The sequence below is a fragment of the Marivita sp. genome, assembly GCF_965656765.1.
GTDB lineage: Bacteria > Pseudomonadota > Alphaproteobacteria > Rhodobacterales > Rhodobacteraceae > Marivita.
This window is the reverse complement of the sequence record NZ_CBFHLV010000020.1, coordinates 1-45,299: the sequence shown is the minus strand read 5'-3', so window position 1 is coordinate 45,299 and position 45,299 is coordinate 1. Positions and strand designations below refer to the sequence as shown.

The window sequence follows — 45,299 nt, the reverse complement described above, 5'->3', positions numbered from 1 at the left end:
AGGATTACTTATTTTACCACTGAAGCAGTCGCAACCTTGGGAAACCCAATGCCGAATTCTGTCGCAAGCCTCTTTGGGCCGGTCGGCCACAAATCAGTCGCCGACACCATCGTTCACCACATCGAAGAACTCGTCGTGTCAGGTGTGCTCAAGGACGGCACCCGCCTCCCTTCGGAACGCGCGCTTTCGGAAGAGATGAAAGTCTCTCGTCCCAAAGTGCGTGAAGCACTCAAACGGCTCGAAGAGAACGGGTTGATCATCATACGTCACGGCGAAGGCAATTTTGTTGCGCCGCTTGTTGGCTCAGCCATGTCGCCTGCGCTGGTCGATCTCTATGCGCGCCATGTGACCGCCTTCGAAGACTACCTCGAATTCCGCCGCGAACAGGAAAGCTTTGCCGCCATGCTCGCCGCCGAACGCGCCACCGCAGAAGACCGTGAGGCACTTAAAACGCTGATCACGGAACTGGAACACGCCCACAAAGACGGCGATGCAGACGCCTCTCGCGATGCTGACGTGCGGTTTCACGCGGCCATCGTCGATGCGAGCCACAACTCGCTGATGGTACACACTATGGGCGCGATCTACCAATTGATGGCGCGGAATGTGTTCTACAACCGCGACTTCCTTCGCTCGATTGACGGCACAGGCGAGATGCTGCTTGAACAGCACAAAGCCATTGCTGATGCGATCATCCGAGGCAAACCAGAGCAAGCCTCTGATACAGCCGCAGACCATATCGACTTCGTCGCTCGCAGCTTTCGTGTCGGTCGCGCGCAAGATCAGAGGGAAACCGTGTCCCGCCGCCGCAAAGCACTGCTAAATATGCGCGCCTGAGCATTAGCAAACGGCGCCTAAAGATCAGACGACAGCGGCTCTAGGAAATCGTGGATGCTCTGCACCTTGTCCAAGATAGACGCACCCAAGGTATGTGGGTCATTCATCAGAGACTCCGCAGGGTCCCAACGTGCAATTGCGTGCAATCGGTCGCTGATAGCCATCACAGGCATCGTACAGTCCCGAGCATCACAATAAACCACCAACGCGGCTTTGCCCGGATACGGGGATTCCAATTGGCAACTGATCTCGCCCAAAGTGCCGGAACGTACACACAGGAAATTTGGCCCACGCGTCAGCTCTGCATCCGATTCACTCTGCCAGTCGCGATGCAGGCGCGCATTGTTTTCGGCCAGCGCTTCAATGTCTTCAGCCACGCCAACATACAGTTCTGTTAGATCAATGCCTGTCTCTTCGGGATCATAGGCAATGCGCGTCACCACCGGGATAGGATTGCCGCGCCCGTCTTTAGCAACATCCTGAACGTCCAGACACGCAGTCTGAGATGCCAGCAATAACGCTTGTCCGCCGAACCCCTCAGCGCGAAATGTTGGGCCACCGCGATAGACCCCTCCATCACTTCCTTTCAGACCAAAATCGACAAATCGATAAAAGTCAGGACAGGTTTGCGCAGGTACCTGGCTCGCAGATATGACGAGCAGTATGGCAGCTATGACTCTGAGAAAAGGGACCCTCACAACATCATACAATCAGGCTCAAAGATCGAACGTCGCAAATACGGGTGCATGATCGCTGGGCTTTTCCCAACCGCGCGCGTCGCGCAGAACGCGGCTGCTATGCGCAGCATTCGAAATATCCGGCGTTGCCCAGACATGGTCTAATCGTCGACCTTTATCCGCAGCATCCCAATCCTTGGCCCGATAACTCCACCAGGAATACAGTAACCCATCGGGAATATCCTGCCGTGTCACATCTACCCAACCACCAGCATCCTGCGTTTCACCGAAATGCTCAACCTCAATGGGGGTATGGCTAACCACCTTAAGCAACTGTTTGTGTGACCACACATCATCCTCACGCGGCGCGATGTTCAGATCCCCCACCAAAATAGCCTTTTCCGGCCGCTCAGTGTGAAACCAATCCCGCATGTCGGTTAGGTAATCAAGCTTTTGACCAAACTTCTCGTTCACCTCCCGGTCCGGCACATCGCCGCCTGCAGGCACATAAAAGTTGTGGATCGTAACCCCGTTTTCCAGCCGCCCCGCAACATGGCGTGCGTGCCCAAGCGACGCGAAATCCTGGTCGCCCATATCCTCGATCGGTAGCTTCGACAGAATGGCAACACCATTGTACCCTTTCTGCCCCCGGGCGACCATGTGGCCATAACCCAGCGCCTGAAACTGCTCTAGCGGGATCTTGTCGACCGGGCTTTTGCACTCTTGCAGGCACAGAACATCCGGCCCTTCTTCGGCCATGAGCTTGGCCACCAGCCCTTCGCGCAGACGAACCGAATTGATATTCCAGGTGGCAAGGGTAAAGGGCATGGCATAGCTCCGGCGGGTGATCAGGTCGCCAGACACTGCCCGCGCCAGCCCCCGGTCGCAACCCGGAAACCGACACGAAAAAACGCCCCGGCTATGGCTTCCGGGGCGTCAAGGTGGCCTGCGAACAGACGAGGGAGGATATTATTACCAGTCCTTCGGACCTTTGTCCGCGAACTGGTGTACCAGGAAGTCGATAAACGCCCGCACCTTGGGTTGGGTGAACCGGCCCGGAGGATAGACCGCATAGATGCCCTGCGTGTCGATCGGAAGATCGGGAATCGCATCCTCGACCAACCCTTGCTCCATCGCGTCTGCGTAAAGGAACGACGGCAGGTACGCGATGCCCAGCCCTGCCACACATGCATTCAACAACGACTGTCCGTCATTGACCGAAAGCCAACCCGCTGTGCGAATCTGGCGTTTCTCACCCGACGGTGCAGTGACTTTCCAGACATTGCCACTCGACTGGTTCGAATAGTGCAAAAGCTTGTGTTCGTTCAGATCGTCGATCCGCCGCGGGCGTCCATACTTTTCGAAGTACCCCGGCGCTGCGATCATGCGCTTGGTGGTTTCGGTCAGCTTGCGAGCGCGCAATGTGCTGTCTTCCAACTCACCGATACGCACCGCCATGTCGAACCCTTCTGAGATCAGTTCAACATACCGGTTGTTCAACACCATATTCACAGTGATATCCGGGAAATCCGCAAGGAAATCACCCAAAACTGGAGACAGGTGATTAACCCCGAAGTCGGTTGCAACGCTGATCCGCAATAGGCCCGACGGTGCAGATTGCATCGACGTGACCAGCGCATCCGCCTCTCCGGCATCGTTCAGCACCCGACGGGCACGGTCGTAATAGGCAAGGCCAATCTCGGTCGGGCTGACGCGCCGCGTTGTCCGATTCAAAAGCCGTGCACCAAGTCGCGCTTCAAGACTTGAAACATGCTTGGACACAGCAGACTTGGAAATGCCCATCTTCTTGGCCGCGTCGGTAAAGCCACCTTGATCCACAACCGTGGCAAAGGCCTCCATTTCGGTAAGACGGTCCATACGTTTTCCTCGTGTTTCGTTGACCTACCAATGACCATAAAATCGGGCGCGACTTGGGCGCTCCGCAGACAATATCTGGGTTTTCTTTGGCAATGTCGTTTGTTCGGAAACAGCGAGACAGGGAAAAATCCATGTTTATCAACACATCTCAGAAAATGGTGATTTTGCCCTTCGACACATTAATCCTACTTCAATGGAGCAAGTGGTACACATCTCAGTGTCGGCCGCTTTGCTTTGGGAGGATAATTTATGAAACACATTTTACTTGGAACAACACTGGCTTTGGCCACTGCAACATTGGCCTTTGCAGGCGATACACCCTCGACCCCTGGGGCCGAGGTTTACATGGTGAACCTTGAAAACGGCGCAAGCGTGCAATCGCCAGTGACCGTGGTTTTTGGCTTAAGCGGAATGGGCGTCGCCCCCGCCGGGATCGATAAAGAGGGCACAGGCCACCATCACATGTTCATCAATCGCGCGCCTTTTGGCGATGGAGCAGAGGATGAAGAGCTTATTGCGAACGGCATTCCGTCAGATGAAAACCATATCCACTACGGCGGCGGTCAAACGCAGGCCACTTACGATCTCGCTCCGGGCGAATACACCATGCAGCTTGTACTGGGCGATCAGTTCCACGTCCCACATGACCCACCCGTGGTCAGCGACGTGATCACGATCACGGTCACTGAATGACAAAAAGCCGGGCGCTCAAGCCCGGCTTTTCCAACTCTAACTCCGCCTGTCACGTCACGCGGCTTGGCGCACATGTTTGCCTTCTTCGATCTCTTCCACGATCTTGGACACAAACGCCTTAAGGTCATCTGGCTGGCGACTTGTCACGATGGCCTGATCAACAACAACCTCTGCATCTTTCCAGTTTGCTCCGGCATTGATCACATCTGTCTTGATTGAATGGTACGACGTCGCATCGCGCCCCTTAAGGATTCCAGCCTCGATCAACACCCAAGGCGCATGGCACACAGCGGCAATCGTCTTGCCTTGATCATAGAAACTGCGCACGAGCTTTAGCGCATCTTGATCGACCCGCAGCAGGTCGGGATTGATCTGACCACCGGGAATAACCAACGCGTCATAATCGTCTGCCGACACATCCGCGATTTTGGCATCGGCCTCGGCTTCGCGCCCCCAATCGCTTCCTTCCCAACCCTTGATCGCACCACCATCCGGTGTCGCTACGTGCAGCGTGGCACCTTTGGCCCGCAGTTGGTCACGCGGAAATTCAAGCTCCGATTGCTCAAAGCCATGGGTCGAAATGAGTAGGATTTTTGCGTCATTAATTGCAGGCATGATAAGCCTCCTGATGTGTTGAATGTTCACGCGGGGCCCCGTGCCCCGCCGTCTGAGTATTCAACGCACCGACCTGTATAGCCGTTCCTTACAGCGTCGCTGCAAGCCGTGTGCCCTGGTCAATCGCCCGCTTGGCATCCAGTTCAGCCGCCACATCGGCACCTCCAATCACGTGACAGGACACGCCTTTGGCCTCCAATGCATCCGCCAAGGACCGTTCAGACACCTGCCCCGCACACAAAACTACAGTATCGCAGGCAATCAACTCAGGCCGTTCGCGCCCCTCACCATAAGAGATGTGCAAGCCATCCGCGTCGATGCGCTCGTAATTCACACCGGCCTTCATCTGCACATCTTTCATCATCAGGCCCATGCGGTGAATCCAGCCCGTGGTCTTACCGAGGCGCTTGCCTGGCTTTTCTGCTTTGCGCTGAAGCAGCGTCACCTGACGCGCAGGCGGGCTAGGTTGTGCACCCTCCGCGGCCAGACCAGACCGTTGATCCGCCGGATCGGTGACACCCCATTCCTTCATCCACTCGGGCAGGTTCTCGGTTGGGCTTTCGCCTTCGTGCACAAGGTATTCCGACACATCAAACCCAATGCCCCCGGCACCAACCACGGCCACCCGTTTGCCGACCGCGACCTTGCCACGCAGCACATCAACATAGCCAACCACGTTCGGTCCGTCCTGACCTGGAATCTCTGGATCACGCGGCAGAACACCTGTCGCAATGACCACCTCGTCAAAGCTGGTCAAATCATCAGACGTCGCCATTTGTCCCAAAGCCAGTGTTACGCCGGTCTCGTTAAGCATGGTGCGATACCAATCCACCAGCCCCCAAAACTCTTCCTTGCCCGGAACCTGCTTGGCCATGTTCAGCTGACCGCCGATCTCTTCGGCTTGGTCGAACAGCGTCACCTGATGCCCACGTTCTGCAGCAGTAATCGCCGCCGCCAAACCCGCAGGCCCAGCCCCCACCACCGCAACGTTCTTTGCATTAATGGTTGGTTCAACCGTCAACTCGGTCTCAAAACACGCCTTCGGATTCACGAGGCAGGACGAGATTTTCATCTGGAACGTATGATCCAGACACGCCTGATTGCAGGCAATACACGGCGCGATCTGCGCCGCCTTACCGGTTGCCGCTTTCGCAACGAAATCCGGATCAGCCAAGAACGGTCGCGCCATGCTCACCATATCGGCACAACCGGTTGAGAGGACCTCTTCCGCCACCTCGGGTGTGTTGATCCGGTTCGACGTGATCACCGGAATCCCCACTTTTCCCATCAGCTTTTTCGTGACCCATGCAAATGCAGCACGCGGCACGCTGGTGGCAATCGTCGGAATCCGCGCCTCGTGCCAGCCGATGCCGGTATTGATGATCGTCGCCCCGGCCTTTTCGATCTCCTGCGCAAGCTGCACCACCTCGTCATGAGTCGATCCATTTGGCACCAGGTCGATCATCGACAACCGGTAGATCACGATGAACTCCGCCCCCACCGCGGCGCGCACGCGGCGCACCACTTCGACGGGCAGGCGCATCCGGTTTTCGTACGACCCACCCCAGCGATCCGTACGCTTGTTGGTATGCGTGACAAGAAACTGGTTCAGGAAATACCCCTCCGACCCCATTACCTCGACGCCGTCATATCCGGCCTCTTGGGCGCGTTTCGCAGCGGTCACGATGTCCGAGATTTGCTTTTCAATGCCTGCTTCATCCAACTCGATCGGCGGAAATGGTGAGATAGGAGATTTGACCGCAGACGGGGCAACACATTCCTTGCCATAGGCATAGCGCCCCGCATGCAGGATCTGCATAGCGATCTTGCCGTCGGCCTCGTGAACGCGGTCGGTCACAATGCGATGGTTCGCGATGTCCTGATCTGTGAACAGCCCCGACGCCCCCGGAAAAACACCACCTTCGCGGTTAGGCGCCATGCCGCCAGTCACCATCAACGCCACCCCGCCCCGCGCGCGTGTTGCATAGAATTCGGCCACCCGGTTCCTGTCGCCGGTCTTTTCAAGGTTGGTATGCATCGACCCCATCAGCACGCGGTTCTTCAGCGTCGTGAACCCAAGGTCGAGCGGGGACAACATGTGCGGGTACGTAGTCATGGCAGAACTCCTCCGTTGCTGTCACCTGACACGCACAAAGTTGACGTGTCACGCCCCAACGTCACGTCACGGCCGATCATACTCGGCTGCATGGCGCCCAGCCCAAAACCCGGTGGCGAAACATGCAGTCAATAGATAGCCGCCGGTCGGCGCATCCCAGTCGAGCATCTCACCTGCGCAAAACGTCCCCGGTCGATTCTTAAGCATCAGCGTGTCATCCAAAGCATCAAAGGACACCCCCCCTGCGGTCGAGATCGCCTCATCCATCGGACGCAACCCTGCATGGCGGATCGGCACTGCCTTGATGACCTGCGCCAGAACGGCCAGATCGTCCGGCAGAGGATTGGTAAATTCCCGCAAGATCGCTTGTGCGGCCGGCGACAGTTTGAGCACCCGCCGCAAGTGGTTCGACAGGCTCGCCTTACCTTTGGGTTTCAATAAACGGTCAGTCACTATACCCACGGACAGGTCCGGCAAAAGGTCCAAGCTCAGCGACGCACCCTCACGGAGCGACGGGGCCAGCGGGTAAATACCGCCCCCTTCCAACCCACGTTTCGAGATCACGACTTCGCCGCGCGACACCTGGGTGCCAGCGCTTAGCGCGATGCCTTTAAGCGGCGCGCCATAGTGCTTGGCCATGTGATCAGTCCAGTTCACATCAAGCCCGGCATTGGAGGGCTGAAACGGTGACACGGCGATCCCGTTCTCTGCGAAACGCTCGGCCCATAAACCGTCCGATCCCAATCTTGCCCAGCTTGCACCGCCCAAAGCAAAGACGGTTACCCGGGGGGTCAGAACCCGCGTGCCTTCAGGCGTATTGAAATGATGGATGTTCTTTTCCCATTCGACCCACCGCCAACGTGTGTGTCTCTCTAGTCCCAGACTGTCCAACCTCTCCAGCCACGCGCGCAAGAGAGGAGAGGCCTTCATCACCTGCGGAAACAACCGTCCGGTTGAGCCGGTGAATGTGGTCTGGCCCAAGCCTTCGGTCCAAGCCCGCACCTCTTCGGGCCCGAATGCTTTGAGGCATGCACGCATCGTCGGGTTTAGGCCGTTACCGTAGGACGCCAGAAACGGGCCGAATGGCTGCATATTTGTCAGGTTCAAACCAGACTTTCCCGCCATCAGGAACTTGCGGCCAATGGACGGCTTCGCCTCGACCAAAGTGACTGTGCGACCAGCCGTCAACAGCGCCTCTGCCGCCATCAAACCGGCTGGCCCGCCGCCGATGACCAGCGCGTCGGTCACTCTGCCGAAGGTGCGTTGCGCAGTTCAACAACACGATGCGGGTATGGGATTTCGATGTTGTGTTCCTTCAGCGCGTTCCAGATCAGGAATAGCACATCCGACGCATACTTGTTCTTGCCATCATCGATGCCGTTCACCCAAAATTCGACCCCAAAGTCGATGCCGCTGTCCCCAAATCCGCGCAGTTCAACATCTGGCGGTTCTGGTTCGTTCAGCACTCCGGGGTGTTTGGCCACAGCCTTGGCGATGATGTCGGGAACCAGATTGATATCGGTGTCATAGCTGACCGAGAAGTCCACCTCGATCCGATTGGCGCTGCCTTGGTCGGAATAATTGATGACGCGGGTTGTGATAAAGTCCTCGTTGGGCACAACAATCCAGCGACCATCGAAAGTCTCAAGGATCATTGCACGGGCAGTCGTTTTGATGATGGTGCCCGCTTCACCATTGTCCAACTCGACGTAGTCACCCACCGTCGCCTGACCTTCAAGCAACAGGATCACACCAGAGATGTAGTTGGACGCGATTTTCTGAAGACCAAAACCAAGCCCCACACCAATCGCACCACCGAGAACGGCAAGCGAGGTCAGAGGGACGCCCATGATATTCATTAACAGGATGAAGGCGATCCCAAAGATCAGAAGCTCTGCCGCCTTGGCTGCAAGCTGACGCGTGGCGGGGCGCATTTCTTCTTGTCTGTTGATGTAGGACGCCGACTGGTCGTTGGACCAACGGCCCAGCCAGAACAGGATCGCGCCCGAAATCACGCCGTTCAAAAGTGACATCACCGAGAACGAGATGTTTCCCAGCGAAACCATCGTGGCGTTCAACCGTTCGGTTAATAGGTCCAATAGGCCAAACGCGTAGAGCAACATGACCGGCAAGAGAACGTACCGGCCCAACAGTTTCAGGAACGGGTCGGTTATGATGCTGCGCACCACGATCCGCGCGGCAAGGAATAGGAACAGGCGTTTGCCGAACGCAATCACGGTGCCAGACCCAAAAACTGAACGGATCACCTGCTCGCCGATCCCGGCAAGTGCGTAGGCGAAAATCGGCATCAGCAACGGCACAAACAACAAGGCAAAGCGCCGGACCTTGGACAGGATGCTCGCGCTGTCTTCGGCTGGGGTCAGCAGGCGAAGCAGCGGCTTGCGCACGCGCCGTGCCAAAAAGACAGCCGCAAGATAGGACACGATCAGGATCGCAAATTGGGACCATGCCGCAGGTGACAAGAGCCACCCCAAAGCAATCTCGTAGCCTTGCTGGGCGAAATCAGCCGCATTCTGGACGATGGGCGGTTGCGAAGACAGGTCCCAGTCCATGACTCATCCCTTGAAAATTCATCGGTGTGTAGCAGCTAAATGCCTTGAGCCACGCGCCAGCACAAGCCTCGCGCATTGGAGAGCTTTCACCGTGACTGATCCTGAACCGATTTGCCCGTTATGTTTGCGTCCCATTCCGGCGGGCGTGAAGCAAAGCCAGCATCACCTGATCCCTAAGCTGAAGGGCGGCAAAGGCGGGCCGACGATCCTTGTGCATCACATCTGCCATCAGGAAATCCATGCTACGCTGACAGAAGCCGAGTTGGCACGGGAGTTCAACACACCTGACGCATTGCGCGCACATACACACCTAGCAACATTTTTTCAGTGGGTAGCGAAACGCCCGCCCGAGTTTCATGCCCGAGGTCGCAGCAGCCTGCGCAAGCAGCGATCACGCAAGCGCAAGAAATAGGTCCATTCTGGTCCTATTGTTTCGCGCGCGAAACATTGGGGCCGGACCGGACCCTTTAAGGTTTTGTTAACAAAGCAGCTTTCAATCTCATGTGCATTTGCGCGCAAAAACTGCGCCAGGAGTAATTATTGCGCGATTATGCAATGCTAGTATCTTGTGATGACATATCGAAAAAGGAGTGTACCGATGAGCTGGAACCCTGCCCTTGATCCGCATTGCCCAACCGGAGATGAGGTGGATGCAATCGACACGATCATCATTCCTCGCGCCCGTGATCTGGGTGGGTTTGAAGTCCGCCGCGCGCTGCCAGCGCCAAAGCGCCAGATGGTCGGACCGTTCATTTTCTTCGATCAAATGGGACCCGCTGAATTTCTGCCGACGCGGGGCATGGATGTGCGGCCACATCCGCATATTGGCTTGGCGACAATCTCGTATCTGTTCCGGGGTCGGATGCATCACCGCGACAGTCTTGGCACCGATGCGTGGATTGAACCCGGCGCGGTCAACTGGATGGTGGCCGGACATGGCATTACGCATTCCGAGCGCACGGATGATGCCACACAGGTGGATCCGATGCCGTTTTTCGGGATCCAAACATGGGTTGCATTGCCCAAAGACCACGAAGATCGAGCACCTGAATTTGAACATGCGCCTGCCGATGCGTTGCCCCTGCTTGAGGGGGAAGGCAAATCGGTGCGTCTGGTTCTTGGCGACGCGTGGGGCGACCGTGCCCCGGTCAAGACAGCGTCCGAGATGTTCTATGCAGATGCGATCTTGCAGCCGGGTTCTGCAATTCCATTGCCTGACAACCATGAAGACCGGGGCGTTTATGTTGTGGACGGCGCCGTGATCGTGGCGGGCGAGACCTATGAGGCGGGGCAGATGATGGTGTTTCGGCCCGGCGACCATGTATCCCTAAAAGCCGGCCCAATGGGTGCGCGGGTCATGCTTTTGGGCGGCGAAACCCTTGAAGGCCCACGATACATCTGGTGGAACTTTGTCGCGTCGTCAAAAGAGCGGATCGAAGAGGCCAAAGAGGCTTGGCGCGCTGGCGATTGGGAGACCGGGCGGTTCCAACTGCCGACGGGTGACGATGCAGAGTTCATTCCATTGCCGGACAAGTGAGCAGAAGGACGTGTTCAAAAAACAACGGCAGGCATCTATGCACGCCCCTGCCGTCTTGGGTCGTGCGATTTGATGATACGAAAAGAAGGAGGCGCGGATGTCTGATCACACGCCAACGCTGCATATGGTCTGCGGGAAAATCGCCGCCGGGAAATCAACACTGGCAGCAGAATTGGGACATCAGCCTGGTACAGTGGTGATTTCAGAGGACGCATGGCTTCACACACTTTTTGGCGATCAAATGTCCACCGGAGCGGATTTTGTTCGATGCTCCGACAAGCTGCGCCACGTTCTAGGGCCACATATCACGTCGATGCTAAAGGCCGGTGTTTCGGTGGTTTTGGATGGGCATGCCAACACCATTGCGTCCCGCTTGTGGATGCGCGGTCTCTTTGAAGCCGCGGGCGCGGATCACCGACTGCATGTCCTGGACGCGTCGGATGACCTATGTCTGGCGCGTCTGCACGCACGCAACGCGGGTGACGAACATCCGTTTAAGGTGACCGATGCACAGTTCCGGCAATTCACAAAAGCCTACGCACCGCCCACAGAAAATGAGGAATTTCAGGTGATCGTGCACAGAGTTGCGTAACACTCGCGGTTAGCTTGCGCTCATGCGTTCCACGTAGACGCGCATTTCTTCAGCTTCGTGACGGGCATCACGCAAACCTTCCATGGCGGCAGAAAGCTCGGCCTCGGTCTGGGCCAACTGGTTCGTCAATTCGGCTTCGCGCTGCTGAAGATAGGTGATCGCCTGATCGCGGGTTTCTTCGGCTTCGTGGAGTTCCTGACTCATACGCTCGAGCTGATCCATATCCGCCTGACTCACACGGGTGAAGCGGTGCACGAGCCAATTGGCGAACCATCCGAGGCAGAATGCCACGAATAGAATGATCGCCGTTGTGATGACAAACTCAGTCCTGTCCATCGCCTGTTCCCTCAGCGCCGTCGGTTTGTGATGTTTCGTCTGTTGGGACGGATTCTTCAACGCTTTCCAGTGTTGTTTCTGTCTCGGGCACCGGTTCGGGGCGGCGCAGCTTGAATTCGATCCGGCGATTGGCCTCGCGGCCTTCTTCGGTGTCGTTGGTGGCGATGGGTTGTTCTTCGCCGTAGCCGCGGACCTCATAGCTGGATGTCAGCACGCGCCGATCCCTGAGCGCATTAACGACCGCTTGTGCCCGTTCCTGGCTAAGTTGCTGGTTCATGACTTCACGCCCCTGGCTGTCAGTATGACCGGCGATGACAAGGGGAATGTCGCCACAGAGCTGCAGCAATTCAGCGATTTCATCCATGATATCGCGGGTTGCAGCATCAAGGGTGGCCGACCCCGGTTCAAAGGTAATTTTGCGGTCACCAATGATCTCGACGATCTGGGCTTCGCATTCTTCTGGGGTGGGGATGCCCAAGAGCGGATCAAGTTTTTCCTGATAGACGACGTCGATTTCGAAGTCTTCTGTTTCACCCAGCTTGTCGGCCAAAAGACCGGCAATTTCGGAGCTGGCGTTTTGGTCGCCCGTATTGCCCGAGATGGTCAGCCCGTCGGGCGTGACCAGAATCGCACCGTTCGAAAGCCGTGACAGCGCCTCAAGCCCAGCCAAAACGCGGTTTGACCAATTGGCGGGCAGCGTGTCATCGACCCGCGCGGTGGTACGCACAGTGGCCGAACCGAACGCGGCACGGGCAAAGCTGTCGGCAGTTTGACGGGCGATTTCGCTATTGATGCGGCCCCGCAGTTGCACGTCGCCTTCGGGGCTGCGGGTGGCGGTGAATTCAGGGATGCCTTCTGGCGCATCTTCGGGTGGTTTGGGAAGCGTGGCATTAACAACGAAGACACCTGGCAGACCGTTTTCCAATTCGCCAACAACACGGTCAAACAAGGATTGTTCGGTGCCTTCCAGCGCGAACAGGGCAACATCGGCATCTGCGAAAGTGATTGTGCCGCCACCCAAGCGGTCTATTGCACGAATGCCCATGGCAGATGCGGCCCCCCATTCATTGGTCGGAGTACCGAGGCCAAGGCGGCAGTCCACCTTGCCATCAAGACCGGCGGCTGATGCGGCCGCAAGGATTTCTGTGCGGTCTTCTACCGTCGGGGCGGCGCAGGCATCAAAGCGCGCGCCGTCGGCATCTTTGATAAACCGCAGCGTGAAGGGTGAAATCACCGGACGTGGTGCGGTGATCTCGAGTGCCAGTCGCAGATCATCGCCTGCACGGCGGGCCAGATCGGCCTCGACCTGACGGCGGGTGTCTTCGTTTTTGACAGCACCTCGGATGGCAACTTGGCCGGCTTCAATCGAAATTTTGGATCGATCTAGAGTGCGCAACACTGACACGGCGTAATCCATCGCGTCGTCCCACCCATCGGGGATCGGGTAGTCTGCCACTTCGAGAAGGTCTGACAACGGCGCATCCGGTACGGCGCGCTGAATATCCTTGACCAGTTGTTCGCGGTCCACGTCAGACGGCAACAGACCGATCATCGATACCCCGCTATCGTTGCGCAGGAGTTCAATTGAAAAGCGGGGCGGCGCAATGCCGTCGCTGTCGATGATATCGATCTGGTCGATCACACGGGCAGAGTCGACCACGCGACCTGCCGCGCTAAGCGCTTGAAACCGGGCGGCTTCGGTCGGGGCAGTGCCGATCAGAAACACCAACAATCCATTGGTATCGACATCGGCCCAGGTAAGCGCATCGCGGTCCAGTTCCGTGCGGATCGCACGTTCAGAGCTTTCCTCAACGGCCCCTGCTGCGACCCAAGCCGCGCCTATGCTGAGAACTGCTGCACTGGCGAAGGCACAGAAGAGAATGAAGACAGAAGACAGGCGCATCCACGTTCCGCGTCAGTTATGGTTGGCAAAGCGATACGCCGCAGAGCCAGAGAGTGCAATCACACGAAAAGCGCTATGGCAAAAAACAGCACAGGGATCAGCCCCGCATCGCGGTTGGAGCGGAAGAGTTGGAGCAACCTGTCCATGTCCTCCAGGCTGAGCCGCCGCATTTGCCACATCATGTGCCACCCCATTGCCCAAGGCCCGCCAAGCGCGATCACAAGCGCAAAAATCTCGCCTCTGGGGGCGGCAAGGATGATGGCGAAACCCATGAGCGAAACAGTGATCACGAGGAACCAAGCGAGGTATTTCGGGGTCTCTTCACCAAAGAGGCGCGCCGTTGATTTGACGCCAATCAGGGCGTCGTCCTCTTTGTCCTGATGGGCATAGATGGTATCGTAGAAGAGTGTCCACGCCATGCCCGCCAGATAGAGGCAGACCGCAGGCCATTGCAGTTCGCCGGTATGGGCGGTCCACGCAAGCAGCGCCCCCCAGTTAAAGGCGATTCCCAAAAACACTTGCGGCCACCACGTGAACCGCTTGGCAAACGGGTAAATCGCAACAGGCACCAGTGCGATGATCCCAAGAATGATGGCTTGCAGTGGGAACGTGATAAGAATGCAAAACGCGATCAGTGACTGGATCACGGCCCATGCCAATGCCTGTTTCGCGCTGACCTGACCTGACGGAATGGGGCGGGACGCAGTGCGTGCGACCGATCCGTCGAAATCACGGTCGGTGATGTCGTTCCATGTGCAACCCGCACCACGCATCAGGAAGGCACCGATGCCGCACCCGAAGATGATCCAAGCGTCGAACAATCCCATTTCACCCGTATGAAACATTGCAAGCAGCGTGCCCCAGACGCAGGGCAGGTAAAGCAACCACGTGCCAATGGGCCGGTCCGCGCGGCTTAGCCGAAGATAGGGGCGGGTCCATGCTGGCGCATATGTGTCGACCCAATTGCCCGTGACGGCATCGGCAACCTGACCGCTCTGGTCTGGTGAAATCTGCGGGCCGGGCATATGTGTTGCTCCATGAGTTCGAAAATGCGTGCGAAAGTCAGGCTTTTTGTAGAGCAGCCGCTTGGGGCGGCACAACCGGTTCCTCTGACGCGGGAGCAGGCGCATTACCTGTTTGGTGTGATGCGCATGAGCGTTGGCGGTCTGGTGGCGCTGTTCAACGGGCGCGACGGTGAATGGCAGGCCCAAGTCGCCGAGGCGGGAAAGCGCGGTGGCATTTTGGTCTGCCGCGAACAGTCTCAGCCGCAATCGACCCCTCCGGACCTTTGGCTTCTGTTCGCACCAATCAAGAAGGCGCGCACCGATTTCATAGTCGAAAAGGCCGCTGAGATGGGCGTGCGGCGCATCATTCCTGTGCAAACGGCATACACCAATTCCGAGCGTATTCGGCAGGACCGGCTGCAAGCACATGCCATTGAAGCGGCTGAGCAATGCGGAGGTGTGTTTGTGCCCGAGGTGGCAGAGCTGACCAAGTTGGACCGAGTGTTGTCCGATTGGAACACCGCCCGGAGCATCGCGTTTTGCGATGAGGCTTTGGCTGGAGAGAGCGGTCGGTTGCCAGACGCGCCAGGACCGTGGGCGATTTTGATTGGTCCCGAGGGGGGATTTTCAGACGCTGAGCGCACACGGTTGCGGGCGATGGATCACACCTCTGCCATCAGCCTTGGGCCGCGTATTTTGCGCGCCGATACAGCCGCGGTTGCGGCGCTGACTGTTTGGCAGAGTACGTTGGGGGATTGGGCATGACGGCATATCGGTCAACCGTAACGCACGTATCCGTCAACGGATGCGGCGCATAGGAGGATATGGCATGAGCTTTATCCGACCAGAAGTGCGCGCGATGTTCTTGCGGTGGCGCGAGGCGCTTGTGGGTGCAGCAATCCTGTTGCTTGGTTTGTATTGGAGTTTCGGCGTGACGCCGGGCCTGCTGTCCTGGGTCGGGTATCTTGCCCTGATCATTGGCGCGATATTGCTTTTTGCCGGAGTGCAACGCGGTCGGGCGCGCATGGGCGGGGGCGGCCCCGGTGTCGTGCAAATCGTGGAACGGCGCATTGGATATTTCGGGCCGTTGAATGGCGGGCTTGTCGATCTTGAGGCGGTGACCTCAATCAGCCTTGATCCAACCGAACACCCTCGCCACTGGATTATCACCCATGAAGGTGGTCCTGCGCTGCATGTCCCGATCAACGCGGAAGGTGCAGATGTGCTGTTCGATGCCTTTTCGAGCCTGCCCGGCCTAAGCCCCGGTCGTGTTGCGTCGACCTTGAAACATGAGGGCACTGCGCCAATTGTGCTTTGGCGCAGACCAGACCTTGAGAAACGCATTGCGCGCCTGCATTGACAGCCCGATGAATTCAGCCCAAGGCTGACGCCAATTCAAGAGCAGACAGACCGGAGACGCGCCATGTCCATACCCCAATCCGGCGGCGGGCCCATCGAACATCAAGACCAGTTGGCGCAGTATCTCGCCGAGGGCTGTAAGCCCAAAGAAGATTGGCGGATCGGCACCGAACATGAAAAGTTCGGCTATTGCAAAGACAGCTTGAAACCCTTGCCCTACGAAGGCACGCGGTCAATCCTTGCGGTGCTCGAAGGCTTGCGCGACGGGCATGGCTGGTCGCCGGTGACCGAAGGCCAATACCTTATTGGTTTGGAAAAAGATGGAGCGAATATCTCGCTCGAGCCGGGTGGCCAGCTGGAATTGTCGGGCGCGCCGCTTGAGACCATTCACCAGACCTGCGACGAGGTGAACGATCACTTGCGCGATGTAAAGGACATCTCGGACAAGATCGGTGTTGGGTTTATCGGTCTGGGCGCGGCTCCGATCTGGTCACATGATGACATGCCACTGATGCCCAAAGGCCGGTACAAGCTGATGGACAGCTACATGGAGAAAGTCGGCACAGCTGGCACGACCATGATGCGGCGCACCTGTACGGTTCAGGTAAACCTCGACTTTTCATCCGAAGCGGACATGGTGCAGAAGATGCGCGTGGCTTTGGCGTTGCAGCCAGTGGCCAATGCCTTGTTCGCAACGTCGCCGTTTTTCGAGAACAATCTGAACGGTCACAAAAGCTGGCGTGGCCGGGTTTGGCGTCATCTGGACGATGCGCGTACGGGCATGTTGCCATTTGTCTTTGAAGACGGTTTTGGTTTCGAAGCATGGGTTCAATATGCGCTCGATGTGCCAATGTATTTTGTCTACCGCGACGGGATCTACCATGACGCGCTGGGGCAATCGTTCCGCGATTTTCTAAAGGGCGAGTTGCCAGCGTTGCCGGGCGAAACACCAACACTGTCGGATTGGGCGGATCACCTGACAACGATCTTCCCAGAAGCACGGGTCAAGAAGTTCATCGAAATGCGCGGTGCTGATGGTGGCCCATGGCGGCGTCTGTGTGCGCTGCCTGCTTTCTGGGTCGGATTGACATACGATCAAGGCGCGCTGGATGCGGCGTGGGATTTGGTCAAGGACTGGGATGCCGAGACCCGCGAAGGTTTGCGCGTTGCCGCTTCGGTAGACGGGCTTCAGGCCGAGGTGAACGGGATTAAGATGCACGATCTGGCGCGTGAAGCGTTGAAGATTTCCGAAGCTGGTCTGGTCGCTCGGGCCCGCCCCGGAGCCGGAGGCCTGGTGCCGAACGAGACACATTTCCTGAACGCGCTTAAAGAAAGCGTGGAGACAGGCAAGACGCTCGCCGATGAACTGATCGACCATTATAATGGCGATTGGAATGGCGATATAAGCCGGATTTACAGCGAATACAGTTACTGACCAGGCGGCAAACTTCCAAAAGATCTCGCCCGGCTTTTCGAAAAGCCGGGCGCTGTATTGGTATCTTCAGTAGCCGATGGCACAGCCGTCCTTGCGAGGATCGGACGCGCCTTCGAGAACACCATGTTCATGGATCAGGATGGCCTGAGCCCCGCCGATGGCGACCTCGGGTGTTTCCACCTCGTGGCCCATCTCGGTCAATTCGGCGCGTACGGCGTCTGAATACCCACGCTCCATCATCAGCTTGCCGTTCTCAGCAAAACAACGCGGTGCATCAAGCGCCGCCTGCGGATCGAGCCCAAAATCGGTCATATTGGTGATCGCACGTGCATGGCCGCAGGATTGATACTGTCCTCCCATCACACCGAACGGCATCGCCACCCGCCCGGAATCTCGAATGATGCCCGGAATGATCGTGTGCATGGGACGCTTGCCCCCGCCGTATTCGTTGGCGTGACCTTCTTGCAGGGTAAAGCCCGCACCACGGTTCTGTAGCAGGATACCGAATTTTTCGGACGCAAGCCCAGACCCGAAGCTGTGGAACACCGAATAGATCAACGACACGACCATGCGGTCTTTGTCGACCACGGTGATGTAGATCGTGTCTTTGTGCACCGCTTCGCTAAGCGCTGCAGGACCGGCCATCGCTTTTTTCGGGTTGATCAAGGTTGCAAGTTTTTGGGCTGTCTCCATCGACAGCATATGATCCAGCTTGGTCATGTGTTCGGGATCAGCCACAAAGCGGTTGCGCGCATCATAGGCCAGCTTGGTTGCTTCGGCCTCGATATGGGCCCGCTCTGCGCCGAACGGATCAAGCGAGGCAAGGTCGAACTGTGACAGGATGTTGAGCAGCAAGATCGCGGTTGCGCCTTGGCCGTTGGGCGGATGCTCGAGCAATTCGCGCCCTTGGTAAGTGCCGCTGATCGGGACGCCGATGGTGGTTTCCGCATTGGCGAAATCCTCAGCGGTGTGCACACCGCCCAGCGCGTTGAGCGTTGCCAACATATCGTCGGCCACTTCACCGGTATAAAACCCATCGCGCCCGTCCTTTGCGACGCGGCGCAGCACCTCGGCATTGCCCGGCAGGCGGAACACTTCACCGCGTTTCGGGGTCGAGCCTTGCATCAGGTAATGCGTCCGAGCGTGATCTTGCAGCAGGTGCGCATTGGTTTCCCAATCCCACGCAACGCGGTCCGCGACGGGCAAGCCGTTTTCCATATAGTCAATGGCCGGGGCGAGGCTGTCGGCGATGCCAAGTCGGCCCCATTTTTCCGACATGGTGCAGAACGCATCCATCGCGCCGGGGATGGTGACTGCCTCGGGACCATAAAGGGGGACCGCGGCCTCGCCCCTGTTGCGCAGATCATCAGCTTTGGCGGCCGCTGGTGCGCGGCCCGAGCCGTTGACAGCGATGACATCGTCATCACCCGCGGGTGAAATCAGCGCGAAACAATCGCCACCGATCCCGGTCATCGCCGGTTCGGCTTGTCCAAGAATAACCGCCCCTGCAATCGCGGCGTCAACGGCATTGCCACCCCGCTTGAGTACATCGACAGCAGCTTGGGCTGCCAATGGGTGTGATGTTGCACACATGCCGTTTGTCGCCATCACCGCAGAGCGGCCCGGCATCTGGAAATCGCGCATAGGACTTGTCCCCCTCTTTTGTCGGTCAAAATAGGCAGACGCGAGTGGAGGTCAATCAGTGATGTGAGGGAGAAGGTAGTACCTCGACGTCGTACACTGGGTGGGGGCTGTTAACGGTACGACGCCGAGGTGAAGCTTTGTGCAGCTACCCTTACGTTTTGCCCTTTAACAGCGACCAAAATTCGAAGCGAGTGTGGCCATTGTTTGGCACTGTTTCTGGCGAGTTGGCGCATTGGCCCGCAAATACAGGACTATTTCCGGGATCGCGACAATCCTTTGAAAATTGTCAAAATCTTGGCAGGGCAGATTCGAGGTTCAGACCGAAAAAATGAGGGAAAGGCAGTTTCTACCAATTTTTCGAGAATAACGAATCTCTGATGTGAGGCTTCGAATCAGAAACCAGCCATAACCACCTTCGCTGAGGTCGTTTGGGTTTGGGTTCCGTCCCTCGGGAATCGTGCTACTGGGGAAGGGATTGCCCCAATCTGTCAGGTGGATTTCGAGTTGGTCGGTCACCGATTCAACACGTAACGCGACGGCGCCAAGTGTTGTCGATGCATAGGCATGTTCGACCACGTTGTTCAGCGCCTCGGCAAGAACAAGTTGCGCGTCATCGCGCAAATTTTGGAAATCAGTCCCCCGCAGCGCGTGATCGACCTGCCCGAGGATCAGCGGGGTCGCAGCATCCATCGCCGGGAAACACAGATCAATCAGACGCGTTACGTCAGCCTGTGCCAGCGTCAACAGCTTGATCCGCTGTGTCATGAATCGAAAAGATCGTATCCATCCGGGTCAGGCGGAACACCTTGTCGACGATTGGCTGCAACGCGGCCAGTTCCAGCGTTTGCCCTGGGCGCAACTGCTTCATCGATGCGACAACGGCACCTAGTCCACTTGAATCGATAAAGTCGACCTGTTGTAGATCAAGAATGAATCGTCCTTTCTGACGCGATGTCAGAGTGCGCATCTCTTCTTTGAACTGGAGCGCGTTGGGCGCGTCGATCCGGGGGGCGTTCACGCGTATCACAGTGGCGGTTGCGGAAGGTTCAACAATTAGTTCCATAAGGCCTCGGCGTTTGATGTCCCGCAGACCCTAGACGCCAATCGTTACCATCCGGTATGCAAGGCCGAACTGCATAGAATGGGGAAGCTGCGATGCCAGACGTTGTGATCACCGGTGCCGCGCGTACCGCGATGGGGGGCTTTCAAGGCGCATTTTCCAGTGTCACTGCGGCCCAACTTGGCGGCACTGCAATCCGGGCGGCACTGGGACAAGCAGACGGGCCTATGATTGACGAGGTGCTCATGGGCTGCGTCTTGCCAGCTGGGCAAGGACAGGCCCCAGCACGGCAGGCGGGATTTGCCGCAGGTCTGGGCGAAGAGGTGCCTGCAACTACGCTCAACAAGATGTGTGGGTCTGGGATGAAAGCCGCAATGATGGCGTTTGACGCCATTGCCCTTGGCCGCGCGACTGCCATCGTCGCGGGAGGCATGGAATCGATGACCAACGCGCCTTACCTTTTGCCCAAGATGCGTGGCGGTGCACGTATTGGGCACGGCCAAGTCATCGACCATATGTTCCTTGACGGGTTGGAAGACGCCTATGACAAGGGCCGCCTGATGGGAACGTTTGCCGAAGACTGCGCCGAAGCATTTCAATTCACGCGTGAGGCACAGGACGCATATGCGCTGCGATCGCTGTCCAATGCTTTGGAGGCACAGGCATCGGCTGCCTTTGTGGATGAAATCACCCCTGTGACCATCTCTGGCCGTAAGGGCGAAGTCACAGTGCACACGGATGAACAGCCGGGCAATGCGCGGCCAGACAAGATCCCGACACTGAAACCGGCGTTCCGCAAGGATGGCACCGTTACCCCGGCAAACAGCTCGTCAATCTCGGATGGTGCTGCTGCGCTGGTTCTGACGACCGCTGACGCCGCAGGCGATCGTGCACGCGCACGGATTGTTGGTCATGCAAGCCACGCGCAAGCCCCCGGGTTGTTCACGACAGCCCCGGTTCCTGCGGCCCGGAAACTGCTCGACCAGATCGGCTGGTCAAAAGATGACGTCGATTTATGGGAAGTGAATGAAGCATTCGCTGTCGTGCCGATGGCGTTCATGCATGAAATGGGACTTTCCCGCGATATCGTGAACGTCAACGGTGGCGCTTGCGCGTTGGGCCACCCAATCGGCGCATCCGGCGCGCGGATCATGGTGACGCTGCTCAACGCCTTGGAAAAGCGCAGCCTTAAGCGCGGAGTGGCCGCGATTTGTATCGGTGGGGGTGAAGGCACAGCCATTGCCATCGAACGACTCTGACCTTCTCGGGTTCAAAAATACCTCGGGGGTGAGGCCAGAGGCCGAGGGGGCAGCGCCCCCTGTCCCCGACCTGCTAAAGGCTCTGACATGACAATTGATTACCCAACCCTTGCAAAAACTATCGCTGCGCTTACCGACGGGGAAAGCGACGCGGTCAGTTTGATGGCGACCGTCGCCTGCGAGGTCCATCATGCTGATGATCGGTTCGACTGGACGGGGTTTTATCGTGTCGCCGGGCGCGATTTACTCAAGATCGGACCGTACCAAGGCGGCCATGGATGCTTGTCTATTCCTTTCACACGTGGTGTGTGCGGAGCTGCGGCACGGACCGGCCAAGTGCAATTGGTGTCAGACGTTGACGCCTTTCCCGGTCACATTGCCTGTGCCTCAAGCACCCAGTCCGAGCTTGTGCTGCCAGTTTGGAATGGGACGGGGCGGTTGCTGGGCGTGCTGGACATCGACAGCGATCAGCCGGATGCATTCACACAGGACGACGCTGATGCTTTGGCCGTCATCCTTAAGGATACTTTTTCGTCAGTCCTTTAGAGCGTTTGTGCCCTTGCAGCGTTGGATCACGCAATGCCGATGAAGGACAAAATGGCTAACACGATAACGACAAGGCCGACGAGATAAATGATGCGGTTCATGGGATTCTCCTGACTATTGTCTTTTGTAACCTCACAACCGGAATGTTTGGGGTTTGGTTCCGTGTGCTTATTCCCGCCTGATGTTGCTTACATCTTCGTCAGAACCAGCTTGTGAAAATTTCTTTTGATTTTTCACAAATTCATGTCATGAAATTTGTGAAAGAAATTTCATGAGCGACTCGTGCAACACGATCCGATACTTCACAGCAAGACGCTTGGCGCGGACCTTCGGGCACTGCGCAAAGCGCGTGGGCTGACACTGCAGGACATTGCGGATCGTCTTGGGCGATCTGTTGGCTGGGTTAGCCAGATCGAACGCGATCTGTCGGAACCGTCCATCACCGATCTGCGGCACATCGCAAAGCTGTTTGATGTGCCCGTATCACTGCTGTTCGGGACCCCAAATGTGCAAGCGGCAGAGGCAGGCTACGTTGTACGGTCAGGCGCGCGGCGGCCGATTGGCAGCGGAGATACAGGGCTGGTCGAGGAACTGCTCTCACCTGATCTGTCAGACGATTTCGAGATGGTCCATTCCACGTTTCAACCGCACAGCCGCATTGGCGAGGTTGTGACCCGACCCACGCAAGAGGTCGGATATCTCTTGTCCGGAAAGCTCGATCTGATCATCAGCGATCGACGATTTACTCTGACGCCGGGTGACAGCTTTCGTATCAAGGCCGAGCCGTTCGAGTGGATTAATCCATATGATGACCCTGCTGTTGCGATCTGGGTCATCGCCCCACCGGTGTATTGATGAGCCCGGCATCCAACACCGCAGCCAAAGATCCGGCGACGCTAACCGGAGGCTGCTTGTGCGGTGCAGTCACGTATTCGACCCATGGCGCAGCCGGAGCCCCCGCAGCTTGCCACTGCACACAGTGCCGCAAACAATCAGGGCATGTCTGGGCGTCGTCTTATGTTCCGAACGGAACGCTTGAAATCATGGGCGAAGTGCGTTGGTTTCACTCTTCTGAGAAAGCCAAACGCGGGTTCTGCCCGACCTGCGGATCGGCGCTGTTCTGGGACCATGAGGATGATCCCTTTATCTGTTTCTCGACCGGTTCGATCGACGGGCCTACGGGCCTGACCTTACGTGGTCATATCCATACGAAAACCAAGGGCGATTACTACGACATCAACCCTAACGATCCGCAACGCGAGGACTGACCGATGCTCGACCTCGCCCTCACCATACCGTTTTGGACGTACATTACCTTTATGGGCGCGGCGTTTGTTCTGTACGTGACGCCCGGGGCGGACATGATGTTCACACTGGCCAGCGGAATGCGCGGCGGCGCGCTGTCTGGCATGGCCGCGGCTGCGGGAATCGGCCTGGGCGTCATGGGACATGTTCTGATCGCAGCGGCGGGCTTGGCTGTGCTTTTGCTCACCTATCCCATTGCCTATGACGCGCTGCGGTATGCGGGGGCCGCGTATCTGCTTTGGCTCGCCTATCACACATGGACCGACACGTCGGATCCGGCCGAAAGACGGGGCCGCAGCGACACGTGGCGCGCGTTTAGGCGGGGTTTTCTGACCAACATTTTGAACCCCAAGGTGGGTCTTTTTGTGCTGGCCTTCCTTCCGCAGTTCGCCAATCCGGACATTGGTCCGGTCTGGCAGCAAATCCTGATCCTTGGCACTTTGCTCGCTGTTGGTGAACTGGTCGTCTACTGCGTGCTTGGCGGTTTTGCCGGCCTTGCCGCAGCCCGCATCCAGCGCGCATCTGGCTGGATCAACAAACTATCCGCAATCGTCTTCGGCGGGCTCGCGCTGCGCCTTGCCTGGAACTGAGGAGAGCTTCCATGTCCGACTTCCCAACAACCACTCGTGTCGTCATCATCGGAGGCGGTGTGGTCGGCGCGTCCTGCGCTTATCACATCGCCAAAGCGGGCTGGGATTGCGTCCTGCTGGAAAAGAACGAACTGACTGCGGGGTCCACGTGGCACGCAGCCGGGAATTGCCCGTCTTTCAGCAGCTCTTGGGCAATCATGAACATGCAACGGTATTCTCTGGAACTCTATCGCGGACTTGCCGACGAGGTGGATTATCCGATGAACTACCACGTCACCGGATCTATCCGGCTGGCCCATTCTAAAGAACGAATGCTGGAATTTGAACGCGCCCGTGCCATGGGGCGGTATCAGGGTCTCGATCTTGAGATGATCGCGGTCTCGGACATGAAAGAGCGCTATCCGTTCATGGAAACCCACGATCTTGCTGGAGGTCTATACGATCCTGACGATGGCGACATTGATCCGGCACAACTGACGCAAGCCCTGGCCAAAGGGGCGCGTCAGATGGGGGCCAGCATTCAGCGTTTTTGCCCCGCCACAGGCGTCACACGCAAAGGCGATACATGGATCGTGCACACCGAAAAGGGCGACATCACCTGCGAGAAAGTGGTCAACGCAGCAGGCTACTATGCCCAGCGCGTCGGCGAATGGTTCAAGCCTTATGGCGGGCGCACCGTGCCGATGGCAGTCATGAGCCACCAGTTTTTCCTGACAGAACCGGTGGCCGAACTTGAAGCGTGGTCAAAGGAAAATGGCAAACTGCCGCTGCTGCGCGATGTCGATAGCAGCTATTACCTGCGGCAAGAAAAAATGGGGCTGAACCTTGGCCCCTACGAGCGGAACTGCAAAGGCCACTGGATGACACCAGATGATCCGATGCCCGACGACTTCAGCTTTCAGCTTTATCCTGACGATCTTGAACGGCTTGAGTGGTACATTGAAGACGCCATGGCCCGCGTGCCAATTCTTGGCGCATCTGGGGTGGGACGTGTGATCAACGGTCCGATCCCCTATGCGCCCGATGGCCTGCCCCTGATAGGCCCAATGCCCGGGGTGCCCAATGCCTTTGAGGCCTGTGTGTTCACCTTTGGCATCACTCAAGGTGGCGGCGCGGGCAAAGTTTTGGCCGAGTGGGTCACCGAAGGCCAGACCGAATGGGATATGTGGGCCGTCGATCCGCGGCGCTACACAGATTACACCGATCAAGACTACTGCGATCAGAAGGCCATCGAGGTTTACGGCCATGAATACGCGATGCACTTCCCGCACCACGAATGGCCCGCTGGACGCGACAAAAAGCTGTCGCCGGTGCATGACAAGATCGTCTCGCAGGGTGGTGTGATGGGCGCATATAATGGCTGGGAACGCGCTAATTGGTTCGCGCAGCCGGGGGATGACACGTCAGAGGAAAGCACACAAACATGGACACGCTCTGGTCCGTGGCAGCAGCGCATCAAAGAAGAATGCGAAGCTGTGCGCGACGCGGCAGGCGTGATCGCTATTTCTGGCTTCACGCGCCTATCGGTCGAAGGTCCGGGTGCGCGCGACCATATCGATGCGCTCACCTGTTCTGCCTTGCCGCAACCGGGGCGCGTAGGTCTCGCTTATTTCCCCGACGACCGGGGGCGCATCCTGACCGAAATGTCGGTGATCCCGCAAAGCGACGAGGCGATCTGGCTGATCACGGCCGCTGTAGCACAATGGCACGACCGCGATGTTCTGCTGCGCAACCTGCCAGAGGGGGTAGAGATCCACGACCGCTCGACAAAATACGAGTGTTTCCTCGTCACCGGCCCCAAGGCGCGCGATATGCTGGCACCGCTGACCGATGCCGATCTAACCCTGCCTTGGTTGTCCTATCAAGAAGCAGAAGTATGCGGCGCACCCTGTGTTCTGCTGCGGGTGTCGTTCGCCGGTGAACTGGGCTGGGAGGTGCATTGCCTGACCAGTGATGCACCCGCAATCTACGATGTCATTCTGAACGCAGGCGCCAAACCCTTCGGCATGTATGCGCTCAATTCTCTGCGGATCGAAAAAGGATACCGCGCGTGGAAAGGCGATCTTTCGACCGACTATACAATGCTTGAAGGCGGGCTGGACCGGTTCGTCAAGCTCGACAAACCGCAGGAATTCCCCGGCAAGGCGGCGCTGCAAAACGAAAAGCAGCAGGGCGTGAAGAAGCGGTTTGTTACCTTGACCGTCGATGCGGGCGCGTATGATGCGCCGTATATGTCGACCTTATGGTATGACGGGCAGGTTGTGGGCGAAACCACGTCGGGCGATTGGGGCTACCGGGCCAATACCTCTATTGCGCTGGGGATGGTGAAAGCCAATCTGGCCACCCCCGGAACAGAACTTCATATCGACATCTACGGTGAAATGCGCAAGGCGGTGGTACAGCCAGAGGAACCTCTCTGGGATCCGCAGAACGAGAGGCTTCGCGCATGACACCCACAATTCTGGACGGCGGCATGGGTCAGGAGCTCGTTCGCCGTTCCGGCACTTCGCCTACGCCACTCTGGGCCACGCAGGTCATGATCGACATGCCCCATCTGGTACGGGACATTCATGCCGATTACTTCGCAGCAGGCGCGGACATCGCGACGACCAATACCTATGCCACCCATCACGACCGGCTGGCGGGCACAGCGTTCGAGAACAAGTTCAAAGACCTGCATCGAATTGCACTTGATATGGCATTGGAGGCACGGGACGCACACGGGTCAGGTCTAATCGCAGGTAGCATCGGCCCCCTTGGCGCATCTTACCGTGCAGACTTGCAGCCTGCACATCACATCGCTGTCGATCTTATGGCCGAGATTGCCCGACTGATCGCACCAGATTGCGATATTCTGCTGTATGAGACTGTCATTTCCGCCGCCCAAACCCGCGCCGCATTGGAAGCCGCCCGAGGCTTGGGTAAGCCGATCTGGATCGCGTTTTCGGTAGACGACGAAGACGGCAGCCGCTTACGGTCTGGTGAGGCTTTGTCCGATGCCGTCGCCCTTTGCGGGGACGCCGCCGCTTTGTTGGCCAATTGCTCTGCCCCCGAGGCGATGCCTGCCGCGATTGACGTGCTCAAGGCCAGTGGCAAACCCGTCGGAGCCTATGCCAATGCGTTTACTCAGATCACCAAAGAATTCCTGCAGAACAAATCCACCGTCGATGCCCTAAGCGCCCGCCGCGATATGGGGCCAGAGGCCTATGCCGACCAAGCCAGCAATTGGATCGAACATGGCGCGACGCTCGTGGGAGGATGTTGTGAAACCGGGCCAGACCACATCGCGGAACTATCCCGACGGTTCGGAAAAGGCTGACCACAATGTGCAATGGGGCGCAAACGTACCGATCTGATTTCAAACAGTTGTTAAGGTTAACGCGCCCGCTCCCACTTCTTCTTTTTACAAATATGCAAACGCCTAAGCCGCCACATCGCCGAACACTGATCATGGGCTGGACCATCATCACAAAGACATTGGCTAAGACCCAACGACACCAAGGAGACGTCTTATGACCCTTCCCGCCCATGCCCGCGCTGTCATCATTGGTGGTGGAGTCATCGGCTGCTCTGTCGCATATCACCTCGCCAAACTGGGCTGGACCGACGTCGTTCTATTGGAACGCAAACAGCTGACGTCCGGCACAACATGGCATGCGGCCGGACTGATCGGGCAATTGCGGGCCTCGTCGAATATGACAAAGCTCGCCAAGTATACAGCTGATCTGTATTCCAACATTGAAGAAGAAACCGGCGTTGCCACTGGGTTTCGCAAGACCGGCTCAATCTCTGTTGCGCTCACAACTGAACGCCATGAAGAATTGCGTCGCACAGCAGCGATGGCGCGCGCTTTTGGCGTTCCGGTTGAGGAAATCGACACAGCCGAGATCAAACGGAAATACGCACATCTAAACACGGATGATGTGGTCGGTGGCGTGTACTTGCCCAGTGACGGCCAAGGCGACCCTGCCAACATCGCGCTGGCGATGGCCAAAGGGGCGCGTCAGATGGGAGCCAAAATCTTTGAAAGAACCAAAGCCACTGGCGTGACCCGTGACGGGCGCCGGATCACATCTGTGGAATGGGCGGCCGAGGATGGCAGCGCGGGCACGATCACCTGCGATCATATCGTCAATTGCGCGGGCATGTGGGGCCGCGAAGTCGGGCAGATGCTCGGGGTCAACGTGCCGCTGCAAGCGTGCGAGCATTTCTACATCGTGTCCGAACCCATCGCTGGCTTGACGTCGTTGCCAGTTTTGCGGGTACCCGACGAATGCGCATATTATAAAGAAGACGCCGGCAAAATGATGCTGGGCGCGTTTGAGCCTGTGTCAAAACCTTGGGGCATGAACGGCATCTCGGAAAGCTTTGAGTTCGATCAGCTGCCCGAGGATTTCGATCACTTTGAGCCGATCCTAGAAGCGGCGGTAAACCGGATGCCGATGCTGGCCGAGGCGGGGATTCATACGTTCTTTAACGGACCTGAAAGTTTCACGCCGGACAACGCCTATCATCTTGGACAAGCGCGCGAGATGGACAATGTCTGGGTCGCGGCAGGTTTCAACTCGATTGGGATCCAATCCGCAGGTGGTGCGGGTATGGCGCTGGCGCAGTGGATTGAGGATGGGGCTAAGCCATTCGATCTGGGCGATGTCGATATCGCACGTGCGCAGCCGTTCCAGCGCAACCGGCGATACCTCAAGGAACGGGTGACAGAGTCGCTGGGCCTTCTCTACGCAGACCACTATCCTTATCGCCAAAAGGCGACAGCACGTGGTGTGCGGCGCACACCGTTCCATCAACAGCTTTTGGAACAGGGCGCTGTGATGGGCGAAATGGCAGGCTGGGAACGCGCGAACTGGTACGCAACAGACGGCCAGACCCCTGAATACGCCTATAGCTGGAAACGCCAGAATTTCTTCGACAACGTGGCCCGTGAACACAAGGCGATCCGCGAAAACGTCGGCATGTACGACATGTCATCCTTTGGCAAGTTACGCGTCGAAGGCCCGGATGCCGAAGCGTTCCTGAACCATGTTGGAGGTGGTGATTTTTCAGTGTCAGTGGGCAAAATCGTCTACACTCAATTCCTAAACGCGCGCGGTGGGATCGAAGCCGATGTGACCGTCACACGCTTGACCGAGACCTGTTATCTGGTCGTCACCCCGGCCGCCACACGGGCCGCCGATCAAATCTGGTTGCAACGCCATGTTGGGAATCGACGCGTGGTGATCACCGACGTGACAGCAGGCGAAGCTGTGCTTGCGGTCATGGGACCGAACGCTCGTAAGGTGATGCAGGCCGTGTCGCCGGATGATTTTTCGACTGCCACTAACCCTTTTGGCACCGCGCAAGAGATCGAGATCGGTCTGGGCATCGCACGGGCGCACCGAGTGTCCTATGTCGGCGAATTGGGCTGGGAGATCTATGTCTCGGCTGATCAGGCCGGGCATGTGTTCGAAACTTTATACGAGGCGGGACAAGAGCAGGGAATGACGCTTTGCGGGATGCACGCAATGGATACCTGCCGAATCGAAAAGGCGTTCCGGCATTTTGGCCATGACATAACGTGCGAGGATCATGTGCTGGAGGCTGGTCTTGGCTTTGCTGTCAAAAGTGCGAAACCTGATTTCATTGGCCGTGATGCGGTTTTGCAAAAGCGCGAGGCTGGTTTGCAAAACCGGCTGCTGCAATTTCGGCTGATCGATCCCGAGCCTTTGTTGTATCACCATGAACCAATCCTACGCGATGGAGAGATTGTCGGCTATCTGAGTTCTGGCGCGTATGGGCACCATCTGGGCGCAGCGATTGGTCTGGGCTACGTGCCCTGTGCCGGGGAAAGTGCGGCGCAGCTTTTGGCATCCAGCTATGAGATCGATGTCGCGGGAACGCGGGTGGCGGCGGAGGTGTCATTGAAGCCGATGTATGACCCAACATCCGAGCGGACCAAGGTCTAGGCCGGCGGGTTAAGACCCGTTTTCTGAGCCTTGCCCCATATCGTCAAGCTGCGTAGACGGTGCGGATGACCGACTACAGCCCTCCCGATACTCCGCTCGACATCGTGCAAGAGGATCACGAGATCCTGATTGTCAACAAACCCGCAGGTTTACTGACGGTGCCCGGCAAGGGACCTGAATTGGCCGATTGCCTGATCGCACGGCTAGAGGCGGCTTACCCACAGGTGCTTTTGGTACACCGGCTGGATCGGGACACGTCTGGTGTCATGGTCTTTGGCCTGACCCCGCACGCCCAGCGCCACCTGGGACTTCAGTTCGAAAAGCGGCAGACCAAGAAGACCTATCTTGCCCGTGTGGCCGGGCGGATGGAGCCTAAAACCGGTACTGTTGATCTGCCGCTTATTGTCGATTGGCCGAACAGGCCTTTGCAGATGGTGGATCACGAAGCAGGCAAACCTGCGGTGACGGATTGGCGGGTCATGAAAGCGTCGGACGCCGAAAGCCGGGTAAAGCTTTATCCTCAAACGGGGCGCAGCCATCAGTTGCGGGTGCATATGCTGGCGCTGGGTCATCCGATCTTGGGTGATCCGCTATATGCGCCTGAAACTGCGGATCAGTATCCTCGGATGATGCTGCATGCCGAGGAATTGCGACTGCGGCATCCGGACGGTGGCGTGGGAATGAAATTTCGAGTGAAGGCGCCGTTTTAACGTAGTTCGGACGCTGACGCGTCCGACCAGAACAGCCTTTGGCTGCGATTTTTGCATACTTGGAAAAAGAAGATGCAGGGGACTGCGCCCCTGCCCGATGCTGTGTTTATTCGGCCGCCCAGCCAGAAACAGCTTTGACTTCGAGGAAATCCTCGATGCCCCAGACGCCCCCTTCACGCCCGTTGCCGGACTGCTTCATTCCGCCGAATGGCGACCCGGCAGAGCGGCCAACGCCGTTCATTTCCACCATTCCGGACCTTAGTTGGCGGGCAAGACGATTGCGTCGCGCGCCGTCTTGGCTTTGGACATAATTGGTCAAGCCGTAGAGCGTGTCGTTGGCAACTTGAACCGCTTCGTCTTCTGTGTCGAATTTCATGATCGACAGAACCGGTCCAAAGATTTCCTCGCGGGCGATCGTCATATCGTTGGTCACATCGGCAAACACCGTTGGGCGCACGTAGAAGCCCTTGTTGAGACCTTCGGGACGGCCCACACCACCGGTGACAAGACGGGCACCTTCGTCGATGCCTTTCTGGATCAAGTCCTGAATTTTCTGCCATTGCGTGGCGTTGACAACCGGCCCGATATGGCGGCCTTCGGCAGAGGCCGGACCGACACTGACCTTGGCAGCGATTTCACCAGCCTCTTCGACCACGCGATCATAGATCGGTGCTTCGACCATCATCCGGGACGGCGCGTTGCAGGACTGACCTGTGTTCTGCATCATGTGCAACACACCGCGTTTGACGGCCTTTTCATCGGCATCGGCAAAGATCAGGTTTGCGCCCTTGCCGCCCAGTTCCAAATGCACTCGCTTGAGCGTGTCGGCTGCTGATTTTGAGATCAGCTTGCCCGCGCGGGAGGAACCCGTGAAGCTGACCATATCCACATCGGCATGTGCCGAAAGCTGGCTGCCAACACCCACGCCGTCACCATTGACGAGGTTGAACACGCCCGGCGGGAAGCCAGCCTCGTGCATCATCTCGGCAAAAAGCATGGCGTTCAACGGGCTTTCCTCGGAGGGTTTGAGGACCATGGTGCACCCAGCAATCGCAGCGGCGCAGACCTTGAGCGTGACCTGGTTCATCGGCCAGTTCCACGGGGTGATCAGAGCGCAGACACCGACCGGTTCGTAGATGATCCGGTCTTGTGGGCTGTGGTCATTCAGAGGTCGGTCAAAGTTGAACTCTTTGGCGGCGTCGATGAAATTCTGGATGTGCCATGTGCCCGCGCCAACCTGACTGGAGCGCGACATGTCGATGGGCGCACCCATTTCCAGGCTCATGGCTTGGGCCATTTCTTCGCCGCGTGATTGGTACACTTCAAGCAGTTTTTCTACCAAGGCGATCCGTTCTGCGGGTGGCGTTGCCATCCATGCAGGAAACGCTGCTTTGGCGGCGGCAACGGCGGCATCCGTATCGGCCTGTCCACCCAGAGAGATCAACGCACAAGGGTCTTCGGTTGAGGGATCAATGACGTGATGATCGCGTCCATCGATGGGATCGCCCCAATTACCGTTGATGTAGAACTGGCGTTTTTCGATCATCTGATTATCTCCCTACAGAGGATTGCAGACGACACTGTGTCACCCCCAAGTTTCACTCGCAAGGGGTGCAAACATCGTAAAAGCTGCATATGTACAATTCGAACGAAACCTAATGGAAAGAGGCAAAGACATGGGTCTGCGTATTAATGACGAAATCCCGAACCTGAGCGTTGAAACTGATCAGGGCACACTAAAACTGCATGATTGGATTGGTGACAGCTGGGCCATCCTGTTTTCGCACCCAAAGGATTTTACTCCTGTTTGCACCACCGAATTCGGTGCCGTGGCACAATTGGCTGATGAGTGGGAACAGCGCGGCACCAAAGTGATGGGCATTTCTGTAGACGGTGTCGAAGATCACAAGAAATGGAAGGGCGATATCGAATCGACGTCTGGGTCCAAGGCCGGTTTCCCGATCATCGCGGATGAAGATCTGACCGTCGCCAAAGCGTTCGATATGTTGCCAGCCGAATATGCGCTGCCCGATGGTAGGACCCCTGCAGACAGTGCAACGGTCCGCGTCGTATTCATCATCGGACCAGACAAGAAGCTGAAGCTGTCGATGACCTATCCGATGACCGTGGGCCGCAACTTTGCCGAAGTGTTGCGCGCGCTGGACGCACTTCAGACATCAGCGCGGGAGAACGTGGCAACACCGGCGAACTGGACCGTCGGTCAGGACGTGATCGTTCCGACATCCGTCAGTGATGCTGATGCGATTGCCAAGTATGGTCAGATCGAAACCGTGCTGCCTTATCTGCGCAAAGCCAAGCTGTCTGCGTAAGGCTTTATCCGAAAGCGAACATGAAGGGCCGAGGACAACCGCCTCGGCCTTTTTCATTCTACAGAGATGAGCACCGCTTCGACCCGGCGATTGGCCTCGCGACCGGCAGCGGTTAGGTTGGTCGCACGAGGTGACAAAAAACCAACGCCATCAGAGGCTACTTGTGACGCTGCGACACCTCGCGACACGATGTAGGATTGTGCGGCTTCAGCCCGGCGACGCGAAAGCGCGACATTCGCCTCAAGAGAGCCTGTTGCATCGGTATGGCCAACGAAGGTGATTTGGCGGGTCGGGTTTGCCGTGAGGTACGCGACAACGGCATCAAGCGATTGAACAGGCCCGTCACCAAGCGAGGCCGAACCGCTGGCGAAGTCCAGATCGGCAAGCACCACGTGGCCTGCGATTTCTAATTGCGCCACGACATCACCTGCGTCTTCGGGCACGACACCCGATGGAGCGTTCGACACGGAAACCGCCGGGCGCCCCGGCGGGCCAACTTCGATCATTTGCACGAACACTGTCTCACCATCACGGCTGACCAAGAGGCTCAACGCTTGGGTGGCGTCTGCCGATTTGGCCGACAGGAAGCGAAAGTCGGACAGGTCCACATACATGTTCGGCGCGCGCAAGACGTCGGTGCCGAAGCGGAAATCAAAACCGCCACAGCTTTGGGCGCTGCATTCAAAAATGATGCCGAAACCGTCTGAAATCAACTGGTCACGCAGGGGGCCGAGCACCTGGCCAGTGGTGATGCCCGCGCCTGAGATACGCCATGCATTGCGCCTGACCTCGCCTTCGAGCACCGCGACGGGTACGCCCGTGGTCTCGTTCCAGGCCCCAATCGGAAGATCATAACTGCCCGATGGGGTTACCCTCGAGACAGTTTCGCGGGTCCCGATAGGCAGTGCCAACTCTAAAGCGGCACAGGAGGTACCGATAACCCCCCCGGCAAGGCAGAGCCCGAAAAGCTCAGCGCGCCTGCGTGTGATACTCGTCATTGGGCCGCATATCCGTGGCGCTTGCCACACGGTTGGTCATGTTGAAAAATCCGGCGACATTGGCAATGTCCCAGATGTCACGGTCACTGAACCCTGCATCGCGCAGCGCTTCGCGGTCAAATTCGGCAATCTCGGCGCTGGATTTGGTGATCTTTTCGGAAAAGGCCAGCATCGCGCGGTGACGGAGTTCCAGATCAGCAACCCGCCAATTCATCACCAGCATTTCGCCCAGCTTGGGATCGCCGGACAGTTCGCGCACCGCCGCTCCGTGCGCTGTCAGGCAATAGAAGCATTTGTTGATCGAACTAACGACCACCGCGATCATCTCGCGTTCCAGTTTGCTCAGGCCACTGCCCGCCAACATCAAATCGTTGTACATCGCCGTGAAGGCATTCAGCTTGTCGATGTCGAACGCATAAGCCTGAAGCACGTTCGGGATCATGCCCAGCTTTTCCTGGCAGACGTCAAAGTATTTCTGCGTCTCGGGCGGAAGTGGGTCGACCATCGGCAAATTAAGGGCCGTGGGTAGGGTGTCTTTGGTCATGCGATATCGCTTGTGTTGGATAGGATGCGGTAATGGTATTGTCCCACAACCTGCATGCCGAGGGAAGCATAGAGGCCATTCGCGCCTTCATTTGCTTGTGTGCACAGAACGCTCATCCAATCGGCACCGTTTTTCTTGGCCCAATGTGCCGCCTGCCGCATGAGCCAAACCCCCATCCCTTTGCGACGGTGCACTGGCGCAATTTCAAGCGCGTGAACCATCGCGATGCTGTTCGAGATGGCGCAATAAGCGGTGCCGGCGGGTTTGTCGGTTATCCGGCCAAGAAGGCCCGTTTTCGGCACCTTGGCCCGATCCATCACAACGATACGGTCAGGCCCAATCCCACCGGCGGCCCAGAGGTCGCGCATGATCGCAAGAGGTTCCCAGATAGCAAAGGCGGTGACGCGCGGGACAGGAATGTCGGTCAATTGGTCGATGGGGCAAACCCAAAGGTTCACTGGGTCAATGATCTCGTATCCGCGCGCGTCGAGTGCTTTATCCAATGTATCTTCGCCTTCGCGGATCATGAAAAGCGCGTCTTGACCCAGTATACGCATTGCGGTTTCTGCGGCGGCTAGATCATCATCTGTCCAATCGCCCTCGGCTGTGGCGGCGCTTACCCGCTTGCCACCACCTGCCCCATTGCGCAGCATCCATGGTCCAGCTGGTGTGCGATCTGCTGGTGGCCATGTCGCCTCTGTCACGGCATAGAGCGTTTGGACGGTTGGCGTCATGCGGGAAAAAGCGCAGCCAGACGCGCCATTGCATAATCCACACGTGCACCGTCATTGCCGCGCACCACGATGTTCGATCCGTATGCGCCGTTCTGCTGAAACGGGTAGGAGCCAATGGACAGATCGGGAAAGTCCTCGGCGATCTGACCAAGAGGGCCTGCAATATCACCCTCGCCACGGTCGACTCTCAGAGTCTGTGACAGGATGGGCGCCCCACCCGTGAGGGTTGGTATCACACTTGCGACCATCGCCTGAAAGACCGAAGGAACACCGGCCATAACGTGCACATTGTCGATGGTGAAGCCCGGCGCGATAGAGACCGGATTTTCGATCAGGGTCGCGCCATCCGGGATCCGCGCCATGCGTTTACGGGCATCATTGAATTCCATCCCGCGTCGGTCATAGTGCGCCTGCAAAAGAGCTGCAGCATCATCGCGAACATCAATATGCACGTCAAAAGCCGCTGCAACACAATCTGCCGTGATGTCATCATGGGTTGGGCCGATCCCTCCCGAAGTGATGACCGTGTCGTAGGACGCGCGCAAAGCGTTGAGCGCCGAGACGATCGCATCATGGTCGTCGCTTACAATCCTAACCTCTGACAGGCTGATCCCAACCTTGGTCAATTCCTGTGCCAGATGATGCATGTTCGCGTCGCGTGTCCGGCCAGACAGAATTTCGTCGCCGATCACCAGCATGGCCGCAGTTGGATTGGGCATGTGCTGCCTCCTTGATCCCGGTTTTTCTCAGGTATAGGCGGGGGTCATGCGCTTTCAAACCCCTCTTGTGCCCGGCACTCTGATCCGCCGCTACAAACGCTTTCTGGCGGATGTCACCTTGGCAGATGGTCAAGAGATCACGGCGCATTGTGCCAACCCGGGTTCAATGATGGGACTTGCGGAAGCTGGTATGCGTGTTTGGCTGGAGCCGAATGACGATCCAAAGAAAAAGCTGAAATATGGCTGGCGATTGGTCGAGCACGAAAACGGCCACTTCACAGGTGTCGATACCGCCGTGCCGAACCGAATGTTGCGCGCTGCGCTTGAGGCCCGCGAGGTGCCCGGCTTACCCGAGTTCGACATGCTGCGTGCCGAGGTGCCCTATGGCGAGAAAAGCCGCGTTGACTTCCTGCTGACCCGCGACGGCCATCCCGACCTGTATGTCGAGGTGAAATCCGTCACCCTGTCGCGTCAGGCGCGGCTGGCCGAATTCCCTGACAGTGTGACAGCACGCGGCACGAAACACCTGAACGAACTGGCCGAGATGATCCGCCAAGGGCACCGCGCGATGATGCTCTATCTGGTGCAGCGGACCGATTGCGATCGTATGACACTCGCCGCTGACATTGACCCGGCCTACGCCGCGGCGTGGCGAACCGCGTCGGCCGCAGGTGTGAAAACCTTGGTCTTGGATTGCCATATCACCCCAGAGGCTTTGCGACTGGGCAAGGTGCTTCCAATGGTGCCACCTGATGGGCCCTAATGTCGCGCCACTGGCAAAACGCCGCGCAGGGGTCTAAAACCCATTTAAATAGCTATTGGAGTTCGCTGGTGAACAACAATCACGATGGTCGCATGACACGCGAAGGCATCCGTATCCATGATTCTGCGGACTTTGCTGGTATGCGCAAAGCCGGAGAACTGGCCGCACGCATCCTTGACGAGGTGGCTGAACATGTCTTTGTCGGTCAAACGACAGCGACGCTTGATGACTTTATTCGCAATCGCGTTGAAGAGGCGGGCGCGACCTCGGCCACCATCGGTTATAAGGGTTACCAGCACGCAAGCTGCATCAGCGTGAACCACGTGGTTTGTCACGGTATCCCCGGGGACAAAAAACTTAAGGACGGCGATATCCTTAATATCGACGTGACTGTGATCGTCGATGGTTGGTTCGGTGATACAAGCCGAATGTATGTTGCTGGCAAGCTAAGCCGCAAGGCGGAACGCCTGATCCAAGTCACCCATGACGCTCTTTTCAAAGGGATCGAAGCTGCCAAACCAGGCAATACGTTCGGTGATATTGGTCACGCCATCCAGAGCTATGTCGAGGCAAACCGCATGTCGGTTGTGCGGGACTTCTGCGGGCATGGGTTAGGCCGTGTGTTCCACGCGCCGCCCAACGTGCTGCACTATGGGCGCACCGGGACAGGCCCTCGGCTTGAAGAAGGGATGTTCTTTACTATCGAGCCAATGGTCAATCTTGGCCGCCCAGAGACAAAGGTCCTGGCCGATGACTGGACAGCTGTCACGCGCGACAAGTCGCTGTCGGCACAGTTCGAACACTCCATCGGGATCACGTTTGATGGGTGCGAGGTGTTCACACCGTCACCAGCGGGTCGGTTTCATCCGACCTATGAAACCACCGGCTGATGCCGAGACATGGGCACGGCACCCACGCGCGTTCTGACCATTGGTTGCAGCTGCATCAACAGGTTCCAGTTCGACTTTTTCCAAGAGCGACATCCGGTAACTGAACCCCAGTTCGTAAAATCGCTTTTCGATTGGAACATCGTGTCCCTTGTGGGAACGGAATCTGTTCTAAGGCTTGCGGCGTCCGGTGCGTTATTGCCCACCTTACGCGATATTTCCCAGTACTATGTCGAATGGGACGTTCTGCTGTTTCACAAGCAGCTTTCGGGTGTGTGCTTTTTCCATGAGCAAGACATCGCCAAAAGCTTTGACGATCCTGCGCAGAAAGAAACCCTGATCAGCAAAGTTACCCATCAAGCGGCCCCATTTCTGCACCCAGGCTACCCCGGCAAAACACATTTGGTGTGGTCTAACATTCAGCCAAACCTGCCAGACACAGTGAACAACGTAACGCCTTGGGCCGACTTTCAATTGACCGCACCACACCACACTGAGATCTCCGCCCTGGGCCGCAGAGTGTTTGGCGCCGATACGACATTTACATTTCTGACTCACAAAGATGACGTGGCGCGCGAATTGATCTCCCGCCCTGATGTTCAGGTGGTCGATCTGCCCCGCAGTAATGACTATTTGGGGCCGCGCGATCTTTATGACCCCATGCTCAGCCGCACCGTATTACAGACACAAACCTGATCCCATCATTGGCTGGGATGGTTTGTCGCTTTCCCTTGCCCCCCTGCACCGCTAAACCGTCAACCATAGCGGAGGCCAAGATGACAAAGATCACCCCACAACCCGGGATCATGGACATTGCTCTGTATGTCGGCGGCAAATCGCATGTCGACGGCGTAGCGAATGTGGTCAAGCTCAGCTCGAACGAAAACCCGTTCGGGCCAAGCCCGGTTGCACAAGAAGCTGTGCGCCGCTCTGTCCTTGAATTGCACCGTTATCCTTCCACAGATCATGCCTCACTACGGACCGCAATTGCAGAGGTGTACGGCCTGAATGCCGACCAGATTATTTGCGGAGTGGGATCGGATGAGATCATCACGTTCCTGTGCCAAGCCTATGCCGGACCAGGCGACGAGGTGATCCACACCGAACACGGGTTTGCGCTTTACAAGATTTGCGCACTGGCAGCCGGTGCGACCCCGGTTGAAGTGCCCGAGCACGAACGTGTCACAGATGTCGACGCGATCCTTGCTGCGTGCAACGAGAACACCAAACTGGTCTTCATTGCCAACCCGAATAATCCGACCGGGACGATGATTGGTCTGGCAGAGGTTGAACGTCTGGCCGAGAATCTACCGCCGCAAGCTTTGCTTGTTCTTGACGGGGCCTATGCAGAATTTGTTGACGGGTATGATGGCGGTGCCGGAATGGTTGCAGCGCGCGACAACGTCGTGATGACGCGCACGTTTTCCAAGATCTATGGTCTGGGTGGACTGCGCATCGGCTGGGGATACGGCCCACAAGAGGTAATCAGCGTCCTGAACCGCATTCGGGGTCCGTTCAACCTTTCGGGAACGGCTCTGGCTGCGGCCGAGGCGGCCGTACGCGATACCGCCTATGTCGAAAAATGCCGGCTAGAAAACACTCGACTACGCGCATGGCTTGCCGAAGCATTGGCCGAACATGGCGTCCCATCAGATACGTCGATGGCGAATTTTGTCCTTGCGCGCTTTACCGACGAGGCCGAAGCCGAGGCCTGCAATCTATACCTCCAAAAGCAGGGGCTCATTGTACGTCAGGTCGGATCTTACAATCTGCCCCACGCGCTGCGCATCACCGTTGGCGACGAGGCAAGCTGTCGTCGCGTGGCACATGCCGTCGGGCAGTTCAAGGCGGGTGCGCGATGACCCATATATACGACCGTGTCGCCCTGATTGGGTTAGGGCTGATCGCTTCTTCAATGTTTTGGTCCATCAAACGCGGTGGTCTGGCAGGGCATGTCACGGGCTATGCGCGCAGCGCGGAAACCCGGGAAACTGCGCGCCGAATCGGGTTGTGCAATACAGTCTGTGACACACTTGCCGAGGCAGTGCGGGACGCCGACCTTGTCGTTCTGGCCGTACCTGTTGGCGTGATGGGCCAACTGGCATCCGATATCGCGCCCTATCTCAAAGCTGGTGCTACGGTGACAGATGTTGGGTCGGTTAAGGGCCAAGTGATTAGTGATGTCGCCCCGCATATCCCGGATGGTGTACATTTTGTGCCGGCCCACCCGCTTGCCGGGACCGAGCATTCTGGCCCCAAATCCGGCTTTGCAACGCTGTTTGACAATCGTTGGTGCCTGATCGTTCCACCCGAAGGCAGCGCACCTGAGGCGGTCGAGACCCTTTCGCGTTTTTGGCGCGGGCTTGGATCAAATGTGGACGTTATGGAGCCCGACCACCACGACCTTGTACTTGCAGTCACCTCCCATTGTCCGCACCTGATCGCCTATACAATGGTCGGTGTGGCTGACGATCTGCGGCGCGTGACCGATAGTGAAGTGATTAAGTATTCCGCCGCCGGGTTTCGTGATTTCACCCGCATTGCCGCATCTGATCCGACCATGTGGCGGGACGTGTTCCTAAGCAACAAAGACGCTACTTTGGAAATCCTTGGGCGGTTTACCGAAGAGCTGTTCGCCCTCCAGCGGGCGATCCGGCAAAGCGACGGAGAGATGCTGCACGACTATTTCACCCGTACTCGCGCGATCCGACGCGGTATTATCGAAGCCGGCCAAGACACCGCGGCGCCAAACTTTGGGCGCTCAGGGTAGGACATATCATGCGTTTAACGAGTGTTGTTGTTTGTCTTTTAATTTTGATGACCAGTGCGGCGATCTCAGCACCCGAAAGCTCTCTCCGCCCTATCGCGCGCGATCAAGGCCAGATATCTAAGACGCCTTCGCTTTCGATGCTGCGACCAACGGCCCGCCCTAACCTGCACGAGGCCGGCCTTGTGCTTCAGTTGACGCAGCAAATGCAACAAGGTCAAACACCTAGACCTCACAGCACATTTGCTGAAGACAAGTTGAAACAAATTCGGAGCTTTGCAGCATTTTCCTCACAGGCGATCGGGTTGTCGATCCGACCCAATCTTCGCCCCAATGGCATTGTGCAAAAGGCAATGGCCAAACGCCGCGAGAGGGCCAAAGGCGCCGTGTGCGGCGACGCAGCTATTCAGGGTGAAAGCGTTGGCTTTGTGCCGGGACGTTTGTCCGCCTGCGGCATCCAGGACGCCGTTCGCGTGCGGTCGGTCTTGGGCGTCGACCTGAGCCAAGAGGCGGTGATAGACTGTCCAACGGCCAAGGCGTTGAAAAATTGGGTCGAGAAGGGAATGAAGCCAGCAGTCGGCAATACCGGTGGTGGCGTTTCACAGATCAGAGTGGCCGCGCACTACGCGTGCCGGACGCGCAACAACCAGCCCGGCGCAAAAATCAGTGAACATGGCAAGGGGCGGGCCATCGACATCTCTGGATTCAGACTACGCGACGGCTCTGAAATCACGCTTAAGCAAGGTTGGAATCGTCGTGATACCGGACCCATCCTGCGTAAAATGCATCAACGCGCCTGCGGAATCTTTGGCACCGTCCTTGGCCCCGATTCAGACCGGTTTCACAAGGACCATTTCCACTTTGACACCGCACGGTACCGCAGTGGATCGTTTTGCCGGTAAGGTCATCGATATGATCGGACAAGGCTTTCAGCAACCAAGGCCCACCCATCTGCCACGACGAAAAACGCCAACTTGAATGGCAGTGAAACAATGGCCGGCGGAACCATCATCATGCCCATGGACATCAAAACCGCAGCCACCACTAAGTCGATGATCAAGAATGGCAGGAAAATCAGGAAGCCAACCTGAAACGCACGTGACAGCTCAAATAGTATAAAGGTTGAAATCAGGACTGAAAGGGGTGTGTCAGAGCTAGGCTCCACTAAGTCGAGATCTGATCTGATCCGCGCCATGGTTGCGAATGTGTCAGGATCGACCTGCGCCGCCATGAAAATACGAAAGGGCTCAAACCCGCGCCGAAACGCGTCTTCGGTGTCTAACTGCTCATCGAGAAGCGGCTGGATACCCTGTTGCCACGAATCCATCAACACTGGTTCCATGACAAAGAATGTCAGGAATAACGCGATGCTAACGATCAGCATGTTCGGCGGGGATTGCTGTAAACCGATACCTTGCCGCAAGATCGAAAGCACTGTCACCATAAACGGGAAACATGTCACAGTGACCACGATGCCAGGTGCCACGCTCAATATGCTGATCAGCGCGATCAGTTGTAGTGTTGTGGCTGTGACCGAACCACCATTGCCAAAATCAAGAGAAAGGTTCTGCGCCGATGTTGCAGACGCCGCAAAAACGCCAATCGCAACAAAAATGATCCCGATTGATTTCACCGCCTATCCACCAGGTTTCCCGAAATCGTTGACGTCAATCAACCGCACAGAAAGCTGGCCGTGTTGTTCGCCGGTGTCTGCAATTTCCAGAACACCCATTCCGATCAAACGGTCCCCGACATACAGTTCGACCACGTCTTCAACACGCTTGTCCAAAAGCAGGACCGATCCTTCCTCCAACTGTAGAAGGTCACGCACCAATGGCCGTGCGCGACCGACTGAGACCATGATTTCTATGGGCACATTGGTGAACGCCGCATCGGCTTTGTACGGCTCTGTTGTCTGGTTCATGTTATCCATGTGCACGCATCTCCGATTGCTCGTAGAGGGCAGAGTGTACCGCCTCTGTGATCTGAGCGGTCACGGAAGCGAGATCTATTGCCAGTTCCTTGCGGCCCAACCTCAGCTCCGCTTGCCCATCAGACAGTCCAGCGACTTCGGTCACGGAGATCGGCAAACTGATTGATGCAGCATTCAAGAGTTGGGAGACTTGCGCGCCTCCCCCTGATGCAACAGCGATTTCAATCTGCGCCGTGCCAATGTCACGCGCAATTGCAGATAACTGGTCTGCGATGTGTGCACCCAATGTATCTCGCGCCAAAACTGGCAGAATTTTCTGCAAAATCTCGTCAAACAGTGGTGACAGGTTAGACAAAACTTGTGCGTGCACCTCGTGATAAGTGAACGACATTTCTTGAAGACGCTGCGCAATCCCATCCGAGATTTGCGCGCTTTCATCTGTTTTGGCCTCTATCGCGTCATCCCAGCCCGCACGATACCCTTTATCGAAGGATTCCAACCGTTCGTTTTCAAGCGCTTCATCAGGTATAGGCTGTGCATTGAAGCTCGCAATCGGCGTACCAAAATCCTCAAGATAATTGGCAAGCGATGTCATCGAGCATCCTCCGGTCTGGGATCGTCGAGCCAGCTGCGCAAAACCTCAACAGTTTCGCTGCGCCGCTCTTCGATCAGGGTTTTTAGCCGTGCAACTGCATCCTCTGTCTGCATAAGCTCTGCTTGTCTGCGTTCAGCAACAATGGGTAGGCCAACGTTCGCATCGTCCGGTTCAATTGTTCCGTTCAAGACAGGCAAATTTGATGACGCTTCCCCTGCAAGCGTGTCGTTTGATGCGGCAGAGATATCTTGGCTGCGGGATGGGGATGGCATCAATAAAGGGCGTACCACGAAAACGCCCAAAACGAGCGCGACCAATGCTAAAACTGCAATTTGTATCAAACTCATCGCATCAAACTGACCGGTGAACCAACTCGCCTCGCCCGGCAGCGTGCCAACTGTTTCTATCGGTTCGAACGAGAGCGATTTCAATGTGATGACATCACCACGAGTGTCGTCAAATCCCACAGCTGAAGCGACAAGATCCCGGAGTGCCGACAATTCCTCCTCCGGGATGGGAACGAAAGACTGTCCCCCCTGCGCATCACTTTGCAACGTTCCGTTAACCATTACGGCAACCGTCAACCTTTTTATCGCACCTGGCGCTTTGAGGATCTCGCGGGTGGTCTGGGATACCTCATAGTTCAAGCGCTCTCGCGTTTCGGCGGTTTGGCGTGTCTCCGTTTCGGAGCTGTTGGCATCACCATCGGGCAAGTTGGACGCAACCGTGACAGAACCCGACCCTGCATTTTACGATTGATCAGATCGTTCTTCGCTATCCGAACTGATCACAAATCGACTGTCCGGATCAAACCGCCGTTCCGTGATCGATTCCGTGTCAGTGATGGAATCAATGCTGACCTCGACAACGGCATTCCCGCGCCCTACGCGAGCTTCGACAAGGCGCAGCACGCGATCACGCAGTTGGTCCGTACGATCTTTGTCGCGCGAAGCGATCATCGTGTCCCCGTCGTCAGAGACAAGCCCCGCCTGCGCATCGATCAGCGCCACAGCCTCTGGCGCAAGTCCCGCTACTGCGGATGCCACCAAGTGGCGGATAGCCTGAACCTGCGAACGGCTGATCGTGCCGGAGCGTGCAGAAACATGCACTGACGCGCTTGGGGCTAAATCACGGCGAAACGGGTTGTCACTCCCGGTGGCGATGTGCACGCGGGCTGAGGCAACGTCAGGCGATGCAACGATTGTGCGGGCCAATTCCCCTTCTTTCGCGCGCAAATACGCAGCGTCGAACATCTGGGACGTTGTGCCAAACCCCGACAGCGTATCCAAAAGCTCGTACCCTTGGCCCGAGGACGCAGGAAGACCTTCGCTCGCCAGGGTCAGTCGCAGCTGGTCACGCGCCGTCGCAGGCACAAGAACAGACGTGCCCTGCACGTCAAATGGGATTCCTTTTTGTTGTAGAGACTGAATGACTTCGCCTGCAGCAGCGGTATCAAGTCCAGAATACAAAAGTGTCATGTGTGGCTGCGTAACAAGCCGTGACATCCCCAACACGGCTAGAAAAATTGCGACTGCCGCACCGATCACGACAGCTTTGCGCGTATTCGTCAGATCTCGCCAAACCGGCAATATTTGCTGCACCTTCAACCTCCGAGGTCAAAACATTCTGTTTCGTTGATGGCGCCCGTTATTACCGGTCGGTGTTAACAATCGGTTAGTGCATGCAAGCTAAGCACGATGTCATGAAGCAAGGAATAATCCGGTCATGACAGCGACTGACACATCAAAACCCCAAGGCGACGCAGACTCAAAAGCATCTTCGAAGATGGGGCTGGTTGTGTCTGTACTGCTGTGCCTGCTTGGGGGTGCTCTTGGGTTTTTTGGGCTTTCAAGCGAACTGCTTCCGTTCGATCAGGGCGCCGCAACTGGCACCGTCCATGACGAAAAGCCCGCAATGCCCGACGTTGCTTTCGTGGATATTCCAACGCTAATTGTCGCGCTTCCACCGGGGGCAACGAATGGCCACCTGCGCTTTACTGGCCAGATCGAGGTCCCGGCCAAATACCAAAACGATGTCGAACATTTTCTGCCACGCATACAGGACGCGATAAATGGTTATCTGGGCGCGCTGACTGTCGAAGATATCGAGGGGCCCGGTGCATTGTTCAAAATTCGTCTGCATCTTTTCCGGCGCATTGTCATGGTCGTTGGGCTGGGCAAGGCAAACAGTCTTCTTGTGACCGAATTTATTCTGAATTGAGGAGGAAAAATGGAATTGGTTGCTGATATCTTATTGGTCGCCGGGGCACTGGGGGCCAGGGCAATCGCGTTTGACTTACGGAGTGGCCAAGCCGTTGAGAATGCTACGTAAGTAGTCATCGTTCCAACCTGCTTTCTTGAGCTTGATGGAGAGGGATTCCTTCGAGGGGTCTCGAAGGAATCC

The 45,299-nt window shown here is 57.2% G+C and carries 47 protein-coding genes and 1 pseudogene; 25 read left to right on the top strand and 23 right to left on the bottom strand.

Annotation, left to right across the window (positions count from 1 at the left end; all coding sequences use genetic code 11):
- On the top strand, positions 1–837 hold an 837-nt coding region (locus ACTG4M_RS08015), incomplete at its 5' end, for a FadR/GntR family transcriptional regulator (RefSeq protein WP_439123124.1).
- Between the two features lie 17 nt (positions 838–854).
- Here ACTG4M_RS08015 and ACTG4M_RS08010 read toward each other — a convergent pair.
- The 3 genes from ACTG4M_RS08010 to ACTG4M_RS08000 all read right to left on the bottom strand — a co-directional run bounded on the left by ACTG4M_RS08010 (position 855) and on the right by ACTG4M_RS08000 (position 3,392).
- Entirely contained in the window at positions 855–1,352 is a 498-nt protein-coding gene (locus ACTG4M_RS08010; protein WP_439123123.1) for a hypothetical protein, read from the bottom strand.
- Positions 1,353–1,553: 201 nt separating this feature from the next.
- Positions 1,554–2,342: an exodeoxyribonuclease III gene (locus ACTG4M_RS08005; protein WP_439123127.1), complete on the bottom strand. Its 789-nt coding sequence runs from the start codon at positions 2,340–2,342 to the stop codon at positions 1,554–1,556.
- Positions 2,343–2,486: 144 nt separating this feature from the next.
- A complete protein-coding gene (locus ACTG4M_RS08000; protein WP_439123122.1) occupies positions 2,487–3,392 on the bottom strand; it encodes a LysR family transcriptional regulator in 906 nt (301 codons plus the stop codon).
- Positions 3,393–3,641: 249 nt separating this feature from the next.
- Between ACTG4M_RS08000 and ACTG4M_RS07995 the strand changes: the two genes are divergently transcribed.
- A complete protein-coding gene (locus ACTG4M_RS07995; RefSeq protein WP_439123121.1) occupies positions 3,642–4,085 on the top strand; it encodes a DUF4399 domain-containing protein in 444 nt (147 codons plus the stop codon).
- A 54-nt stretch (positions 4,086–4,139) separates the two neighbouring features.
- Here ACTG4M_RS07995 and ACTG4M_RS07990 read toward each other — a convergent pair whose 3' ends face one another.
- The 4 genes from ACTG4M_RS07990 to ACTG4M_RS07975 all read right to left on the bottom strand — a co-directional run bounded on the left by ACTG4M_RS07990 (position 4,140) and on the right by ACTG4M_RS07975 (position 9,389).
- A complete protein-coding gene (locus tag ACTG4M_RS07990) occupies positions 4,140–4,700 on the bottom strand; it encodes a type 1 glutamine amidotransferase domain-containing protein (RefSeq protein ID WP_439123120.1) in 561 nt (186 codons plus the stop codon).
- An 88-nt stretch (positions 4,701–4,788) separates the two neighbouring features.
- Positions 4,789–6,816 (bottom strand): FAD-dependent oxidoreductase, encoded by a 2,028-nt coding sequence (locus ACTG4M_RS07985; protein WP_439123119.1) that lies wholly within the window; start codon positions 6,814–6,816, stop codon positions 4,789–4,791.
- Between the two features lie 66 nt (positions 6,817–6,882).
- Positions 6,883–8,064, bottom strand: a complete 1,182-nt coding sequence (locus ACTG4M_RS07980; RefSeq protein WP_439123118.1) for a TIGR03862 family flavoprotein — start codon at positions 8,062–8,064, stop codon at positions 6,883–6,885.
- Positions 8,061–9,389, bottom strand: a complete 1,329-nt coding sequence (locus ACTG4M_RS07975) for a mechanosensitive ion channel family protein (RefSeq protein ID WP_439123117.1) — start codon at positions 9,387–9,389, stop codon at positions 8,061–8,063. The genes ACTG4M_RS07980 and ACTG4M_RS07975 overlap by 4 nt, the downstream gene beginning before the upstream one ends.
- A 91-nt stretch (positions 9,390–9,480) precedes the next feature.
- Here ACTG4M_RS07975 and ACTG4M_RS07970 point away from each other — a divergent pair, with 91 nt between their 5' ends.
- The 3 genes from ACTG4M_RS07970 to ACTG4M_RS07960 all read left to right on the top strand — a co-directional run bounded on the left by ACTG4M_RS07970 (position 9,481) and on the right by ACTG4M_RS07960 (position 11,518).
- Positions 9,481–9,801, top strand: coding sequence for an HNH endonuclease (locus tag ACTG4M_RS07970; RefSeq protein ID WP_439123116.1), 321 nt, complete (start codon positions 9,481–9,483; stop codon positions 9,799–9,801).
- Between the two features lie 186 nt (positions 9,802–9,987).
- Complete coding sequence (locus ACTG4M_RS07965) at positions 9,988–10,926, top strand: pirin family protein (protein WP_439123115.1); 939 nt, start codon at positions 9,988–9,990, stop codon at positions 10,924–10,926.
- 97 nt (positions 10,927–11,023) lie between these two features.
- Positions 11,024–11,518 (top strand): AAA family ATPase, encoded by a 495-nt coding sequence (locus ACTG4M_RS07960; protein ID WP_439123114.1) that lies wholly within the window; start codon positions 11,024–11,026, stop codon positions 11,516–11,518.
- Positions 11,519–11,527: 9 nt separating this feature from the next.
- On the opposite strand, the gene ACTG4M_RS07955 is transcribed toward ACTG4M_RS07960, so the two are convergent.
- The 3 genes from ACTG4M_RS07955 to ubiA are packed head-to-tail and all read right to left on the bottom strand — an operon-like array spanning position 11,528 to position 14,782.
- Positions 11,528–11,854: a hypothetical protein gene (locus tag ACTG4M_RS07955; RefSeq protein ID WP_439123113.1), complete on the bottom strand. Its 327-nt coding sequence runs from the start codon at positions 11,852–11,854 to the stop codon at positions 11,528–11,530.
- Positions 11,841–13,757 carry an OmpA family protein gene (locus ACTG4M_RS07950; protein WP_439123112.1) on the bottom strand — a complete coding sequence of 639 codons (1,917 nt, stop codon included), beginning with the start codon at positions 13,755–13,757 and terminating at the stop codon, positions 11,841–11,843. The genes ACTG4M_RS07955 and ACTG4M_RS07950 overlap by 14 nt, the downstream gene beginning before the upstream one ends.
- Positions 13,758–13,816: 59 nt before the next feature.
- The gene (ubiA, locus tag ACTG4M_RS07945; RefSeq protein WP_439123111.1) at positions 13,817–14,782 is read right to left on the bottom strand and encodes a 4-hydroxybenzoate octaprenyltransferase; all 966 of its coding nucleotides are present in this window, start codon (positions 14,780–14,782) and stop codon (positions 13,817–13,819) included.
- Between the two features lie 24 nt (positions 14,783–14,806).
- On the opposite strand from ubiA, the gene ACTG4M_RS07940 reads away from it, so the two are divergent.
- From ACTG4M_RS07940 to ACTG4M_RS07930, 3 genes are all read left to right on the top strand, one after another.
- Complete coding sequence (locus ACTG4M_RS07940; protein WP_439123126.1) at positions 14,807–15,526, top strand: 16S rRNA (uracil(1498)-N(3))-methyltransferase; 720 nt, start codon at positions 14,807–14,809, stop codon at positions 15,524–15,526.
- Positions 15,527–15,590: 64 nt separating this feature from the next.
- Positions 15,591–16,121 (top strand): hypothetical protein, encoded by a 531-nt coding sequence (locus ACTG4M_RS07935; RefSeq protein ID WP_439123110.1) that lies wholly within the window; start codon positions 15,591–15,593, stop codon positions 16,119–16,121.
- 63 nt (positions 16,122–16,184) lie between these two features.
- Positions 16,185–17,555 carry a glutamate--cysteine ligase gene (locus ACTG4M_RS07930; RefSeq protein ID WP_439123109.1) on the top strand — a complete coding sequence of 457 codons (1,371 nt, stop codon included), beginning with the start codon at positions 16,185–16,187 and terminating at the stop codon, positions 17,553–17,555.
- A 66-nt stretch (positions 17,556–17,621) separates the two neighbouring features.
- On the opposite strand, the gene ggt is transcribed toward ACTG4M_RS07930, so the two are convergent.
- From ggt to ACTG4M_RS07915, 3 genes are all read right to left on the bottom strand, one after another.
- Positions 17,622–19,199, bottom strand: a complete 1,578-nt coding sequence (gene ggt / locus ACTG4M_RS07925) for a gamma-glutamyltransferase (protein ID WP_439123108.1) — start codon at positions 19,197–19,199, stop codon at positions 17,622–17,624.
- A 315-nt stretch (positions 19,200–19,514) separates the two neighbouring features.
- Complete coding sequence (locus ACTG4M_RS07920; RefSeq protein ID WP_439123107.1) at positions 19,515–19,964, bottom strand: ATP-binding protein; 450 nt, start codon at positions 19,962–19,964, stop codon at positions 19,515–19,517.
- Positions 19,924–20,226, bottom strand: coding sequence for an STAS domain-containing protein (locus ACTG4M_RS07915; protein WP_439123106.1), 303 nt, complete (start codon positions 20,224–20,226; stop codon positions 19,924–19,926). Before ACTG4M_RS07915 ends, ACTG4M_RS07920 begins: the two co-directional genes overlap by 41 nt.
- 128 nt (positions 20,227–20,354) lie before the next feature.
- On the opposite strand from ACTG4M_RS07915, the gene ACTG4M_RS07910 reads away from it, so the two are divergent.
- From ACTG4M_RS07910 to ACTG4M_RS07870, 9 genes are all read left to right on the top strand, one after another.
- A complete protein-coding gene (locus ACTG4M_RS07910; protein ID WP_439123105.1) occupies positions 20,355–21,518 on the top strand; it encodes an acetyl-CoA C-acyltransferase in 1,164 nt (387 codons plus the stop codon).
- A gap of 87 nt (positions 21,519–21,605) precedes the next feature.
- Positions 21,606–22,064, top strand: coding sequence for a GAF domain-containing protein (locus ACTG4M_RS07905; RefSeq protein WP_439123104.1), 459 nt, complete (start codon positions 21,606–21,608; stop codon positions 22,062–22,064).
- A gap of 282 nt (positions 22,065–22,346) precedes the next feature.
- Complete coding sequence (locus ACTG4M_RS07900) at positions 22,347–22,919, top strand: helix-turn-helix domain-containing protein (protein ID WP_439123103.1); 573 nt, start codon at positions 22,347–22,349, stop codon at positions 22,917–22,919.
- Positions 22,919–23,332, top strand: coding sequence for a GFA family protein (locus tag ACTG4M_RS07895; RefSeq protein ID WP_439123102.1), 414 nt, complete (start codon positions 22,919–22,921; stop codon positions 23,330–23,332). Before ACTG4M_RS07900 ends, ACTG4M_RS07895 begins: the two co-directional genes overlap by 1 nt.
- A gap of 3 nt (positions 23,333–23,335) precedes the next feature.
- Positions 23,336–23,959 (top strand): LysE family translocator, encoded by a 624-nt coding sequence (locus tag ACTG4M_RS07890; protein WP_439123101.1) that lies wholly within the window; start codon positions 23,336–23,338, stop codon positions 23,957–23,959.
- A gap of 11 nt (positions 23,960–23,970) precedes the next feature.
- Entirely contained in the window at positions 23,971–26,409 is a 2,439-nt protein-coding gene (locus ACTG4M_RS07885) for a GcvT family protein (protein ID WP_439123100.1), read from the top strand.
- Entirely contained in the window at positions 26,406–27,278 is an 873-nt protein-coding gene (locus ACTG4M_RS07880) for a homocysteine S-methyltransferase family protein (RefSeq protein WP_439123099.1), read from the top strand. Before ACTG4M_RS07885 ends, ACTG4M_RS07880 begins: the two co-directional genes overlap by 4 nt.
- 193 nt (positions 27,279–27,471) lie before the next feature.
- On the top strand, positions 27,472–29,916 hold the full coding sequence (locus ACTG4M_RS07875) for a GcvT family protein (protein ID WP_439123098.1): 2,445 nt from the start codon (positions 27,472–27,474) through the stop codon (positions 29,914–29,916).
- Positions 29,917–29,981: 65 nt separating this feature from the next.
- On the top strand, positions 29,982–30,626 hold the full coding sequence (locus ACTG4M_RS07870; RefSeq protein WP_439123097.1) for an RluA family pseudouridine synthase: 645 nt from the start codon (positions 29,982–29,984) through the stop codon (positions 30,624–30,626).
- Positions 30,627–30,732: 106 nt separating this feature from the next.
- On the opposite strand, the gene ACTG4M_RS07865 is transcribed toward ACTG4M_RS07870, so the two are convergent.
- Complete coding sequence (locus tag ACTG4M_RS07865; protein ID WP_439123096.1) at positions 30,733–32,172, bottom strand: aldehyde dehydrogenase family protein; 1,440 nt, start codon at positions 32,170–32,172, stop codon at positions 30,733–30,735.
- Positions 32,173–32,302: 130 nt separating this feature from the next.
- Here ACTG4M_RS07865 and ACTG4M_RS07860 point away from each other — a divergent pair, with 130 nt between their 5' ends.
- Positions 32,303–32,956: a peroxiredoxin gene (locus ACTG4M_RS07860; RefSeq protein WP_439123095.1), complete on the top strand. Its 654-nt coding sequence runs from the start codon at positions 32,303–32,305 to the stop codon at positions 32,954–32,956.
- A 53-nt stretch (positions 32,957–33,009) separates the two neighbouring features.
- Here the strand turns inward: ACTG4M_RS07860 and ACTG4M_RS07855 are convergent, their stop codons facing one another.
- From ACTG4M_RS07855 to ACTG4M_RS07840, 4 genes are read right to left on the bottom strand one after another with little or no spacing between them, the layout of a single operon-like run.
- Positions 33,010–33,954 (bottom strand): OmpA family protein, encoded by a 945-nt coding sequence (locus ACTG4M_RS07855; protein ID WP_439123094.1) that lies wholly within the window; start codon positions 33,952–33,954, stop codon positions 33,010–33,012.
- On the bottom strand, positions 33,926–34,498 hold the full coding sequence (locus ACTG4M_RS07850) for a peroxidase-related enzyme (RefSeq protein WP_439123093.1): 573 nt from the start codon (positions 34,496–34,498) through the stop codon (positions 33,926–33,928). Before ACTG4M_RS07850 ends, ACTG4M_RS07855 begins: the two co-directional genes overlap by 29 nt.
- Complete coding sequence (locus ACTG4M_RS07845; protein WP_439123092.1) at positions 34,495–35,232, bottom strand: GNAT family N-acetyltransferase; 738 nt, start codon at positions 35,230–35,232, stop codon at positions 34,495–34,497. Before ACTG4M_RS07845 ends, ACTG4M_RS07850 begins: the two co-directional genes overlap by 4 nt.
- Positions 35,229–35,951, bottom strand: a complete 723-nt coding sequence (locus tag ACTG4M_RS07840) for a competence/damage-inducible protein A (RefSeq protein WP_439123091.1) — start codon at positions 35,949–35,951, stop codon at positions 35,229–35,231. Before ACTG4M_RS07840 ends, ACTG4M_RS07845 begins: the two co-directional genes overlap by 4 nt.
- A 46-nt stretch (positions 35,952–35,997) precedes the next feature.
- Between ACTG4M_RS07840 and sfsA the strand changes: the two genes are divergently transcribed.
- From sfsA to ACTG4M_RS07810, 6 genes are all read left to right on the top strand, one after another.
- Positions 35,998–36,714 carry a DNA/RNA nuclease SfsA gene (gene sfsA, locus ACTG4M_RS07835; RefSeq protein WP_439123090.1) on the top strand — a complete coding sequence of 239 codons (717 nt, stop codon included), beginning with the start codon at positions 35,998–36,000 and terminating at the stop codon, positions 36,712–36,714.
- A 92-nt stretch (positions 36,715–36,806) separates the two neighbouring features.
- Positions 36,807–37,604: a type I methionyl aminopeptidase gene (gene map, locus ACTG4M_RS07830; protein ID WP_439123125.1), complete on the top strand. Its 798-nt coding sequence runs from the start codon at positions 36,807–36,809 to the stop codon at positions 37,602–37,604.
- Positions 37,605–37,613: 9 nt separating this feature from the next.
- The gene (locus ACTG4M_RS07825; protein WP_439123089.1) at positions 37,614–38,297 is read left to right on the top strand and encodes a hypothetical protein; all 684 of its coding nucleotides are present in this window, start codon (positions 37,614–37,616) and stop codon (positions 38,295–38,297) included.
- Between the two features lie 80 nt (positions 38,298–38,377).
- Positions 38,378–39,463 carry a histidinol-phosphate transaminase gene (hisC, locus tag ACTG4M_RS07820; protein ID WP_439123088.1) on the top strand — a complete coding sequence of 362 codons (1,086 nt, stop codon included), beginning with the start codon at positions 38,378–38,380 and terminating at the stop codon, positions 39,461–39,463.
- Positions 39,460–40,371 carry a prephenate/arogenate dehydrogenase family protein gene (locus tag ACTG4M_RS07815; protein WP_439123087.1) on the top strand — a complete coding sequence of 304 codons (912 nt, stop codon included), beginning with the start codon at positions 39,460–39,462 and terminating at the stop codon, positions 40,369–40,371. The genes hisC and ACTG4M_RS07815 overlap by 4 nt, the downstream gene beginning before the upstream one ends.
- 254 nt (positions 40,372–40,625) lie before the next feature.
- Entirely contained in the window at positions 40,626–41,270 is a 645-nt protein-coding gene (locus ACTG4M_RS07810) for an extensin-like domain-containing protein (RefSeq protein ID WP_439123086.1), read from the top strand.
- Between the two features lie 2 nt (positions 41,271–41,272).
- On the opposite strand, the gene fliP is transcribed toward ACTG4M_RS07810, so the two are convergent.
- The 5 genes and pseudogenes from fliP to fliF all read right to left on the bottom strand — a co-directional run bounded on the left by fliP (position 41,273) and on the right by fliF (position 44,497).
- Positions 41,273–42,001: a flagellar type III secretion system pore protein FliP gene (gene fliP / locus ACTG4M_RS07805; RefSeq protein ID WP_439123085.1), complete on the bottom strand. Its 729-nt coding sequence runs from the start codon at positions 41,999–42,001 to the stop codon at positions 41,273–41,275.
- Positions 42,002–42,004: 3 nt separating this feature from the next.
- Complete coding sequence (locus ACTG4M_RS07800; protein WP_439123084.1) at positions 42,005–42,292, bottom strand: FliM/FliN family flagellar motor switch protein; 288 nt, start codon at positions 42,290–42,292, stop codon at positions 42,005–42,007.
- A 1-nt stretch (position 42,293) separates the two neighbouring features.
- Positions 42,294–42,896, bottom strand: coding sequence for an ABC transporter ATP-binding protein (locus tag ACTG4M_RS07795; RefSeq protein WP_439123083.1), 603 nt, complete (start codon positions 42,894–42,896; stop codon positions 42,294–42,296).
- Positions 42,893–43,624 (bottom strand): annotated as a pseudogene (locus tag ACTG4M_RS07790) (flagellar M-ring protein FliF C-terminal domain-containing protein); the annotation flags it as partial. The pseudogene ACTG4M_RS07790 and the gene ACTG4M_RS07795, both read right to left, overlap by 4 nt.
- A gap of 21 nt (positions 43,625–43,645) precedes the next feature.
- A complete protein-coding gene (fliF, locus tag ACTG4M_RS07785; protein WP_439123082.1) occupies positions 43,646–44,497 on the bottom strand; it encodes a flagellar basal-body MS-ring/collar protein FliF in 852 nt (283 codons plus the stop codon).
- Between the two features lie 124 nt (positions 44,498–44,621).
- On the opposite strand from fliF, the gene ACTG4M_RS07780 reads away from it, so the two are divergent.
- The gene (locus ACTG4M_RS07780) at positions 44,622–45,116 is read left to right on the top strand and encodes a flagellar basal body-associated FliL family protein (protein ID WP_439123081.1); all 495 of its coding nucleotides are present in this window, start codon (positions 44,622–44,624) and stop codon (positions 45,114–45,116) included.
- Positions 45,117–45,299 lie beyond the last annotated feature (183 nt).

Coding starts and splice junctions, on each gene's coding strand:
- ACTG4M_RS08005 (WP_439123127.1), bottom strand. CDS start 2,342: ATGCCCTTTACCCTTGCCACCTGGAATATCAATTCGGTTCGTCTGCGC.
- ACTG4M_RS08000 (WP_439123122.1), bottom strand. CDS start 3,392: ATGGACCGTCTTACCGAAATGGAGGCCTTTGCCACGGTTGTGGATCAA.
- ACTG4M_RS07995 (WP_439123121.1), top strand. CDS start 3,642: ATGAAACACATTTTACTTGGAACAACACTGGCTTTGGCCACTGCAACA.
- ACTG4M_RS07990 (WP_439123120.1), bottom strand. CDS start 4,700: ATGCCTGCAATTAATGACGCAAAAATCCTACTCATTTCGACCCATGGC.
- ACTG4M_RS07985 (WP_439123119.1), bottom strand. CDS start 6,816: ATGACTACGTACCCGCACATGTTGTCCCCGCTCGACCTTGGGTTCACG.
- ACTG4M_RS07975 (WP_439123117.1), bottom strand. CDS start 9,389: ATGGACTGGGACCTGTCTTCGCAACCGCCCATCGTCCAGAATGCGGCT.
- ACTG4M_RS07965 (WP_439123115.1), top strand. CDS start 9,988: ATGAGCTGGAACCCTGCCCTTGATCCGCATTGCCCAACCGGAGATGAG.
- ACTG4M_RS07960 (WP_439123114.1), top strand. CDS start 11,024: ATGTCTGATCACACGCCAACGCTGCATATGGTCTGCGGGAAAATCGCC.
- ACTG4M_RS07955 (WP_439123113.1), bottom strand. CDS start 11,854: ATGGACAGGACTGAGTTTGTCATCACAACGGCGATCATTCTATTCGTG.
- ACTG4M_RS07950 (WP_439123112.1), bottom strand. CDS start 13,757: ATGCGCCTGTCTTCTGTCTTCATTCTCTTCTGTGCCTTCGCCAGTGCA.
- ubiA (WP_439123111.1), bottom strand. CDS start 14,782: ATGCCCGGCCCGCAGATTTCACCAGACCAGAGCGGTCAGGTTGCCGAT.
- ACTG4M_RS07940 (WP_439123126.1), top strand. CDS start 14,807: ATGCGTGCGAAAGTCAGGCTTTTTGTAGAGCAGCCGCTTGGGGCGGCA.
- ACTG4M_RS07935 (WP_439123110.1), top strand. CDS start 15,591: ATGAGCTTTATCCGACCAGAAGTGCGCGCGATGTTCTTGCGGTGGCGC.
- ACTG4M_RS07930 (WP_439123109.1), top strand. CDS start 16,185: ATGTCCATACCCCAATCCGGCGGCGGGCCCATCGAACATCAAGACCAG.
- ggt (WP_439123108.1), bottom strand. CDS start 19,199: ATGCGCGATTTCCAGATGCCGGGCCGCTCTGCGGTGATGGCGACAAAC.
- ACTG4M_RS07920 (WP_439123107.1), bottom strand. CDS start 19,964: ATGACACAGCGGATCAAGCTGTTGACGCTGGCACAGGCTGACGTAACG.
- ACTG4M_RS07910 (WP_439123105.1), top strand. CDS start 20,355: ATGCCAGACGTTGTGATCACCGGTGCCGCGCGTACCGCGATGGGGGGC.
- ACTG4M_RS07905 (WP_439123104.1), top strand. CDS start 21,606: ATGACAATTGATTACCCAACCCTTGCAAAAACTATCGCTGCGCTTACC.
- ACTG4M_RS07895 (WP_439123102.1), top strand. CDS start 22,919: ATGAGCCCGGCATCCAACACCGCAGCCAAAGATCCGGCGACGCTAACC.
- ACTG4M_RS07890 (WP_439123101.1), top strand. CDS start 23,336: ATGCTCGACCTCGCCCTCACCATACCGTTTTGGACGTACATTACCTTT.
- ACTG4M_RS07885 (WP_439123100.1), top strand. CDS start 23,971: ATGTCCGACTTCCCAACAACCACTCGTGTCGTCATCATCGGAGGCGGT.
- ACTG4M_RS07880 (WP_439123099.1), top strand. CDS start 26,406: ATGACACCCACAATTCTGGACGGCGGCATGGGTCAGGAGCTCGTTCGC.
- ACTG4M_RS07875 (WP_439123098.1), top strand. CDS start 27,472: ATGACCCTTCCCGCCCATGCCCGCGCTGTCATCATTGGTGGTGGAGTC.
- ACTG4M_RS07870 (WP_439123097.1), top strand. CDS start 29,982: ATGACCGACTACAGCCCTCCCGATACTCCGCTCGACATCGTGCAAGAG.
- ACTG4M_RS07865 (WP_439123096.1), bottom strand. CDS start 32,172: ATGATCGAAAAACGCCAGTTCTACATCAACGGTAATTGGGGCGATCCC.
- ACTG4M_RS07860 (WP_439123095.1), top strand. CDS start 32,303: ATGGGTCTGCGTATTAATGACGAAATCCCGAACCTGAGCGTTGAAACT.
- ACTG4M_RS07855 (WP_439123094.1), bottom strand. CDS start 33,954: ATGACGAGTATCACACGCAGGCGCGCTGAGCTTTTCGGGCTCTGCCTT.
- ACTG4M_RS07850 (WP_439123093.1), bottom strand. CDS start 34,498: ATGACCAAAGACACCCTACCCACGGCCCTTAATTTGCCGATGGTCGAC.
- ACTG4M_RS07845 (WP_439123092.1), bottom strand. CDS start 35,232: ATGACGCCAACCGTCCAAACGCTCTATGCCGTGACAGAGGCGACATGG.
- ACTG4M_RS07840 (WP_439123091.1), bottom strand. CDS start 35,951: ATGCCCAATCCAACTGCGGCCATGCTGGTGATCGGCGACGAAATTCTG.
- sfsA (WP_439123090.1), top strand. CDS start 35,998: ATGCGCTTTCAAACCCCTCTTGTGCCCGGCACTCTGATCCGCCGCTAC.
- map (WP_439123125.1), top strand. CDS start 36,807: ATGACACGCGAAGGCATCCGTATCCATGATTCTGCGGACTTTGCTGGT.
- ACTG4M_RS07825 (WP_439123089.1), top strand. CDS start 37,614: ATGGGCACGGCACCCACGCGCGTTCTGACCATTGGTTGCAGCTGCATC.
- hisC (WP_439123088.1), top strand. CDS start 38,378: ATGACAAAGATCACCCCACAACCCGGGATCATGGACATTGCTCTGTAT.
- ACTG4M_RS07815 (WP_439123087.1), top strand. CDS start 39,460: ATGACCCATATATACGACCGTGTCGCCCTGATTGGGTTAGGGCTGATC.
- ACTG4M_RS07800 (WP_439123084.1), bottom strand. CDS start 42,292: ATGAACCAGACAACAGAGCCGTACAAAGCCGATGCGGCGTTCACCAAT.
- ACTG4M_RS07795 (WP_439123083.1), bottom strand. CDS start 42,896: ATGACATCGCTTGCCAATTATCTTGAGGATTTTGGTACGCCGATTGCG.
- ACTG4M_RS07780 (WP_439123081.1), top strand. CDS start 44,622: ATGACAGCGACTGACACATCAAAACCCCAAGGCGACGCAGACTCAAAA.